Here is a 57,671-nt window from a genome sequence, read left to right as displayed (position 1 = left end):
TACTGTCCGAGCACGTCGACGGCTTCGCCGACGTCCTGCGCTCATCGCCGATCCCGATCGCGCTCGGCGAGCGGCTGTACTCACGGTGGGATTTCAAAGCCGTGCTCGCGTCCGGCGCGGTGGACATCATCCAGCCCGACCCGTCGCACTGCGGCGGGATCACCGAGGCACGCAAGATCGCGCATATGGCCGAGGCCTACGACGTCGGGCTTGCCCTGCACTGCCCGCTCGGGCCGATCGCGCTGGCGGCCTGCCTGCAGATCGACGCGGGATGCCACAACGCGACGATCCAGGAACAGAGCCTCGGTATCCACTACAACACAAGCAACGATCTGCTCGACTACCTGGCGGATCCGGCGGTGTTCACCTACGACGACGGCCAGGTCGCCATCCCCCGTGGGCCGGGGCTCGGCATCGAGATCAACGAGGAGTACGTCGCCGAACGGGCCGCCGAGGGGCATCGCTGGCGAAACCCGGTGTGGCGGCACGCCGACGGCTCGTTCGCGGAATGGTGAGCGCCATGACCCGGACCTCGCCCGCCAGTGCCGCTCTCGCCACTCGTCCGTCCCGGTTCCGGGTGCTGGTGGCGGTGATGCTGTTCGTCACCGTGGTGATCAACTACCTCGATCGATCGAATCTGTCGATCGCGATGCCCGCGATCGCCGGTGAACTCGAGCTGACCAAGGCCGAGCAGGGGCTGCTCCTGTCGGCCTTCGGCTGGACCTATGCCGCGCTGCAACTGCCCGGCGGCTGGCTGGTCGACCGGATGCCGCCGCGGCTGCTGTACCCGGTCTGCCTCGTCCTGTGGTCGCTCGCGACGTTCTTCATGGGGATCATCGGCGGTTTCGTGGCGCTGATCGTGCTGCGGCTCATGGTGGGCGCCTTCGAAGCACCCGCCTATCCCATCAACAGCAAGATCGCGACCGTCTGGTTCCCGGAACGCGAGCGGGCCACCGCGATCGGCTTCTACACCTCGGGCCAGTTCATCGGTCTCGCCCTGCTCACCCCGGCGCTGTCGTGGCTGCAGACGATGTTGTCGTGGCACTGGGTGTTCGTCGCGACCGGGCTGGTCGGGATCCTGTGGGCGGTGCTCTGGTACGCCGGGTACCGGGAGCCGCGGGATTCGCGGGCCAACGACGCCGAGGTCGAGCTGATCCGGTCCGGCGGCGGACTGGTGGACCTGCCCCGTGAGCGGACGCGGATCACGAAGTCGGATCTCGCGACCGTGCTGAGCCGACGCAAGCTGTGGGGCATCTATTTCGGCCAGTTCTGCCTGACTTCGACGCTCTGGTTCTTCCTCACCTGGTTCCCGACCTATCTCGTGGAGTACCGGGAGATGGACTACATCAAGTCGGGCTTCCTGGCGTCCCTGCCGTTCATCGCCGCGCTGGCCGGGGTGCTGACTTCCGGTGTCCTGTCGGACTTCCTGGTGCGGCGCGGCGCTTCGCTCGGTGCGGCGCGCAAGGGCCCGATCATCGCCGGACTGCTGCTGAGCACGGTGATGGTGACCGCGAGCTTCACCGATTCGACCGCGATGGTCATCGTGATCCTGTCGGTGGCGTTCTTCGGGAACGGACTCGCCTCGATCACCTGGTCGCTGGTGTCGGCGCTGGCCCCGCGGCGGCTGCTCGGGCTCACCGGCGGGATGTTCAACTTCATCGGGAACCTGTCGTCGATCGCGACGCCGATCGTGATCGGGCTGATCGTCACCGACGACAGTTTCGCGCCCGGTTTCGCCTACATGACCGTGATCACGATCGCCGGGATCCTGTCCTACGTCTTCCTGGTCGGAAAGGTGGAGCGCGTCGCCGAACGATGACCCTCATGTTCCCGGGAGAGCGAGCCGGAAGATCTTCCGGACGACCGAACCGAGCTGTCGCGAAAGGGAACCGGTGTGGTAGGGCAGGCCGTGCTTCTCGCAGATTTCCCGCACCTCGGCGGCGATCTGCGGGTAGCGGCGGGAGGGGATGTCCGGGAACAGGTGATGTTCGATCTGGTGGCTGAGATTCCCGGTCAGCAAATGGAACAACGGACTTCCGGAGATGTTCGCGGAACCGAGCATCTGGCGCAGATACCACTGCCCGCGGCTCTCGTTCTCGCTCTCCTCCTCGGTGAAGACCTCGGCGCCGTCGGGGAAATGCCCGCAGAAGATGATCGCGAACGCCCAGAGATTCCGGGTCAGGTTGGCGGCGGCGTTCGCGGTCAGGGTGAGCGGCGCCAAGGGGCCGGTGAGCAACGGGAAGACCAGGTAGTCCTTTCCCGTCTGCCTGGCGAGTTTGCGGAGCATCGGACCGAGCAGCGGCCGGATGTCCGACCAGCTCCGGCGTCCTTGCACGATCCTGTCCGCCTCGAGGTCGTGCAGCATGATGCCGTACTCGAAGAACAGCGCCTGCGCGGCCGCGTAGAGGGGATTGCCGAGGTAGTACGGATGCCATTTCTGGTCCGCGGTGATCCGCAGGATGCCGTAGCCGACGTCGCGGTCCTTGTCGAGGATGTTGGTGTAGGTGTGGTGCATGAAGTTGTGCGAGCGGCGCCACTGCTCGCTCGGGCAGACCATGTCCCATTCGAAGGTCCGCGAATTGAGGGTGGGATCCTTCATCCAGTCGTACTGGCCGTGCAGGACGTTGTGGCCGATCTCCATGTTGTCGAGGATCTTCGACAGCGCCAGCGCGCCGACGCCGGCGAACCAGGCCGGCGGGAACCAGCCGGCGAACAGCAGCGTCCGCCCTGACAACTCGCAGAGCCGTTGTACCGCGACGACGGTACGGATGTAGTCGGCGTCGGCCGCGCCGAGGTCGTCGACGACGCGACGGCGAAGCGTGTCCAGATCCTCGCCGATCTCGTCGATCCGGGTGGCGTCGAGTTCTTTGGTGGTGGTCATCGATCGATCTCCTGTGGCCCGGCCGGATTCACCTTCGCTGATTCGGCCGCGGTCCAGGGCACGCCTCCTCAGCGTAGGGCGGGCCGGCCGGTGCGGTGTTCGGCCACGCGGGTGGTTCGTGGTCCACCGGAGGGACGCGCCACTCAGCCGAGCTGGGGAAGATCGTTAGGAAACGCGATGGGCAGCTGGAACAGTCCACGCGCCGTGCGACCACCGCCGAGCCAGCCGTGGAAGTAGATATGGCCGTCGACGACGTCCGCCCCACCAGGTGCGTCGACCTTGCCGCCGAGCAGATCGGTGGACAGGAACTGTGCGTCGGCTTTCACGAACGGTCCGTTCAACGCGGGCGCCGAGGCGTATCCGGTGTGGTAGCCGGAGCTCTGGAAGGTGTCGGCCGAGTAGAACAGCAAGTACCGGCTCGCGGTCTTCACCACCGACGGTGCCTCGACGACCGCCTTTTCGGAACTGAGATCCGCCCGGAGGAGTTCGGTACGCGGGCCGGTGGGGGTCCGTCCGTCGGCGAGCAGCTTCTGCGACCAGATCGCCGCCGGCGGGCCGACCGCCGCGCCGTCGCTTTTGTAGAGCAGGTACCGCGAACCGTCGGAGTCCACGAAGGTCTGTGGGTCGATGTCACCGCCGTCGCCGGGTACGCAGATCAGCGGGCTTTCCCCGGCGGGCGTGTACGGCCCTTCGGCTTTCGCCGCCGTCGCGACGCCGATGCACATTTCCCCTCCAGGAGCCACCGCGGCCGAGAAGTAGAGCAGGAACGTGCCGTCGGAAAGCCGGGTGGCGTCGGGAGCCCAGAACCCGCCGTCCGGTTTGGCCCACTTCGGAACCGCGGCCAGCGCGTCACCGGCCACCCGCCAAGGACCTTCCGGCCCGGGAGCGCTCGCGTACGGCACTTTCACCGCGCCGGTGCTCGTGGAGAAGGCGAAGTAGCCGGAGTCGGTCTTGACGATGTCGGGGTCGGGGAAGTCCTGTCCGAGGAGCAGCCGGGGATTGCCGATGGCGGAGGCCGGGGGAGCGGTCGCCAGGGTCACGGCGATGACCACGGCGAGCGCCGACAGGCGGTACTTGATCTTCATGCCCGATTTTCTCGACACGATGACGGGGTCGGCAGCCTCACCGGGGCGCTGTCACCGGGAAGCATGCACTTGGTCGTTCACCCGGTCCCGTCGGATTCATCCGCGCGCCAACGGGTAGGCGGCGCACGACCGAACGATAAGCATGTGCGTATCATAAGCGAGGAGCAGTCATCTGGGGCTGAGGCGAGGAGCGAGCATGATCAAGAGCAAGTGGATCACCGGTCAGGGCGCGGATCATTCCGGAGACGTGCTGGTCAGCGTCACCGCGTTGACGCTCGACGGCTTTTGGAGCACGCCAGGCGCCTACCGGGCCGGCTACCTGCTCAGCCGCGAGTGGCCCCGGCTGTCCGGGGCGATCGGCCAGTGGCTGTGGGCCGAACCGCTGCGACGGCGACTGGGATCGGTCTCGGTATGGCGCGATCGCGATGGCCTGCGCGGCTTCGTCGGGCTGCCCGCCCATGTGGCGATCATGCGGAAGTACCGCGACCTCGGCACCACCCGCGCCACCACCTGGAGTACCGCCGACGCCGATCCGGGGGTCATCTGGCGAAGGGCGGAGCGGTGGTTGCGGGATGCTCCTGGAACTTGAGCGCGAGTTTGTTGCTCAGGGTGAGGCGAGGTGTCGTGTCCGGGCGCGGCGTACCGGTGACCGAACCCTCTTTGCCACCCATGCCCCCCTCTGGCGTGGGTCACTCGGGCTGAAGGTGCTTGCGGCCGGCTGTGCGGTCGATGAGGTGGGCCAGTGTCGCGGCCGCCTCTTCGGGCACCCAGTGGCTGACATCGGTCAGGATTTCCAGCCGGTAACTGGCGTCGACATACTGGCCGGCGAGTTCGGCGCCGCGACGAGACAGGGCTGTGTCGCCGTCGCTCCACACGTGCGTGGTCGGCACGGAGACCCGGGTGGGCAGAGACGTCGGGCGTTGCAGGAACATCGCGCGATACCAGTTCAGGCCGCCGGTCAACGCGCCACCGACGAGGATCTCCTGGTGGACCCGATCGATCTGAGCCGCTGTCATCCCGGTTTTCGCGAGCGTGCGATCCAGAACGCCGGGCTGGAGCCGGATGGCGAGTTCGGGCAGCCAGGGGATCTGGAAGAAGAACATGTAGTAGGACCGGATGAGCTGGTCACTGGTCAGCATCGCGCGCAGGAACGCCGCGGAGTGGGGGACCGACACGGTGGTCAGCGACCTCACCAGGTCCGGCCGCCGGGCCGCGGTCGCCCAGGCGACGTTGGCGCCCCAGTCATGTCCGACCAGATGGACCGGTCCGGCGCCGATGGCGTGGATCAGTGCGACGGTGTCGGCCACGAGGCGGCTCGACCGATAGGCGAAGCGCCCGCGTGGCCGCGCGCGGGGTGAGTAGCCGCGCTGGTCGGGCGCGATCGTGCGGTATCCCCGTTCGTTGAGCAGCGCGGCGGTCTCGGCCCAGGACGCGCTGGTCTGCGGGAAGCCATGCAGCAGCACTACGACGGCGCCGTCGAGCGGGCCGGTGTCGCGCACGTCGAAGACGAGCCCGTCGTGATCGAACGAGGCGATGCGGCGCGGCGTGGTCATGAGCGGTCTCCTGGGTGGCCGTGGAGTCGGCCCGTCGCCCCACTCGCGACGGGACCATTTAGGTGTTACCTTGGGTAACAGTGAACCACGGTAACGTCTAAATCTACACCCCGCCGACGTAGTCAGGGAGGTCCGTATGACCAGCACCGATGTGCCGCGCACCGCGGGAACGGCCGGTACCGGCCGCCACGAGACCGCGCAGCGGCTTCTCGATTCCTCCGCGATGCTGTCCTATGACCCGGCCACCGAAGTGGACTGGGAGACGCCGTTGGACAAGAGCTTCCACGGCGCCAGCCCGGAGTGGAGCACCCTCTACGGGACGAGTTACTGGGCCGAGATGACGCCGGAGCAGCAGAAGGAGCTCACGCGCCAGGAGGCCGCCTCGGTCGCGAGCACCGGCATCTGGTTCGAGATGATCCTGCAGCAGATGGTGCTGCGTGATTTCTACGCCAAGGATCCGACCGATCCGGCGTTCCAATGGGCACTGACCGAGATCGCGGACGAATGCCGTCATTCGATCATGTTCGCTCGCGGCGCGGAGAAGCTCGGCGCGCCCCCGTATCGCCCCCGCAGGCTCGCCGTCGAACTCGGCCGTGTGTTCAAGGCGACGGCCACCGGCGAGGCGGCGTACGCGGCGATCCTCGTCGCCGAGGAAGTCCTCGACGTCATGCAGCGCGACTGGATGCGTGACGAGCGGGTGGTCCCGTTCGTGCGGACCATCAACAACATCCACGTCGTCGAAGAGTCCCGGCACATGAAGTTCGCCCGCGAGGAGACCCGTCAACAGCTGGAGGGCGCGGGCTTCCTGCGCCGCCGGATCAACGCGCTGGTCATCGCGATCGCGTCGTACTTCATCGTCAGCAGCATGGTCAACCGCGACGTCTACAAGAACGCGGGACTCGACACCCGGCGCGCGCTGCGCGAGGCGAAGGCCAACGAGCACCACAAGGCGATGATGCGGTCGAGCTGTGCCGGGCTGATGGAGTTCCTCGGCTCGTGCGGTCTGCTCACCAAGCCGGCGCTGGTTTTCTACAAGCGGGCGAACCTGATCTGACATGGCCTTCGCGATCACTCAGACCTGCTGCAACGACGCCACCTGCGTGTCGGTCTGCCCGGTCAACTGCATCCACCCCACACCGGACGAGCCCGATTTCGGCACCACGGAGATGCTCTACGTCGATCCGGCCTCGTGCATCGACTGCGGGGCGTGCGCGGACGCCTGTCCGGTGGACGCGATCTTCCCGGTCGACCTGCTGACCGGGCCGCTGCGGGTCTACGAGGGGCTCAACGCGCAGTACTACTCCGACCGCGAGGTCGTGGCGTCGGCCGACCCGGCGCCCAACTTCCACCGTTGGAGCCCTCCGACGTTCGACCGCGCGATTCCGAGCGACTTCGCGCCGCCGGACATCGCCGTCGTCGGCACCGGTCCGGCCGGGATGTACGCCGTCGAAGATCTGCTCCTGCACACGAACGCGCGGGTCACCCTGATCGACCGCTTGCCGGTCGCGGGCGGGCTCGTCCGCTTCGGTGTCGCCCCGGATCACCCTGCCACGAAACGGATCGGCGAGGCCTTCTCGCGCTTCCACGAGCACCCGCGACTGCGGATGCGCCTGGGCACCGAGGTCGGACGAGACGTCACCGTCGACGAACTCGCCGAGCGCCACGACGCGGTGATCTACGCCGTCGGCGCCTCCTCCGCACGCGGCCTCGGCCTGGACGGCGAGGACCTGCCGGGAAGTATCCCCGCGACCACCGTCGTCGGCTGGTACAACGGCCATCCGGACGTGCCCGCGAACGCGGTGGAGCTGTCCGCGGATCGAGTCGTGCTGGTCGGCACTGGCAACGTCGCTCTGGACGTGGCCCGGATCCTCACCGCCGACCCCGACGGTCTGGCCGACACCACGATCGCCGCGCACGCGCTGGAACGGTTGCGTACGAGCAAGGTCCGTGAGGTCGTCCTGCTCGCCCGGCGCGGGCCGGAGGACGCCGCCTACACCTCGCCGGAGCTGCTCGCGCTGGCACAACGCGCCGGCGTGCCACTCGTCGTCGACGACGCGGACCCCCGCACCACGGCCGCGATCGAGGCGGGCACCGGAAAAGCGAAGCTGCTGCGCGGTCTCGGCCGCGAGACCGTCGACTGGACCGCGCCGCCGGTCGCGGACGCACGCCGGATCGTCCTGCGCTTCCACTCCGCTCCGACCGAGATCGTCGGTGACACACAGGTGCGCGGCCTCCGTGTCACCGGTCCGGACGGGCCGGTCGAGATCGCGGCCGGGCAGGTCGTGCGCGCGGTCGGGTACCGCGGAACGCCGGTGCCGGGTCTGCCGTTCGACGAAGCGCTCGGGACGATTCCGAACACCGCGGGCCGCGTCGACGGACACAGCGGTGCCTACGTGGTCGGCTGGATCAAACGCGGTCCCTCCGGCGGGATCGGCGCGAACCGCACCTGTGCGGGGGAAACCGTCGCGACCCTGTTGGAGGACATCACCTCCGGCCGGCTCCCGGTACGGGCACGACGGTCGCGGGTCGCCGCGCTGGCCGCTCGTTTCCGTGGTCGTTGACCCTGGACCGGCGTTTCCGGCGCCCGTACTCAGCTCGCGGACTCAGGTACCGTCCGGGGCGAACCTGCCGTCCTCGCGGTACAGCCAGTACCGGCGCAGCATGCGCAGCACCACGGAGACCTGCAGTGCGGTGATCCCGGGCAGGGGAGCGAGGTCGCGGGTGAGGAAGTCCGCCATCTCGTCCTCGTTCCGGAACACGCCTTGGTGGATGACCGAAGCGGTGCCGGCGACGATCGACACGTACCGCGCTGACGGATGCCGCGCGAGCTCCTCGGCCACGGCCTGAATGGCGCCCGGGGTGATGGTCAGCGCGATGACCGCTTCCAGTTCGTAGCCGAGCTGTGCGGGTTCGACCTCCACCCGCGGCCGGACGATGCCGCGCCGCAGCGTCGACTGGATCAGCCGGTAGGCGGTGGACTGGCTGAGATCGAGGACGCGGGCCGCTTCCGCGGCGGTCATCCGGCCGTTCGCGGCCAGCAGCCCGATGAGCCGCCGCTCGTCCGCGCCCACGTCGCCGGCGTCGAAGCCGTCCGGCGTCACCTGTTCTCGGGACAGGATTTCCTGCTGGTCTGCGCTCAGCCGGTGCAAACGCCAGGAGTCGGCTCTGGTCAGGGCCCGCAGCACCAGTTCCGAATGAGTACCCGCCACGCCGGCCACACCGGGGATGCGGTCGGCGAGCAGTTCGCGCGCCTGTGCGCGGTCTGGAACGTGCACGGCCAGATAGACGTCCGACCGGCCGGCCGTCTCGGCCGCGAGCTGGACCTCGGGGAAGCGCGCGAGTGCCTTCGCCGCCGAACCGGACGCGCCCGGTTCGGTCGTGACCCAAACGTGCCGCGGGTTCCCGCGCGCCCTCGCCGTCCAGTCGACCTGGCCGATCACCCGGAGAATTCGCTGTTCTTCGAGGCGGGTCAGCCGTCGCCCCACCGTGCTGGCGGAGACGCCGAGCGCTTCGGCGAGCACGGCGACCGAAGCTCGTGGCGCGATCTGGAGTGCCGCGATCAGGTCGAGTTCCGGCTCGGTCAGCATGAGTTGACTGTATCAGTCATTTTTCCTCTTGCTGTGACTGATCTGTGCAGATCCGGAATCAGGCTTGCACTATTCGTTCGCTTGAGTTTGTAATGGGCCTCCGATCGGGAAAGGAGCCGCGCCGGTGAGTTCCAGTCAGGCAAGAACCACCTCACGTCCGATGAACCTCCTGCTGCGCGCGCTCGACGGTGTCGAGCGGCTCGGCAACAAGTTGCCGCATCCGTTCTGGCTCTTCGTCATCTTGAGCGGAGTGTTGGCGCTGGCCAGCTGGGGGCTCAACGCGGCAGGGGTGTCCGCGCAGAACCCGGCGACGGGCAAGGCTGTCGAGGCGAAGAACCTGTTGTCCGCCGAAGGTGTGCGGATGATGGTGACCGACGCGGTCAAGAGTTACACGTCGTTCCCGCCGCTGGGCACGATCCTGGTGGTGATGCTCGGCGTAGCGGTGGCCGAGCGGTCCGGTCTGCTCGCGGCCGTGCTCCGGTCCGGCGTTTCGAAGGTTTCCCCGCGGTGGGTGACCTTCGCGCTGGCGTTCACCGGAATGGTGTCCCACGTCGCGTCCGACGCCGCGTATGTGGTGTTGATTCCGCTGGGGGCCTTGGCTTTCCGCGCGGTGGGCCGGAGCCCGATCCTGGGCATCGTCGTCGCGTTCGTTTCCATCTCCGCCGGTTACGACGCGAGTCCGCTGATCACGCCGACCGACGCGATCCTCTCCGGGCTGACCACGGCGGCGGCGCAGACGATCGATCCGTCCTATTCGGTCACCCCGCTGGCCAACTACTTCTTCTCGCTCGCTTCCTCGCTCGTGCTGGCCGTGGTGATCACGCTCGTGACCGAGAAGGTTCTCGCGCGACGCGCGGAGGCGATGCCCGTCGACGACGACGCGGACGAGGACGATCTCGGCTCGCTTCAGCTCAGCCGTCAGGAGCGACGAGGCCTGCGCGCCGCGCTCATCGCCCTGGTCGTCTTCGTGGCCGCGCTGGTGCTGGCGGTGCTGCCCGCGTCCTCCCCGTTGCGGGGCAAGGGCGGAAGCATTGTCGAGTCACCGCTGCTGAGCTCCATCTCGATCTTCCTCGCGCTGGGCTTCCTGGCCGCGGGCTGGGCGTACGGCAAGGTCGCCGGCACGGTGACCAGCAGCCGCGACATCCCGGGGTTCATGGCGCACGGTTTCCGGGAGATGGCGCCGATCCTGGTGTTGTTCTTCGCCATTTCCCAGTTCCTCGCCTACTTCAAATGGACCGGCATCGGGGAGATCACCGCGATCAACGGTGCCGGTCTGCTCAAAACCGCCGGGGTGTCCGGGCCGGTGATCATGCTGGGCATCCTCGTCGTGGTGACGCTGGTGAATTTGATCGTCACCAGCGGTTCGGCCCAATGGGCGTTGATCGGCCCGGTGTTCGTGCCGATGCTGATGCTGCTGGACATCCCGCCGGAGACCACGCAGGCGCTGTATCGCATCGCGGACTCGTGCACGAACGCCATCACCCCGATGAGCCCGTACTTCGTGATGGCGCTCGGTTTCCTGCAGCGATACCGCCGGTCCGCCGGCATCGGCACGCTCTTCTCGATGACGGTCCCGCTTTCGTTCGCCCTGCTCGTGGTGTGGACGTTGCTGTTCTTCGTGTTCTGGGTGTTCGGTATCCCGCTCGGCCCCGGCGCCCCCGTTCGGTAGAAAGGATTCCCTTGTCACACTCGGATTGGTCCCGGAAGGCCTTGCCGTCCATGCTCGACGACCTGCGACGGATCGTCGAACTGGAGACGCACAGCTACGACAAGCCGATGCTGGACAAAGGCCTCGACACGCTCCGGACCTGGGTCTTCGAGCGCCTCGGCGCGCCCGGTACCGAGGCACGGCACGTCGACGCGGTGCGCGGTGACGTGCTCGAACTGGGCTATGCGGGGACGGCGCCGGGCACGGTGCTGCTGCTGAGCCACTACGACACGGTCTGGCCGACGGGCACGCTCTCCGGATGGCCGTACACCGCCGACGGCGACCGGATCACCGGGCCGGGCGCGTTCGACATGAAACTCGGCCTGGTGCAGTCGGTCTGGGCTCTGCGGGGCCTGCGCGAACTCGGGCTTCCGCATCCGTCGGTCAAGTTCCTCTTCAACGGCGACGAGGAGATCGGCAGCCCGCACTCCCGGCCGTACATCGAAGCCGCGAGTGACGGCGCGCTCGGCACCCTCGTCTTCGAGGCGTCGCTGGACGGGAAGCTGAAGACCGCGCGTAAAGGCGTCGGCCTGTTCGACGTGACCGCCACCGGTGTCGAGGCGCACGCGGGCCTGGACCCCTACGCGGGCGCGAGCGCGATCCATGGCCTCGCGGAGATCGTCGGGCGGCTCGCCGCGGCGGGCTCGCGCGAACACGGGACCACGGTCAACGTCGGGACGATCTCCGGTGGCACCGGCCGTAACGTCACCGCGGGTCAGGCGGTCTGCGGCGTCGACGTCCGCGTGGCCGAACCGTCCGAAATGGACCGGATCGACGCGGTGTTCGCCGGGCTCGAAACCGCCGATCCTCGCGTGTCCGTTTCGGTCACCGGAGAGTGGAACCGTCCGCCGATGACACAGAACGACCCATCACGGGCCCTGTTCGCGACGGCGCGGAAGGTGGCCGCCGAGGCGGGCTGGGAACTGGAGGAGACCGCCGTGGGCGGCGCGAGCGACGGCAACTTCGTTTCCGCACTGGGCCGCCCGGTGCTCGACGGGCTCGGCGCCGTCGGATGCGGCGCACACGCACGCGACGAGCATGTCCTCGTGTCGCACATCCCGGAACGGACAGCGCTGACGATCGGGCTGATCACGGCACTCGCCTGACGAGTGTGAAGGCCTCCTTCCCTACCTGCAGCGCGCGTCTGATCGATGTCTCTATCTGCGGATCCCCCGGGAGTAACGAACCCTTTCTCAGGTACCTGCTCGTGGCCTGCGGCCCTGGCTCGCGGCGAAGTACATGATGGCCCCCTTCCTTGCGCCTAGGTACAGGACGGGGTCCTTCATGTACTTGGGGAGCGTGTGAAGGCCGTCCGCAACGGGTGAGGCGAACTTTGAGGGACTCTGAGTCCCTCAAGAAGAGCCCGCATTTGTGTACCTACGCCTGACCTGGACGAGGGTGGTTCCGCGGGCATCGTCGCCCGGTCTCACCTCTTGATCACGACCGGCGTGGACCGGCGACCGAGCGGGGAAGATTCCGGACGCTCAACGGCCGGAATCTTCCCCACTCGGACCGCACCGGCAACCCGTCCAAGCTCCACGCCAGTGGGTAAGCAAATGCGAGCCCCTCAAGGAGTCCTTCTTCAAGCACGCGAGTGCGGTGTCACTGCTCGAAAGGGCAGTTGACGCCGTCTGGGCGGGCGAATGAAGGGCTGCCTGCTCGGCGTCGCGTTCGGTCGGAGACACCGCGGACCGTCGCGGCCATTCTTGCCACGGAGACTCCCGATCCAACACCGAGGGTGCCGTGTCTCCGATGGAGGTGGATGCGGCCGTGGCGCAGGAATCCCCGCAGACCCCGATGCCGGTCGCGCCCGCGACACCATCACCGGCGGAAAGCGGGACCGCGGCGACGGCGGTGCCCACGGCACCGTCGATCTCGGTGCCCAAGGGCGGCGGCGCGATCCGCGGTATCGGCGAGAAATTCAGCGCCAACCCGGCCACCGGCACCGGCTCGCTGACCGTCCCGTTGGAGCCGAGCCCCGGCCGGAACGGGTTCGGTCCGGCGCTCGAACTCAGCTACGACTCGGGTGCGGGTAACGGACCGTTCGGGCTCGGCTGGCGGCTCGGGCTCCCTTCGGTCACCCGGAAGACCGACAAGGGCCTGCCGACTTACCGTGAGGGGCCCGCAAAGGACTCCGAAGACACGTTCCTGTTGTCCGGCGCGGAAGATCTCGTACCAGAGCTGACCTCGAGCGGGGTGGCCGCGACCTACCACCGAGACGAGGGCGGCAGCGGCTACATCGTGCGGCGGTACCGTCCGCGGATCGAGGGTCTGTTCGCCCGCATCGAGTGGTGGACGGCGGTGGACACCGGCGAAACACACTGGCGTTCGATCAGCCGGGACGACGTCACCACCTTCTACGGCCGTACCGCCGAGAGCCGTGTCGCCGATCCGCGTGACCCGCGCCGGGTGTTCACCTGGCTGATCTGCGCTAGTCAGGACGCCTTCGGCAACGAAGTCCACTATGGATACAAGTCCGAGGACGCGGCCGGGATCGACGTCCGCGCGAGCCACGAACGCAACCGTGACTCCTCCGCCCGGACGGCCCAGCGGTACCTGAAGCGGATCAGGTACGGCAACCGGACGCCCGGCGATACTCAAGGCGGGGACTGGCACTTCGAGGTCGTGTTCGACTACGGCGAGCATGACGCCGATAGCCCGACACCCGTCGAGGACCGGCCGTGGTCGGTCCGGCTCGACCCGTTCTCCGGCTATCGCGCCGGGTTCGAGGTCCGCGACTACCGGCTTTGCCGACGGGTGCTGATGTTCCATCACTTCCCGGATGAGCCGGGTGTCGGGCGGGATTGCCTGGTCCGGGCGACCGAATTGCGGTACCGCGGCGACGTCGTCCGCGGCGAAGAGGTGCTGTCGGTCCTGGGTTCCGTGGTCCGGCACGGCTTCCGGCGCGTGGAAGGCGGGTACGTCAAACGGTCGCTGCCGCCGTTGGAGCTGGACTACAGCGAAGCGGTGATCGACACCCGCGTCCGCTCGCTGGACCGCGACACGCTCGCCAACCTGCCGGTCGGACTCGGTGAACCCGCGTACCGCTGGGTCGATCTCGACGGTGAAGGTCGTTCCGGAGTCCTCACCGAGCAGGCCGGTGTCTGGTTCTACAAGCCCAATCTCGGTGACGGCCGGTTCGGCCCGCTCCAGACGACGCGGCGGCCGACGCAGGCAGCGCTCAACGGCGGGCGCCAGCAGTTGCTCGACCTCGCCGGGGACGGCAGCCTCGACGTGGTCGAGTTCGGCGGGCGCATACCCGGGTTCACCGAACGCACCGACGACCACGGCTGGGGGCTGTTCCGGGCCTTCGCCGCGCGCCCCGAGCTCGACTGGAACGACGCCAACCTGCGGTTCGTCGATCTCAGCGGCGACGGGCACGCGGACGTGCTGATCACCGGCGAACAGACGTTCACCTGGTACCGCTCGCTCGGCGAGGACGGTTTCGATCTCGCCGGGCGGACGTTCTTTCCCGACGACGAGGAAGCCGGACCGCGACTGGTCTTCGCCGAGGAGACCCAGTCGATCCACCTCGCGGACATGTCGGGTGACGGACTGACCGACCTCGTCCGTGTCCGCAACGGCGAGATCTGTTACTGGCCCAACCTCGGCTACGGCCGGTTCGGCGCCAAGGTCGCGATGGACGACGCGCCCTGGCTTGACGACACGGCCCAGTTCGACCCGGCGCGGCTGCGGCTCGCCGACGTCGACGGCTCCGGCACGACCGACCTGATCTATCTACATCCACGTGGCACGCGGCTCTACCGGAACCAGTCGGGCAACAGCTGGAGCGCGCCGCGCGACCTCGGCGTCTCGTTCCCGCGGGTCGACAACGCGACGCAGGTCAGCGTCGTGGACCTGCTCGGTACCGGAACGGCGTGTCTCGTATGGTCGTCCCCGCTGCCAGGAGACGCCGGCCTGCCGCTGAAGTTCCTCGACCTCATGGGCGGCGTCAAACCGCACCTGCTGGTTTCCGCGCGCAACAACATGGGCGCGGAGACGCATGTCGCGTACGCGCCGTCGACGCGGTTCTCCGCGGCGGACCAGGCGGCCGGGCGGCCGTGGGTGACGCGGCTGCCGTTCCCGGTTCAGGTCGTCGAGCGCGTCGACACGGTGGACCTCGTCGGCCGCAACCGGTTCACCACCGTCTACGCCTACCACCACGGTCACTTCGACGGTGTGGAGCGGGAGTTCCGCGGGTTCGGCATGGTCGAGCAACGTGACACGGAGCAGCTCGCGGTGCTGGGGCACGGCGACCTGCTGCCCGACGCGGCGAACCTCGGCGCCGAGTCGCACGTTCCGCCGGTGCTGACCCGGACGTGGTTCCACACCGGGGCGTTCCTCGACGAACACCGCATCTCCCGGCAGTTCGCGCACGAATACTTCCCCGACGACCTCCCGCTGCCCGACTCGGTCATACCGGCAGGCCTCACCTCGGACGAGGCGCGCCAGGCCCACCGCGCGCTAAAGGGGATGCCGCTGCGTCAAGAGGTCTACGCCCTCGACGGCAGCGACGCGGAAGACAAGCCGTACCTGGTCACCGAGCACAACTACGCTGTCGTGCTGCTCCAGCACGCCTTGCAGCGGACGCCGGACAACGACGGTATGCGGCACGCGGTCTTCCTCGCCACGCCGAGGGAAACGCTGACCGCGCGCTATGAACGGCAGGCCGACCCGCGTGTCGGGCACGAACTGGTGCTCGACGTCGACGCCTTCGGCAACGTCCTGCGCTCCGCCGCCATCGCCTACGGCCGCCGCGAACCCGATGGGACGCTCGCCCCGGCAGAGCAGGACGAGCAGCGGCGGCTGCGGGTGGTCGTCACCGAGAACGAGTTCACCAGTGTGGTCGACGGTCCCGACGACCACCGCCTCCCGCTGCGCTGTGAGACCAGGGCCTTCGAGGTGCTCGGGGTCTCGCCCGCGAAAGCCTTGTTCTCTTTCGGCGAGCTGTGCGCCGGGCTGGACGAGATCCGCGTCGAACTGCCTTATGAGGATCAGGATCCCGAACCCGGTCCGGCCAGCAGGCGGTTGATCGAGCACGACCGCACGCTGTTCCGGCGCGACGATCTGACCGGCCCGCTCCCGTTGGGCGTGCTCGAGACCCTGGCGCTGCCCTTCGAGAGCTACCGACAGGCGTTCACCACCGGGCTCGTGACCCAGCTGTACGGGGACCGCGTCGACGCGAAGGTTCTGGTGGACGCCGGTTACGTGCTGATCGACGGCGGCTGGTGGATCCCGTCCGGCCGGGTCCACTACTCGCCGGACCCTGGTGACGGCCCGGTGGCGGAGCTGGAGTTCGCGCGACGGCATTTCTTCCTGCCGCACCGGTTCCGCGACCCCTTCGGCGGTGTCACGACGGTGGCTTACGACCGGTACGACCTGCTCGTCACGGGCAGCACGGACGCTGTCGGCAATGTGACGACCGTCGGAGAGCGGGACACGGACGGGCGGCTTCTCGACAACGGCAACGACTACCGAGTCCTCCAGCCACGGCTGGTCACCGACGCCAACCGGAACCGGGCCGAAGTCGCCCACGACGCGCACGGCCGGGTCGCCGGTACGGCGGTGATGGGCAAGCGGGAGGAACAGCTGGGGGACTCGCTCGACGGCTTCCGGGCGGATCTGGACCAGACCGAGATCGACCGGTACTTCGCCGATCCGCTCGATGATCCGGGCGCCCTCTTGGGCGGCGCGAGCACCCGCGTGATCTACGACGAGCTGGCGTTCTGGCGCACTCCCGAGCCCACTCCGTGTCCGACCGCCACTCTCGCGCGCGAGACACACCTCAGCGACCTGGAGTCCGGCGAGCGCACCCGCATCCGGCACCATCTGTCCTTTTCGGACGGTTTCGGCCGGGATATCCAGCAGAAGGCGCAGGCCGAACCCGGGCCGGATGGCGCGGCGCGCTGGGTCGGCAGCGGCTGGACGATCTTCAACAACAAGGGCAAGCCCGTCCGGACCTACGAACCGTTCTTCACCGCGACGCCACGGTTCGAGTTCGCGAAGATCGCCGGGGTCAGCTCGGTGCTGTTCTACGACCCGATGGATCGCGTCATCGTCACGTTGCAACCGGACTCGACATACCTCAAGACGCTTTTCGGGCCGTGGCACCAGGAAACCTGGGACGGCAACGACACCGTGCTCCAGCATCCCGGCGAGGACCAGGACACCGCTGGATACGTCCGAAGCTATCTGGCCGGCATCGGCGGCTGGACCACGTGGTATGCCCGCCGCGTCGACGGCGACCTCGGCCCGGCGGAACAGCACGCCGCCGAGCAGGCCGCGATCCACGCGTCGACTCCTGTCCGTGTCTCGTTCGACACCCTCGGGCGGACCTTCCTGTCCGTGGAGCACAACAAATTCCTCCGTGGCGGCTCGCCTGTCGAGGAGCTGTACGCGACCCGCACCCGGCTGGACATCGAGGGCAACGAACGCGAGGTCCGTGACGCGCTCGGCAGGGTCGTGATGCGGTACGGCCACGACATGCTCGGCAGCCGAGTGCTGCGGTCCGGAATGGACACCGGCGGCGGCCCGCTGTTGCTCGACGTGCTGGGCAAGCCCCGGTACAGCTGGAATTCCCGCGGTTTCCGCTTCCGTACCGAGTACGACCCGCTGCGGCGGCCCGTGCGGTCCTACCTGAGCGGACCCGGTCTCGCGGGTGAACTACTGCACCAGCGCACCGAATACGGCGAAGGACGACCGGACGCGGAGGCGAAGAACCTGCGGGGTCAGGTCGTCCGGCAGTTCGACGATGCCGGTGTCAGCACGCACGAGGCGTATGACTTCAAGGGCAACCTCGTCGACGTGGGGAGGCAACTGGCCGCTGGGTATCGTGAGCTGCCGGACTGGAACGGGCAGGTCCCGCTGGAGGACCAGGTCTACTCCGGGCACACGCGGTACGACGCGCTGAACCGCCCGACGAGCGTGACCACCCCCGACGGCAGTGTGGTCCGCCCGAGCTACAACGAGGCGTCGCTGCTCGAACGGCTCGACGCCGAGCTGCGGGACTCCGGCGAGGTCACGACCTTCGTGACGAACCTCGACTACAACGCCCGCGGACAGCGTCTCGCCGTCGAACTCGGGAACGGCGCGAAAACGAGGTACGAGTACGACCCGCTGACCTTCCGGATGACCCGGCTGCGGACGCGTCGAGGCGCGGAACGGTTGCAGGACCTGACCTACACCTTCGACCCTGTCGGCAATGTCACCGGTTTGCGGGACGACGCGCAGCAGACGGTGTTCTTCCGCAACCGGGTCGTCGATCCCAGCGCGTCCTACACCTACGACGCGGTGTATCACCTGATTTCGGCGACAGGCAGGGAACATCTCGGGCAGACCACGCCGGATTCCGCCGACGCACCCCGGGCCGGTCTGAGTCACCCTGGCGACGGCGCGGCGATGGCCCGCTATGTCCAGCGGTACGTGTACGACGCCGTCGGCAACATCCTGCGGATGGCGCATCGGGCAGGTGACGCGGGCTGGACGCGGGACTACACCTACGCGGAACCGAGCCTGCTGGAGCCCGGACGGGTCAGCAATCGGCTGAGCCACACGGCCTCCGAGACCGAAGTCACCACGCCGCAGGCGTTCGGCTACGACGAGCAGGGCAACATCACCGCGATGCCCGAGCTGCCGTCGATGCGCTGGGACCCGCAGGACCGGCTTCAGGCGACCTCCCGGCAGGCGCTCGGGAACGGGACGCCGGAGACGACTTACTACGTGTACGACGCGACCGGGCAGCGCGTCCGCAAGGTCACCGAGCTGGGCGGGGAGACGCCGAGGCGGAAGGCCGAACGGATCTATCTCGGCTCGTTCGAGGTCTACCGCGAGTACGGCGCGGACGGTCAGGTGAGCCTGGAGCGCGAAACCCTGCACATCCTCGACGACAAACAGCGCGTCGCGCTTGTCGAGACCCGGACGGTCGGCACCGACGAGGGCGCGGAAACCCTGCTCCGCTACCAGCTCGCCAATCACCTCGGCTCTGCTGTGCTGGAACTCGACGATGTCGGTCGCGTGATCTCGTACGAGGAGTACCACCCGTACGGAAGTACGGCGTACCAGGCGGTCCGGTCGGCCACCGAGGCGCCGAAGCGGTACCGGTACACGGGCAAGGAGCGGGACTCGGAGACCGGGCTGTACTACCACGGTGCCCGGTACTACATGCCTTGGCTCGGTCGTTGGACGGCAATCGATCCGGTTGGGCAGAAGAACCCATACCACTATGTTCTGGACAACCCCGTCGGCTTCTACGACCCCGACGGCAAGGAAGAAAGTTCCTGGAGCAACCGGCTTTGGGGAGCGGTAAGGGTCGTGGGTGGCGCTGCTCAGGCGGTCGTGGGTGTGGCGGTCTTCGTGCAGGTCGAAGTGCCAGTCGCAGCGCAAGTCGTGGGCGGAGTGGCGATCGTGCATGGCTATTCGGACATGGTCGCAGGCTTAAGTCAGATCGTCTCCGGTCGTCAGGAACGGAGTCCGATCGAGCAAGTGGTTTCCGCCGGTGCGCAAGAAGTCGGCGCATCCCGGGAGAACGCCGACCGGTTCGCCACCGGAGTGGACGTCGGACTCGGCTTCGTCACCCCGACCGGCCCTGTCACGGGGGGACCACGGGCGGCGGCGCAACTGGCGACGGCGGGGCCCCGGCTCGCCACGACGGCCACCGCCGTCAGCCGCACTAATGAAGTGGTCAACGGCGCCCGTCAGGTCTCCGTCGGCACTCATGTGATGATGGCGGCAAACAACGGTAACAAGAGCGAGCCGCCACCGGCGGGCGAGGCTCCCTCCACGTCCTCAGGTGGAACACCGACAGAAACTTCGCCCAAGCCCAGGACATTCCCCAACCAGCTTCCGAATCATCTGGGTGAAGAACTGGCCAGTGCGCGCCGGGTCGGTGTCGCTCCCGTCAAGGTGACTGACCCCAAGTTCACCCGTTACGCCAATGAAGGCAAGATCAAATGGGTCGTGACCGAGAATGGAGAATTGCTGGTCGTCCCCGCAGAATGGCGAGGGCAGGAGATCGCCCACAGCGTGGCCGCCGGAGGCAAGCCGGTAATAGCTGCTGGCGAAGCAGACGTCGCTGTTTCCGGCAGTCTCAGGCAAGGCGTGAAAATCACCCCACACAGCGGCCATTACATGTTCGGCAACTCGGCGGAGACGAACCAGAACGTTGTCGAGATCGGCCGCAAAGCTTTCGAGAAGTACGGGATCAAGTTCTGATGAGCAGTCAATACAACGCCGATCTTCTGAACCAGATCACCAGCTGGCCCGCAGAGCGGGTGGAGAGCTGGCTGGACACTGTACAAGCCGCCGCCCCAGTGCATGGCCAAGATTTCAATTGGGAAGTCCTGGCATTTACCGCAGCTCGCCGAGCCCTCGACGTTCCCGACGTGACTTGGGGCCGTATCGCACTGAAGCTCTACGAGTCGCTTGCCGCGGAACACCACGAGGGAGCGAAGGGCCGTTACACTGTGCGCGCCATGTCGCTCCGGTCAGGGCTGATCAAGTCGATCGGTCGAGGGGGTGCAGGCACCTTATTGGATCCCGAATTTATCGCGCGCTGGTGTTCCAATTTCTTGACGATTCCGCTTGATGAAGTACTCGGGTCGACAAGAGGTGGCTGGAATGAACTGCCATCAGAAAAACTGGAGGAACTGCGGGCCGCGAAAACCGCATTGGGGCTTCTCGCCAGAGTTTGGAACGACGAGCTGGCAACTCGGTACCCGCGTCTCGGCCCATGGCTTGAAAGCAGGGAACAATTGCCGTGACGTCGCACATAGAATTTTTCGAGCACTGGCCTGCAAAATCCTGAAGTATAGATCGAAGCTCGACGCGATGGGGAGTCCGAACCATGCCTGACCTGATCATCGTCAAACTCCATCCGACGCAGCCGGTGACGGCGTCGGCGTTCAGGCAGGCGCTGAGCGGGCTCACCGTCACCGCCTTCGACCTGACCTTCGGCGACAGCACGACCGGCGTGCCGCTCGGGACGGCGAAGGGGCTGGCGGATCCGCACATCCCACCCGGCGGACTGAACCCGGTCGACAACAGCGTCGATCTCACCACCACACAGATCGTCCAGCATTACGCGGACACCACCGTCACCATCACGCCGCACACCGTGATCCGGTCGCTGCTGTCGGCCGCGACCGCGGTGATCGTGGTGAATCCGCCGTCTCCGCATCCGGAGTATCCGCGGGCGAACACCTACGACCTCCGGCTGGAGTTGAGCCGCGACGGCACGCCGATCATCGACCGTACGATCGACTTCAACATCGCTGTGGTCACCATCGCGGCTCTGTCGAACGACCAGCGCGACTATCTCGCCATGGCGGCGTCGGCCTACGCGACGTTGCCGACGAACCAGGGCAAGTCCCGAGTGGAGGTTCCCCAGGACGGGACCGCCCCGCCGTTCGGGCCGTTGATCACCGCGGTGGACGAGGTACTCGCCAAGGATCCTGCCGACGGCCGCAAGCTCGCCGATCGGGGCCAGCTCACCGCCGCGCAAAGCCTTCAGATCGCCTCGGAACTGGTCTGGGACCGGGCCGTCTACCCGCCGCCTGCCGAACCTCGCCCGCTCGGAGTGCTCTACACCAAGCCGGACGACAAGGACCTCGACCAGAATATCGACAGTGACAGGAAGAAGTTCGAGGGGCAGCTGACCGGCTACCACGCGACGCACGACGCCGAAGCGGCGCGGCTGGCGAAATTCGTCTACTCGGCTTCGGCCGCGGTCCAATGTGAGCGGCTCAGTGCCGGGGGCACGGTGGTGAAGGGCGGGCCGTCCGGGCAGGATCTGGTGGGCGCGCCGCTGGCGGTCTTCCCGTTCCCCGTCATCGCGGGCGACGCCGCTCCGCTGGACACGGCCGTCATCCTCAGGCCCGCCACGCCGACCATCACCGGCCTGTTCGTCGTCCCCGCCGCCTATTTCTACGCGCTGGCGGTGGCACTTCCGGTCCAGGTCGGCATCGGGCAGCGGTACGACATGGCGCGGTTCGACACCGAGCCGAAGGTGCTGCAGGAGCTCCAAACCGCGATCGACGCGGGTTCGGTCCTCGCCGCCGAGAAACCGGCGACCTCGCCGTCCGGTGCGACCGTGACCCCCGCGCAGGCGGCCCGGCGGTTGCACGCGCTCGGCACCATCGCCGGTTCGCTGCCCGAGGTCGCCTTCAACCAGCAGACCTCGGCGTTCAAGGTGCTGGTGACCGACTGGCTCGGGAGTACCCTCGCCACTCCCGAGCTGGACCAGAAGTTCTGGAAGCCAGAGATCCAGGCCCAAGCCCAGGCGTACCTCGACCTCGTCCTCCAGGTGGTCACGCAGAGCTTCGCCCCGCTGATCACCGAGATCACCACGCCCGCCAGGCAGATCACCTCGGTGGACAAGCTGGTCAAGCTGACCGACCAGGACTGGCGTGCGCTGTTCGGCCTGCCCGTGCCGAAACTTGAGCTGCTGCCACCGTTCACGCAGCCGGGCACACCCGCGCAACGGGTCGAGGCGTTCATCCGGCACCTGCGCAAGTTCTTCACCGTGCCACCGGGAATAGTCCCCGCCGCGGACACGGCGCCGTCCGGGCCGCCCTCGCTCGGAGTGTCCACTGTGGATGTCTTCGCGCGATTCGCGAGCGCCTACGCCGCACACGGAGGTGGCGCGTTCTCCTTCACCGGCCCTCGCGACACGGCCGCGTCGGCGGCGGCCGTCGTGGACACCTTCCCGGACGACGCGGACGCTCAGGCGTGGCTGACCGAGACGCTCGACCTCATCCAGGTGCTCTACGAACTGAGCGCACCCGCGGACCCCGAGCTGCGCTTCTCCGTGATGGAGGCCTTGTACGCGAGAGGTTTCGTCAGTAAGGCGAGTGTCCAAGCACCGACCCCGGACGACTTCGCCGCGGCCCTGACCGGCACCGTCGCCTACCCGCTCGCCTCGGCCATCCAGACGGTGGCAGGCGGCTCCACCGCGCCCGACCCGGTCGAGCCGGGGACCTTCCGCCCGGTCGACCCCGATGGCTCGCTCACTGATTGCCTCCCGCCGTCGCACCTCTCGCCGTTCGGGCCGGTCGCGTACCTGCACGAACTGCTGCTCGCCTCCGCCGCCTCCACGCCCAGCCATCCGACGGTGCCCGACGCCCCCTCACCGCTGGGCACGCTCGTCGCCTCGCGGCGTGGCTCCCTCGGTGAACTCCACGCGACGCACGCCAACACCGAAACGCCGCTTCCCGCGCTGGATCTGGTCAACGAAAGCCTCGAAGTACTGACCGCCGCGGTGGCGAAGGGTGACCCGGTCGCGGGCGGCGCGGTGCACGACACGGCGTCCGACGAGCTCGCCGGGCACTCGCTGCGCCGGGCAGGTGCTCCGGACGGGCACGACCCGGCCACGTTGTTCGCCGCGATCCCGCAGCACTCCTCGCCGGCGTCCGTCGACGTCCCTGCCGCCGGAGTGGGCGCGTATACCGCACTGCGCAAGGACTTCACCGCGCCGATCCTGCCCTACGATCAGCCACTGGACGTGAATCGCTCGTACCTCGGGGAGCTGCGGACCAGCCGTTTCTCGGCGATGCGGCACTTCCGCCGCAAGATCACCGAGTTCGTGCTGGACCCGGTGCACGAACCGGCAGGGTTCGACGCCACCGTCTGGCGTTACCCCGTCCGCTTCGACGTCGCCCTCGAGTACCTCGGTGTCTCGGCCGAGGAGTACGACGTACTGTTCGCGCACGACCTCGGCGAGAAAGCGGCCGAGGGAAGGCCCGCACTGCACGAGGTGTACGGGTTCACCTCGGCCACAGTGGACCGTCGATCGTGGACGGTCGTGGTGACCCGCGTCGGCGAATTCCTTCGCCGGACCGGGCTGTCGTACTGCGAGTTCCTCGACCTCCAGCAGTCCGGATTCGTCGACTTCACGCGCGCCCGCTCGAACGGCCGCACCGGCGGCGAAGACGAAGGAGGTCACGGCGGCTTCCCCGAATGCGAGCCGTGCGACCTCGACGATCTCCGCATCTCCTTCGGCGAACAGAACACGGCGACCGCACTGCGCGAGCTCGTCGTGTTCATCCGGCTGTGGCGGCACGCCCGTGACCACGGGATCACCTTCGCCCAGCTGGCCGACTACGCCGCCGTCCTGCGCCTGTTCGACGCCGCCGCGCACGTGAACCCGGACTTTCTCCGCCAGCTCGTCGCGGTGCTGCTGCTGGTGCGGGACTTGCGGCTCCGGTTCGCCGGACGTCTTCCGCTGCTGTCGCTGTGGGAGTCCGCCGATCCGGTGGAACGTGCTGCCGCCGTCACGTTCCTGCTCGACGCCGTCGAGGACCACGCAGAGCAACGGTTCCACTGTCGCCACAGGGAACCGGAGTTCCTGAAGGTGATCGCCGAGAACCTCGACCGGCTTTCGGTGCTGGCCGGATTCGACCCCGCCTCGCCGGACGACACGTGGTCCGCGCGTCCGACGCATACGCTGCGGTTCGTCGAGATCCTGGGAAAGGTTTACGCTTCGGACTTCTCGGTCGGCGAGATCCTGTTCCTGTTCACCACGGGGGAGCACCTCGACGGCGACGATCCGTTTCCCCTGGAAGACCGCATCGAGTCGGTGGACGACCCGCTGTCGCTGCCCGAAGCCGGACAGACCGACGGCGACGGCGAGTTCTCGCTCTGGGCCCTGCGCCGCGCGCTGCTGGCCGTCGAGGTCAGTGAGCAGGAGGCCGAAAGCTGGAGCTGGCAACGGATCGTCGCGTCGCTTCGTGAACAGTTCGGCTACGGCCAGGACGGCTCCACCGACCGGCTGCTCGACCTCGGCAAGCACTTCTTCGCCGCCGAACTGCGCCGGTGCGGTCAGTCGGTGGAACCGCGCGACCGCCAATACCGCGTCTCGCTGCCCGCGGCCGACACCTCGCCTCGGATGTGGATCGCGCCACCGGACGGGCCGTTCGGCTACGACGAGAGCACCGAGGAGCTCTGGACTCGCCTTCCCCTGACCGATTCGGCGGTGATCGAGCGGCTGGGCGAGTTGCGGCCGCTGCGTGAACACGAGCAGACCGCGGTCCGTGACCTGTACTTCTCACCCCGCGCGGCCTTGGCGCCCTTCGCGGCGTTGTTCGGGAACTTCGACCACGCCGTCGACCGGTTGGTCCAGGAGCCGGACGAGCACGAGCGGTTCGCCTTCTTCCGGCGCGAGTTCGCGTTGTTCCACCGTCGCTGCGGGGTCATCGCCGCGCACCTGGCGTCCCACGTCGGCGCGGCGACCGGGGCGCAGCCCGGCGAACAGGACAGCGCGGCCGCGTGGCGGCTGCTTCGGACGCTGCTCGCGGACGAGAACTTCGCGCTCACACCGTGGGAGGACGACTCCGGTGAGCCACCCGCGACCCGTTGGGGTCCGTTGCCGAGCGGCGGGGCGTTCGCCGCGCTGCTCGGGCTCACCGGTACTGGACTGCTCGGCGAGTTCGAGGTCCGCGGTTCCGATGGGGGAGACGGCGAACTGGTGTGGCGGGAGACCCGTGGTCCGCTCAGCGCGTTCGGAGGTGTCCGTGACTCCCTCAACGCGCCGGTGCCGACCGTGCTGCCCGCGCTGGACTTCGAGCTGACGCCTGAGCAGCTGCGGTTCGTCGGCATCCGCAACGGGTTCGCGCTGCGCGACAGCACGGGTGATCCGCTCGGCGGCGCGCAGCCGTTCACCGTGACCTGGTCCGGGGTGTTGCTGATCGAGGAACGCGGCGAGTACCGCTTCCACGCGGCTCTGCCGTCCGACTGCGACGCCCGGCACAACCGCTGGCGGGTCACCCTGGGCCGTGGACAGAAGACGTGGACGATCCTCAACCACCGACGGCCCGGCGAGCACGCACCGGCGGACCACTCCGTACCGGTGTCGCTGCGTCGCGGCGCCTACCGCATCACCGTGGAGTTCGAACAGACCGAGCCGGACTTCTCGCGCCCCGAGGACGACTGCGCCGCCCGTACCGGCTTCGAGTTGAAGTACTCCGGGCCGGACAGCGGCGGCGAGCCCGTGGCCCTGCCGTTCGACCGGCTCTTCCGCGACACCAAGGACGCGAGTCTCGGGGCCGGCATCGTACGACGTCACCCGACCACCGCCGCCGACCTGGCCATCGGCGGTGAGGAAGAAGCCGCCGCCTACCTCGTCGAGCACTACCCGCCCACCCTTCGTGACATGCGGCGCACCTACCAGCGGGCGTTCAAGGCACTGCTGTTCACCGAGCGGTTCCGCCTGTCCGCGCATCCGGTCGCCGGGTACCGGCAGTCCGAGCTCGGCTTCCTCCTCGATCACCCGAAGGCGTTCGAGGGCACCTCTCACTACCGGACAGGCGCGACGTCGTTCGCGACGCACCACGCGTGGTTCGCCCCGAACCTGCTGCCGGTGTCGGATCCCTACCCGCCGGAGACACTCCACCCGCGTGAGTCGGCGCCTGCCGACCAGCGGTCCGCGCCGAGCCCCCGGCGTCAGGCTGCGCTGTTCGACTGGTGGGAACGCGTCTTCGATTACACCCGTCTGCGGGCGGAGACCGAACGGGCGCTGGAGCGGCCGCCATGGCTGCTGTTCGCGGACGTCCTGGAGCAGCAGCCGGACAACCCCGCGGAACTGTTGCGGCACCTCGGCGTCGACCTGCGGCACGCCCCGCTGGTGCTCAACTACTTCGACCCGGACAGCACCCCGCCGATCCACCCGGTCGGCCTGCCCGGCAGCGACGAGCTGGCCGACGAGCGCTGGGCCGTGCGGGTCTGGCATGCCGAGAGCTGGGTGCGCAGGCTGCGCCGGCATTTCGTGCCCGCGGACATCTCCTTCGCCCGTCCCGCGTTGTGGGCGGCGGACGATCCGTCCGCCGAACTGGACGCTCCACCGCTGGTCTCCCCGCCCCGTTCCGGCAACGCTGACCTGACCCGGTTCGTGCAGGACGGCTACCTCGAACGCGGCGAGCCCCGCCGCTACGACAACCTCGAACAGCTCAACAACGGCCTGCGGGAACGGGCGCGGGAGGCGCTGCTGGCGTATCTGTGCGGGATGTCCCGGGTGCCGTTGCCGTGGGCCGCCGTCCGGTTCGCCACCGAGCCCGGTGACCTGTCCGACCTGCTGCTGGTGGACGTCCAGTGTGGAATCGCGCAGCGGGCCACGCGGATCGAGGACGCCGCCACCGCCGTGCAGACGTTCGTGCAGCGGGCTCGGCTCGGGCTCGAATCCACGTTCGCCGTGACGCCGAGGTTCACCGCCGTGTGGGAACACCGGTTCGGCACGTTCCGTACCTGGACGGCGGCGCGACGCCGGGAGATCTACCGGGAGAACTGGATCGAGTGGGACGACCTGCGAGTGGCCCGGCGTTCGGAGGCGTTCCGGTTCCTGGAGGACGAGCTGCGCCGGACCGCGCTGACCGTGCCCGTCCCCGGTGGGCTCGAGTGGTGGCCGAAGACCGTCGCTCACCGTCCGCCGGCCCAACCGGGGCTGCTCGCGCGGCAGGCGCTGGAACCGGCGCAGATCCGGCTTCAGCGCACCGCGCCGGAAGGGCTCGGACTGCTCGGGGCGCCCGAGCACGGTGCACGGCCGTCCTGGCTCGCGCCAGTGTCGTTTCTCCTCGCGGGCCAGGACGATGACGACGTTCCCCAGGCGGCCACCAAACGCAAGACCGCTGCCGCCGGCAAGAAGGCGTCCGCAGCGCGCGCGACCACCAAAGTGTCGAGAGTGGACACTGCACAAGAGACGGTCACGGCCCGGCTTCCGTTGTGGCTGCGCGCCGCCGAAGGGCTGGGCTCGGGGTTCGTCCGGCTCGCCGCCGCGGGACTGCCCGCGGCGGCGGCCCGGTTCGAGCCGCGTGCGGACCTCGGTACCCCCGACACCCCGCCGGAGGTCGACGAGTACTACTTCTGGATCGCCGGTTCCGGCTTCTTCGCCGACACGGGCGCCGTGCAGAACGCGGACGCCGGGATCGTCGTGGCCGCCGACCGGAGCCGGACCGACGAGCAGACCTCGGATTGGCATCGCCAGGACAAGGTGCCCGGTCTGCTGAACTGGGAGCCGGAACCGCTGGTGCACCTGTACTGGTCCCGCTACCACCACGGCGAGTTCGAGCCACCGCGACGTTCGCCGGAAGGGCTGTTCGTCGTCGGCGACCCCACCGACGGGTCACTCCGGCTGAAGTTCGACGGCCGCACCGGCGACTCGCTGCGGTTCGAGGTCACCGACCTCACCGGTACGCGGAACGTCGGTGTCAAGCCGGTCGGCTATGGCGAGTACCCGGACGCGCCACTTCCCGGGTTCCGTTACGACCTGGCGGCGGACTCCGCGGTCGTCCTGCCGCTGGTGGCGAAACCGACGTCCACCCCGGCACCGCACTTCGGTCTCGCGGCGTACCCGTTCTTCGCGTACGTCTCGCCCGGCGCCCGGCTTCTCCCGCCGTCGATGCACTCCGTGGCGTCGACCGTGGCGGCCACGCTGCGCACGCACGGCGGGTTCGAAGCGGCGTTGCGGTGGTACGAGCTGGCGTACGCGCCGTTGGTGCGCGACAACGCCTGGACACCGGACGAGGACGACGGCCGGGCACGCGACCGCGCGATCCTGCTCTCCTACCTCGAAACCCTCCTCAAGTGGGGAGAAACGTTGCTGTGCCGTAACTCGGCGGAGGCGAGCAGGCAGGCGGCCGTGGTGTTCGAGTCGCTGCGCCGTCTGCTCGGCGCGGGTCCGCGGCTGGTGGAGGAGCACGACGACGGCGGCGCCCCGCAGCGGGTCGCGTCCTTCGTCCCGTCGCCCGCGCCCCTCAACCCGAGGCTGGTCTCGCTGTACGAAAGGTCAGCGGACCGGCTCGCCGCCGTGCGGTACGCGCTCGACGGCAAGCGGCTGCGTAGCCGGAAACAGTTGTCGGACAACGAGTTCTGGGGTGAGGACGCGCTTCGGGACGGCTGGCGGGAGACCCCGGGCGTCGGTGACGGGGACTGTGACGGCGACCGCGAATGCCTGTGCTGTGCCACGCCGTATCGGTTCACCTACCTGATCGGCAAGGCCATCGAGCTGGCGAGCGAGGTCCGCGGCCTCGGCGCCGAACTGCTGTCGGCGTACGAAAAGGGCGACGCCGAAGCACTCGCCACCCTGCGCTCCGGCCACGAGCGTCAACTGCTGGAGCTGGCTTCGCAGACCCGCCAGTTCCAGTGGCGGGAGGCGGAGTGGCAGGTCCAGGCGCTGGGCAAGACCAAGGAAGGCGCACTGACCCGCCTGCGGTACTTCCAGCAACTCATCGTGCGGGGGCTGAACGCGGGAGAGACCGGGTATGAGGCGCTGACCGGCGTATCGACGATCTCGCGCACCGCGGGCAACGTGTCGGAGGCCATCGCGCAGGGCATCGGGCTGATCCCGGACATCCACATCGGCGTCGCCGGGCTCGGGCCGCTGGAAGCCAACCAGCTGCCGATCGGCACCAAACTCGCGAACGCCACCTTCGCCACCGCCGCGCGGATCATGAACGCGCTCGCCGATATCGCCAACACCACCGCGGGCTTGAACCTCACCGAGGCGGGCTGGCAGCGGCGGCTGGAGGAGTGGCAGCACCAGGTCGACGTCATCACCATCGAGATCGACCAGATCGAACGCCAGATCCTGGCCGCCGAACGGCGTCGCGACGCGGCGCTCCGGGACCTCAACAGCCATCGACGTCAGGTCGAGCATTCAGCGGAGGTGCAGGACTTCCTGCGCGACAAGTTCACCAGCGGTGAGCTCTACACCTACCTTCAGGCCGAGACCGCGGCACTGCACCGGGAACTGTACGAGCTGGCATGGCGCGCCGGACGACAGGCACAACGCGCCTTCAACAACGAGCGTGGCCACCTCACCAGGAAGTTCCTTCCCGAGCGCACCTGGGACACCCTGCACGAGGACCTGCTGGCGGGGGAGCGGCTCCAGGTGGCCCTGCGGCAGATGGAGCTGGCCTACACCGACGTCAACTGCCGCGAGTACGAGCTGACCAAACACGTCTCGCTGCGGCTGGACTTCCCGGCGGCGTTCCTGCGCATCCAGACCACCGGGTCGGCCGAGATCGAGATCCCGGAATGGATGTTCGACCTCGACTACCCCGGCCACTATCTGCGCCGGATCAAGAACGTCACGCTCAGCATCCCCTGCGTGGTCGGCCCGTACATCGGCGTTCACTGCCGCCTCACCTTGCTCAGCAGCACCACCCGCGTCGACCCGCGGCTGAGCGGCCCGGTGGCGTGCTGCTGCGGGGCAGGAGAGGACGGGTGCCGGTGCGGTGCGGGCTACCGGCCGATCCCCGGTGACCCCCGGCTGGTGCACGGGTTCGCCGCCACCGAGGCCATCGCGACGTCGAGCGGGCAGAACGATTCCGGGCTGTTCGAGCTGAACTTCCGGGACGAACGGTACTTGCCCTTCGAGTTCGCCGGCGCGGTCAGCCGGTGGCGGATCGAGCTGCCGCCGGACAACAACCGGTTCGACTTCGACACCCTCGGCGACGTCGTCCTGCATCTCAACTACACCGCGCGGGAGGGAGGCGACGTCCTGCGCGAGGCGGCGAACGACTGCGCTCAACGGCACCTGCCCGGTGCCGGAGCACGGCTGTTCGATATCCGCCACGACTTCCCGGACGACTGGTACCGGCTCATCGACCAAGCGCCCGGCGGAAAGCACCTGCTGCCGCTGAAGCTCGGCCGCGAGCACTTCCCGTTCCTGCCTGGCCGCCGTGAGCCGCGGGTCACCCGGCTGGAACTGTTCGCGGAGCTGGAGCACCCGAGCGACCGGGGTGAGCTGCCTGTCCGGTTCGTCGCGGAGCACGAACGCCGGCATGAGGGCGGGGAGGTGTGCCGCTGCGCCGGGCGTGACCTCCACTGCGTGGCGAGCGCCGAGTGGCCGGCGCTGTTCCACGGCGTCCTGGACGTCTCGCTGCGGCTGCCGCACCGGAGCCGCGTGGACGAGGAACTGGGAGTGTTCAGGTTCCCGGATGTCCGGCTCGCACGGGCGTTCCTGATCTGCCACTACCAGCTGGACTGACTGGCCAGAACCCTCAGGGGTTTAAGGTGAGCCAGATGGAGCCACTGACCGCGATCGCCGCGATCGCCGCGAAATACGGCGCTTCCCAGCTGGTCGGGGCGCTCACCGGGAACGACGATCTCGGCGGGCTGGCTTCGGAACTGCTGGGCGAATTGGTGGCCAGCGAAGATCGCTTGAGCGAGCAGCTGGCCGCCATCGGCAGTCAGCTCGAAGAGTTGCTCGACCAGCGGTACACGACCGCGTTGGCAGCCGGGCAGCGGGCGCTGCGCGACGCCGGCACCGCGCCCGAGCCGAACTCGCGCGCCGCCGAGCTGACCCGCGCGCGTGACTGGTTCCGCGAGGCCGCCGCGGCCGCTTCGGCCAAGTCCCCGCTGCAGATCGCGGTGGCCGAGCGGTACGTGGCGCTGTGCTCCCTGTCCGCCGGCCGTCCCGACGCCGTGCCCGCGGCGCTGAGCACGTTGAACGGCGCGGCGTTCCGGGCGCTGACCACGTCGCTTCCGCTCTTCGGCCCCAAAGCCTATGAGCAGGCCCGCAGCCAGCTCTCCCGGTCGAGCCGGCTGGGCCTGCGGAGCAGGCGCGAGGAGCGGATCGACGAGCTGGGCAGCGACCTCGTCGACGCGGTTGACGGCGTGGTGGACCTTTCCCTCAACCTGCTTGCCGAATCCGAGGCCCTCGCGCGCGGGCTCGGTCAGGACCGCGGGCCGGAAGCCGACGTGGACCTGCTCTTGCCCGCGGGCTACGAAGACGACGAGCGGCTGGACAGGACCGCGCAGGTGGTCGTCCGGCCGACCGCGCCCGGACCACTGCGGTTCGGCCCGTTGACAGTCGTCTTCGGCGGGATCAAGCCGGCTTCGGGTAGGCCGTCCGGTTTCGAAGTGGAAGTGCTCGTCCGGTCGGATTTTCCCGTGTCGCCCACGCTGATCGTGTCGTTGCGGCCCGGGCTGGTGCTGGCGGACGAGGTGCTGCTCGAGGTGATGCCCGGTCAGCCGGCGTTCACCGGTGTCGCCAGCGGCATGCTCGCCGCGAACCTGCAGGAGGTCCGGCTGTCCTACTTCCACCCGGACAGGTTCGTCGACGAGTGGACGGTGAACATCAACAATGTGCTGATCTTCCAGTCGTCGGGTCGCCGGCTGCTCGATCTGGACGCGGGAACGGCTCGCTGACGACGGTCCGTGCATGAAGGAATCGGGACATCGAGCGTCCCGATTCCTTCATGCACAACCCGAGGTCACCGAGAAGGCCTTCAGGGCACGCCTTTTTGCCGAACCGGACTCACCGGATCATGTGCGTGCTCGAAATAGTCAGCGCGGTTGGTCGCGCCACCAGCGCTGGCCGGATTCGGGAAGGGTGGAGATCGGGTCGTAGTACGGGTACCGCCGCTGCAAGGCTTCCGGGTCTTCGTGCTCGATCCCGGTCCGGTAGTTCTTGGTCCAGTAGGAAATGCCCAACTCGCGGTCGTATTCGGCGAGCTGGTGCACCCAGCGCTTGCCGACATAAGGCACGTCGCACACGATTCGCGGAGTGGCGTAGCCGGGCAGGTAGCCCATGATCGCGTGCTGCAGTTCCTGTGCCTCGTGCACGGAAACCCGCCAATGTTCGGCATTGGGGATCATGTCGCACATGTAGAAGTAGTACGGCAGGATGTTCGCTTCGCCCTGCAGCGCGAAGCACAGATCCAGCAGTTCGCCCGGGGTGGCGTTGACGCCCTTCATCAGCACGCCCTGGTTGCGCACGTCGCGGACGCCGACGTCGAGCGCGGTCCTGGCGGCTTCCGCGACCAGCGGGGTGACCGACTGGGCGTGGTTGACGTGGGTGTGGATGGCGAGGTTGACGCCGCGGCGCTGCGCGGTGCCGGCGACGCGCTCGAGGCCTTCGACGACCTTCGGCTGGATCCAGTGTTGCGGCAGGGCGGCGAGCGCCTTGGTCGCGAGCCGGATGTCGCGGACGGTGTCGATGTCCATCAGCCGCATGAGGAACGACTCCAGCTGCGGCCACGGCACGTTGGCGACGTCGCCGCCCGAGACCACGACGTCCCGCACGCCGGGCGTCTTCTTGAGGTAGTCGATCATCGCGTCCTGGCGGTCGACCGGCTTGAGCGAGAGCTTGTGCTTCTCGATCTGTTCGGTCGAGTTGCCGACGAGGTCCATCCGGGTGCAGTGCCCGCAGTACTGGGGGCAGGTCGAGATCATCTCGGCGAGGACCTTGGTGGGGTAGCGGTGGGTCAGCCCCTCCACCACCCACATCTCGGCCTCGTGCAGTGAGTCGCGCTCGGAGTGCGGGTGGCTCGGCCATTCGGTGTCGCGGTCGCTGCGCACCGGAAGCATGTAGCGGCGGATCGGGTCGGCGTACCAGGCCTCGGTGACCTTCGCCGGGTCGGTACCCGCGTTGGGTGCCATCGTGTTGATCATCTGGGGCGGCAGCAGCATCGACATCGTGGCCATCTCGCGCTGGTCGGCGAGCATGTCCTCGTAGAAGCGCTCCTCGAGCAGGTCGCCCATCAGGGCACGCAGCTGCTTGGCGTTACGGATGCAGTGCACTCGCTGCCACTGCGCGTCTCGCCACTCTGCCTCGGTCACGTCGTGCCAGCCGGGGAAGCGGCGCCAGTCGGGTTCGATCAGTTCGACTCGGGTGTAGTCGTAGGGCTGATCGTAGGCGGCCACCGGCGAGGTCGGTTGCTGGATCGCAGTCACTTGTACTCCTCGTCGTCGGAAACGCGTGAAAATATCCTGTCACATCGTTCCGAAGACGTAAATATTCCTGCCAATCGTGGAGTGTCAGCCGGTGGCCGTCTCCGCCGGTGATCGGGTGCGCAGGTGCTCGAAGGCGGCCACGCCCGCGACCAGCACGGCGGCGAGGAACAGCAGGCCCGCCGAGAAACCGAGGTGGTGGACCGGCTGAAGCACAGTCGGCGTCTCGTCCTGGTCGCGCGCCTGGAGCGCGAGCATCGCCGCGGCGCCACCGAAGACCAGGACGGAAGCCAGCGGCCCGAGAGCGGGCATGACGGCGTTGTGCTCGGCGAGCCGGGGCCCAGTCGTGACGATCACGGCGACGACGGTGGCGCACAGCAGCGCCAGCAGCAGCGCGCCGGGGATCACCGCCTCGTGGTCGATCAGCTTCTCCGGCACTCCACCGGTCCCCAGATCCAGGACCGCCAGCGCGAGAGCGGACAGCACCGCCCCGCCAACGGCGAATCCGACCCGCCACCGTGACGCTCCCGCCAGGCAGCCGGCGGCGACGCCCACCGCGGCGGCCAGCCAGCTCAGCACCGGCTGGAACGCCACGGAGTACACGGCCAGCAGCAGCGGCGCCATCGCGCCCACCTGCGCACTCGCCGACGTCACCGCGGCGAAGAACGCCCGCGAACCGGACACCGCACAGGCGATGACCCCGCCGACGAGCACGACCACACCGCCGATCGCCACGGTGACGTCCGGATGCCTGGCGATCGACGCGGCGGAGACGTCGAGCACCCTGCTCACCGTCTCGACGTCGATCAGGTGCGCGGCCATCGGCAGCAGCACCGCCAGCACCGCGGCGACACCGAAGCGTGCCGACAGCGGACGCGGCGCCGGCCACTCCGGATCCTGGGCGCGTGCACCACGGGTGAGCACCGCCAGCACCGCTCCGGCCAGGCTCAGCGCCGTGAGGACCAGATGCCAGACCAGGCCGCCGGTCGCGAGCATGAGCCAGGACGCGCCCGCCAGGCTCGCGGCGAACAACTGGGCCCCCACGGCGAGCCCCATGAGCACGAGCCCGGCGGTCCTGGCGCCACGCCGCAGGAGGTCCTGCGCGGCCGCGAGCACGGCCAGCAGCACCACCGGCGGACCGGCCAACGCGACGGTCACCAGCGACGGATGAGCGCCCAGCTCCGGAACCAGGTGCACCACGGCGGTCGGCGAGGACAGGACGACTCCCGCCACCAGCAGCCACGGCCACCACCGGGTGAGGAACACGGCCGCGAGCACTGCGGCCACCGGCAGCAGCGAGGGCACGACCAGCTCCGACGGCCACTTCGACGGCGCGGCCAAGGCGATCAACGGCCGCAGGATCGCGGTGTCACGGACCGCGGTGAAAACGACCACCGCCCCGAGTCCCAGGGCCGCGGACAGAGTGGTCCCGACGACGGCACGATCGGCTGCTGACTTGGTGTATCGGGCTCCCCAGCTCATTTCACCGACCCTAACCACATCGTGATCACCCGCACGCTGCAAACTCGGAAGCGTGACCAACGTGCGAACCACACTCCTGCTCGGCGGGCGGATCTACAGCCCGTCCGCGCCCGATGCCACCGCCATGGCGATCACGGACGGCACCGTGGTCTGGGTGGGGCAGGACGGCCCGGCCAAGGCACTGCATCCCGACGCCGAGACGGTCGACCTCGACGGCGCCTTCGTCGCACCCGCGTTCGTCGACGCGCACGTCCACGCCACCGCGACCGGGCTGCACCTCACCGGGTTGAACCTCGCGAACATCCGCGGCGCCGCCGAACTGCTGGCCGCGGTCCGTGACGCCGTGCGACCCGGCCAGGTGCTCGTCGCGCACGGCTGGGACGAGTCACGCTGGGCCGACGGCAGGCTGCCCAGCCGCGCGGAGATCGACGAGGCCGCGAGCGGAACCCCGGTGTACCTGAGCCGCGTCGACGTCCACTCCGCGCTCGTTTCCAGCGCTCTCGTCGCCCTCGCGCCCGGCATACACGACGCGGCGGGCTGGTCGGCCGACGGACCGCTGACCCGCGACGCGCACCACCGCGTCCGCGCCGCGATGCGCGAGGCGATCACCCCCGGCCAGCGCCGCGACGCCCAGCGGGCGTTCCTCGCCGAAGCCGCCGCGCGGGGTGTCGTCAGCGTCCACGAATGCGCCGGCCCGGACATCTCCGGCGCCGAAGACCTCACCGATCTGCTCACCCTCGCCGCCGGACCGGGACTGCCGGAGGTCGTCGGCTACTGGGGCGAGCGCGGCGGAATCGACCGCGCCCGTGCGCTGGGCGCCAGGGGTGTGGCGGGTGACCTGTTCGTCGACGGCGCCCTCGGCTCCCGCACCGCCGCCCTGCACCAGCCCTACGCCGACGCGCACGGCACCTCCGGGACGCTCTACCTCGACGCCCCCGCCATCGCCGAGCACGTCGCCGCCTGCACCGAGGCCGGTTTACAGGCCGGGTTCCACGTCATCGGCGACGCCGCCGTCGCCGAGGTCGTCGAAGGGTTCCGTCTCGCGGAGAAGACCGTCGGCCAACGCGCGCTCGCGGCCCGGCACCACCGGCTCGAACACGTCGAGATGATCGACGCCGAGCAGGCGCGGGCGCTCGCGGGCTGGGGTGTGGTCGCCTCCGTGCAGCCGCAGTTCGACGCGGAATGGGGTGGCGCGCACGGCATGTACACCGACCGTCTCGGTGCCGAACGGGCCGCGAAACTCAACCCGTTCTCCGCGATGGCCGCCGAAGGGCTCCTGCTCGCGTTCGGCTCCGACGCCCCGGTCACGCCGGTCGACCCGTGGGCAGGAGTCCGCGCCGGGACCTACCACCGGACCCCCGGCTCTGGACTGTCCGCTCGCGCGTCCTTCACCGCGCACACCCGTGCCGGGCACCGCGCCGCCGGGGTCAACGACGGCGTCACCGGCAGCCTGGTCCCGGGCGCTCCCGCGCACTACGCGGTGTGGGACGCCACGGACCTGGTCGTCGCGACGCCGGACTCGCGCGTGCAGCGCTGGTCGACCGACCCGCGGGCGGGCGTGCCCCCGCTGCCGAACCTCGAAGAAGGCGCCCCGCTGCCGCGTTGCCTGCGCACGGTCCGCGACGGACAGGTCATCCACGACGCGTTCACCCGCACGGCCTAGGGTTCAGGAGTGTCCACGACCGTGACCGATCCGGATCCCGAGGCGGCGCCCCGGAAGCGGTTCTCCCGCGCCTGGCTCGTGCGTTTCCTCATCGCCGCGGCGTCGGGTTTCACGCTGTACCTGAGTTTCGCGCCACGCCCGCTGTGGTGGCTCGCGCCGCTGGCGTTCACCGGTTTCGCGCTGGTGGTGCACGGACGCCGGTTCCGCGGCGCGTTCGGCTACGCGTTCGTGTTCGGGGTGGCGTTCTTCCTGCCGCTTCTGACCTGGCTGCAGGACTTCCTCGGCCCGGATTTCGGTCCGTGGCCGTGGCTCGGGCTGGCGATGGCGCTGTCGGTGTATCTCGGTTTCGGCGGGGCTTTCGCCACCGTCGTGTGGAGGCTGCCGCTCGGGCCGCTGTGGGCGGCGGCGGTGATCATCGCGCTGGAGACACCGCGCGCGTGGTTCCCCTTCGGCGGGTTCCCGTGGGGCCGTGTCGCGTTCAGCCAACCCGAAGGTGCCTTTCTCTCGCTGGCTTCGGTGGGTGGCGCTCCGCTGGTCGGTTTCGCCGTCGTGCTCACCGGGTTCGGCCTCGCCGCCGTCTGCTTGCGCGTGAAGGACTCCTTCCCTCGGCTCAGCGCAGGGAAGGAGTCCTTCACGCGACATTCGATCATCGCTCCGGCGATCTTGACGCTGGTGCCGGTGGTGGCCGGTCTCGCGGTGTGGCCGACGATCGGCACCGAGGCACAGGACGGCGAACTCTCCGTCGCCACGGTGCAGGGCAACGCCCCCGACATCGGGCTGGCGCTGGAAGGCCGCCGCAACGAGCTCCGCGACAACCATCTCGCCGAGAGCGCCCGGCTGCTCGAACGGCTCAAGGCGAGCAACACCAAGGTTGATCTGCTGATCTGGCCCGAGACCGCGATGGCGATGAAGACCGGCGACGCCGGCGTCGACCAGATGGTCCGGGACTACGGGACACAGGCGATCATCGGCGCGCTCGTCCGGATGCCCGACGGCACGGCGCAGAACTCCGCGCTCGTCTGGGATCCGGTCACTGGCCCCGGTCAGCGTTACGCCAAGCAGCAACTGGTCCCGTTCGGTGAGTACGTCCCCGCCCGTGAGCTCGCGAAGCTGGTGACGCCGTTCGTCGACAGCGTCGCGAACATGACCCCGGGTGACGGCGCCAACGCCGCCCTGTCGGTCGCGGGCACCAAGGTCGGGGTCTTCATCTGCTACGAGACCGCGTTCGACTACCCGGGCAGGGAATCGGTCGCCGATGGTGCCGAACTGCTCGTCGTGCCGACCAACAACGCCTGGTACGGACCGGGGGAGATGAGCTATCAGCAGCTGGCGATGTCGCGGCTGCGGGCGGTCGAGCACGGCCGCTCCGTGATCGTCTCCGCCACCAGCGGAGTCAGCGCGATTGTCGCGCCTGACGGTTCGATCATGGCCTCCACCAGCCTGTTCACCGCAGATTCCCTGGTGGGGCGCGTACCGCTGAGGCAGCAGACTACGCTGTCGGATCTACTCGGTGTGACGACGGAGTACGGACTGCTGGCCCTGGCGATCGCCGGGATTACCGGCGGGTACGTGCTCCGTTTCCGCACCCGGCGCGCGAGCGCCGCCAAGGCAACGAGGGAAGCGGCGGGCTGACCCGCCGGAACACGGAGGAAAAGCGGATGGCGCAGGCGCCGCGGGGGGCCCAGGGAATCGACCCGGTGCTGGTGGTGATCCCGACGTACAACGAGCGGGAGAACATCGGCCCGATCCTGGAACGCCTGCTCAAGGCACTCCCGGACGTGAACGCCCTCGTCGTCGACGACGGCAGCCCGGACGGGACCGGCGACGTCGCCGACGAGCTCGCGAAGGCCGACGAGCGGATCCAGGTCATGCACCGGACCGAGAAGGCGGGTCTGGGCGCCGCGTACGTCGCGGGCTTCCGCTGGGGTCTCTCCCGCGAGTACGCCACCATCGTCGAGATGGACGCCGACGGCTCGCACGCGCCGGAGGATCTGCCCCGGGTACTGGCGGCGCTCGAGGACGCGGACCTGTCCATCGGCTCCCGTTATGTTCCCGGCGGCAGCACGGTGAACTGGCCGTTCCAGCGCAAGGCGCTGTCGTGGGTGGCGAACTTCTACGCGCGGATCGCGCTCGGCACGAAGATCAACGACATCACCGCGGGTTTCCGCGCGTACCGCCGGTCGGTGCTGGAGAAGCTCCCGCTCGACGAGATCGCCTCGCGCGGCTACTGCTTCCAGATCGATCTGGCGTTCCGGACGAAGCTCGCCGGGTTCGAGGTGGTCGAGGTGCCGATCACCTTCACCGAGCGGGAGATCGGCCAGTCGAAGATGAGCGGTTCGGTCGTGCGTGAGGCCATCGTCCTGGTCGGTATGTGGGGTATCAAGCGTCGCTGGCAGCAGCTTCGCGGGCTGGCCAAGAAGGGCTGACGCCGAGCACGCTCACCCCGAGCTTCCCCAGCTCCTTCACCGTCGGTTCGTCCGGCGCCGCGTCGGTGATCACGCCCGCGACGTCGGACAGGGGGAGCACGGTGAACGGCGACGCCGCCCCGATCTTCTCGGAGCTGGCCAGCACGTAGGTGTCGGCGGCGCGGGTGGCGAGGGTGCGTTTCATCGCGGCCTCGTCGGCGTCGCCGGTGGTGAGCCCGGTCTCGGGGTGCACGCCGGTGACGCCGAGGAAGAACAGATCGGCGTTGACCAGCATCGCCGCCTCCGCCGCGGCCGCCCCGCAGGTGACGGCGGAGTGTTTGAAGAGCCGTCCGCCGATCAGGAACACCTCGGCCTTCGGATGCGTGACGAGCGCGGCCGCAACGGTGGGACTGTGCGTGACGATGGTCGCTTCGAGATCGACCGGGAGCGCCTTCGCCAGCGCGAGCGCGGTCGTGCCGCCGTCGAGGATGACGGTCGACCCCAGCCGGATCAACGCTGCTGCACGTTTCGCGATGCGTTCCTTGCCCGCGACACTGACCGCCATCCGCGTCGCGTAGTCCGCGGTGGCGGGGGAAACCGGCAAAGCTCCGCCATAGACCCGTTGGCAAAGTCCGGCGTCCGCGAGATCCCGCAGGTCACGGCGGATACTGTCCTCTGATATGCCGAGTTCGGCGGCGAGATCCTTGGCCACGATCCGGCCTTCGGTCTTCAGGCGTTCGAGCAGCAGGTCTCGGCGTTGCGCAGCCAGCATGTGCACGTTCCTCCTTGTTCTTGCCGATTGTTGCACATTAGGCTCCGGTTCATGACCAAACCTTTGATGATCCTCATCGCCGGCCCGTTCCGCTCCGGCACCGGGGACGACCCCGAACTGCTCGCGCGCAACCTCGCCCGGCTCGAAGAAGCCGCCTGGCCGATCTTCCGCAGCGGGCACGTGCCGATGATCGGCGAATGGGTCGCGCTCCCGGTGCTGCGCGGCGCGGGCGGGAAGACCGTGGCCGACCCGGTCGCCAAGGAGGTCATGTACCCGACCGCGGACCGGCTGCTGCACCACTGCGACGCCGTCCTGCGCCTGCCGGGCGAATCCGCCGGCGCCGACCAGGACGTCGCCATCGCGCTGTCCCGCGGCCTGGTGGTGTATCACCGCGTCGAGGACATCCCCGGGTACCAAGCCGCCTAGAGTTCCGCCAGCACCGCCCGGATCGCCGGGCTGGCTTCGGCGCTGCGGCGCCACGCCGCGTGCACCTCGCGCGTCGGCGGGCGCCGCAACGGCCGGGCCACGAGCCCCTCGCTCAGGGGCGGACGCGCCAGCCGCGGGATCAACGCGAGAACCTCACCCGAGGCGACCAGCGACAACTGCGTGGAGAAGTCGTCCACCAGATGCCGCACGTCGGGTTCCTCGGCCAGACCGGCGAACAGGCGACGGAACCACTGGTGGCACACCGTGCCGGGAGGGCTCGTCACCCAGGCGTACCCGCCCAGGTCGGCGCCGTCGAGCGGGGGCTCGGCACTCGCCAGCGGATGGGTCACGGCCATGACGACGTCACCGAGGTCGGTGTGCACCAGCCGCCGGGACAGAGCGGGGGACAGGGGGACGGGCAGCCCGTCGGCGTCATGAAGGAGCGCGAGGTCGGCGGTTCCGGCGTCGACACTGTGCAGCGCCTGGTCGGGGTCCTGCTCGGTGATGTGCAGCCGCAGATCCGGGTAGCGCGCCAGCAGTCGCGGATGAATGGGCGCCAGCAGCCCGCGAATCGCGGTCGAGAACGCCGCCACACGCAGAACCCCGCGCGGCGTGCCTTCCGCGACCGACCGGGCGGCCTCGGCGCAGCGCTCGAGCGCTTGGAACACCTCCAGGGAGGACTCCACGACAGCCTGCCCGGCGGGAGTGAGCACGACGCCGCGGCCCGCCTGAGCGAGTACGGGCGTCCCGATCTGGCGTTCCAGCCGCTTGATCTGCTGCGACACCGCCGACGCCGTGAACCCCAGTTCGTCCGCCGCCCGCGCCAGCGTCCCCAGAGCGGCCACCGACCGCAGCGCCCGCAAGGCCCCGATCTCGATCATAAAGCCAGGCTACGCAATGCCGGCAAAAAAGCATCGCTGGACCGCAGGTATGGGCGTCGACAGGATCGAGCACATGACCGAATCGCTCTTCGGCTCCAACCTCGTCGCCATGGTCACCCCGATGGAACCCGGCGGCGCAGTCAGCGAACCAGGCCTCACCCGCCTGGTCGACCACCTCCTGACCACCGGATGCGACGGCATCGTCGTCGGCGGCACCACCGGCGAAGCGCCCACCCTCACCGACACCGAAGCCGCCAGGCTCGTCCGCGCCGTGGCGACCCGGACCGGAGACCGCGCACGCGTGATCGCCGGAGTCGGTACCTACGACACCTCCGCCTGTATCGATCGCGCGAGGCAAGCCCAGGCGGCCGGAGCGGACGCGCTTCTGCTCGTCTGTCCGTACTACTCCAGGCCGACGCAGGCCGGAATCGTCGCGCACTGCCTGGCGGTGGCCGACGCCACCGAACTACCCGTGATGCTCTACGACGTCCCCGCCCGCACCGGGACGGCCATGGAAGCGGCCACCCTGACCGAACTCGCCGGCCACCCCAGGATCCGGGCGGTGAAGGACGCCAAGGGAGACCTGTTCGAGGCGATGGCGGTCATGGCCCGCACGCCACTGGCCTACTACTGCGGCATCGACGAGCTCAACCTGCCGTATCTGGCGTGCGGCGCCACTGGGGTGGTCAGCGTCGTAGGCAACGCCTTCGCCGACCGCAACGCCGAACTCATCCGTGCCGTACGCGGGGGAGACCTCGACACCGCGCGGAGGCTCTCCGCCGCACTGCAGCCCCTCACGGAGACGATCATGCGCACCTCGCAGGGGGCGATCATGGCCAAGGCCGCACTGGCCGAACTCGGCATCATCCCGCACGCCACGGTCCGGCTGCCGCTGCTCGAATCGCCACCCGAGCACCTGCGGCGGCTTCGTGAAGCCCTAGCACCACTCGTCGCCGACCTGATCCCCGGCTGACCCCGGACACGGCGAAGCCCCCGCGGTGGGAGGTCGCGGGGGCTTCGCCGTCTGCGTGGTGGGGCTAGCTACTTGTGCCGTGCGTCAGGCGGACCGGGTGGTCCTGCGTCCCTTCAGCTCGGCGAGACGTTCGTTGAGCAGATCTTCGAGCTCCGGAATCGAGCGACGCTCCAGGAGCATGTCCCAGTGCGTCCTCGGGGGCTTGACCTTCTTCTGCTCCGGCTGTCCGCCGTCCACGATCTCGGACTCACTGCCGTGCAGCCTGCACTCCCACACCGAGGGGATCTCGGCGTCGTCGGAGAAGGGCACCTCGAACTCGTGGTTCTTGGGGCAGGCGTAGCGCACAGTGCGGCGAGGCGCGAGGTCGTGGTTGCGGTCGGTCTCGTAGCTGACCGCTCCCAGCCGGCTTCCACGGAGAACACGGTCGGCCATGATGGGGGTCCTTTCAGTCAGCTCCGGGTGGAGCCAGGGTGATGCTCACCCTATGCAACGACGGGGAGGGCCAGAGGATTCCCTGGACACCATGTCCTTGCTCACGATGAGCTGTGTCACCCGGTGGCAACAGCTTCTCCTAGTAGGAGTGATTTCGCGCTCTGGCATGACGTCAATACGGCCATCTTGGTGCGGATATCCCCCAGATGGGCTAGTAGTACGCCTGTCACGTCAACCGTAACTGACCGTGTTGGGCAGAGCTGGGGCCCAGGTCGCCCAAGCGGAAGTGCCGACGGCACAATACCTGATAACGGACCGTATTCGAGCCACCCTCAGACCGTGATGTTGCTGAAGATTCAACTACAGACTGTTCGGTATCCGCCACCACAACGGTGTCCCCGGCCCGCAACACCTCGCCGTCGGAGACCCGCGCGTTGAACCGTCCCGTCTGCCCGCACCAACACAACACCTCGACCTGAACCGGCTGCAGCTCGTCCGCCAACTCGAACAACCGCGCCGCACCCGGGAACAACACGCTCCGGAAATCCGTCGCGATCCCGAAGCAGTACACGTCGATCTGGACGTCATCGGCCAGTTCAGCCAGCTGATCCACCTGATCAGGCGACAAGAACTGCGCCTCGTCCACGATCAAGTAGTCCACATGCCGCCCCGCCGCCCACTGCTCACGCACCAGCAACCGCAGATCGGTGTCGTTCCCCACCTCGGTCGCCTTCCGCGTCAACCCGATCCGGCTGGTGATCTGCGGCTCACCGGACCGGTCATGCCGCACCAGCACCAAGCCGCGACGACCCTGCCGCGCGTGGTTGTGGTCGATCTGCAACGCCAGCGTCGACTTCCCGCAGTCCATCGGCCCGTAACAGAACTTCAGCTTCCCGACGACCGGCACACCCCGCCGTGAACCCGCCACCGGCACCGACGACAACGCGTCCGTGGGATCCGGGCCACTCTCCTTCAGTACGGTCACGACGCCCGACCCTATCGGCACACCACAGGCTCACAGCACCGCCGGTGGTCGGTTGCCCGCCGCCTCGATCGCCCGACGCACCGGAACCAGCCACACGAACACGAAACCGAGCACGAAGAAGATCACCAGCGCGACGATCGCGTACCGGAACGACCCGGTGATCTGACCCACCGCCGCGAACAACAGGGGACCGAGCCACGACGTCCCCCGCTCACCGACCACGTACAACGAGAAGTACTGCGCGTCCTTCCCCTCCGGGATCATCTGCCCGAACAACGAACGCGACAACGCGTTCGTTCCACCGAGCACCAACCCGATCCCGACGGCCACCGCGTAGAACTGCAACGGCTCACCGGCCTCGATGAAGAACGCGAAGCACAGCACGACCACCCACGCCACCAGACTGCCCAAGATCGTCTTCTTCGCCCCGAACCGCGCCGCGATCGCCCCATGGATCATCGCTCCGGCGTAGGCGAGGAACTGGATCACCAGGATCGTGACGATCAGCACCTGGGTGCTGTACTTCAGCTCGTCCTTGCCATACTGCGCCGACACCGCCACCACCGTCGTGATCCCATCGGTGAAGACCAGATAGCTCCCGAGGAACGCCAGCGTCAGCGGATACGCCCTCGCCTCCTTGATCGTCTGCTTCAGCTCCTTGAACCCGGCCGTCAGCACCGACAGACCGCGCTCGCCCGTCTTCGGCACATGCGTCTGGGGGAGGGCCCGCACCGCGGGGATGGTGAACACCGCCCACCAGATCCCCGACGTCAGGAAGCAGATCTGGATCGCCAGCCCCTCGCTCACCCCGAAGAACTCATGCCCCATGAAGAACCCCAGCTGCAACGCCAGCGCCAACCCGCCGCCGAGATAACCGAACGCCCACCCCTTCGACGACACCGCGTCCCGCTCGTCCGGCTCCGCGATGTCCACCAGGAACGAGTAGTAGACGACCAGCGCACCGCCGTAACCGATGTTGGCCAGGATGAACGTCCAGACCCCGACCTCCCAGTCCGTCCCCGCGATGAAGAACATCAGCGCCGACGCCACCGCACCCAGGAACGCGAAACCACCGAGGATCCGCCGCTTGTACCTGCTCCGGTCCGCGATCGCGCCGGCGATCGGCAACACCAGCACCTGCGTCACCGTCGCGACGGAAAGCAGATACCCCCACAGCGACCCCGCCGGGAAAGTCAACCCGAACAACGACACATCGCAGTTCTGCAGGGTGCTCGCGACACCACTCGAATCGGTACACGGCCTGTCCCCGTTAAGGGTGAAATCAGTCTTCGCATCCGCGGACGCCACCTCGCTCAAATAGAGCGCTCCGAAGACCGTGATGACCGACGAATAGAACGGCGAATTGGCCCAGTCGTAGAGGTACCAAGCCCGCCACACCCGCTTGCGATCACGGGTTCCGGCCACCGTCATGCACTGCTCCTGAGGTCGTAAACGTCGAGGTCAGCGGGAGACTACTGGTGATCACGCCCCGCTGTCCGGCTCGAGTCCGGACCGTGTTCGTTTCGACGTCCGACACCCTCGCCCAGACAGCCCTCACGACCATCGTCGGCGTGTCGCTGCCATGAACCACGTGTGTTTCATGTGAGGCTGGTGGGCGAGCTGTGACTCTTGTGAAGCAAGTGTCCGGTATTTACTGTTCCGCTCATGAGGACCCATCGCCGTCGCACAACACACCGCGTAGTGGCGAGAACGCTTCTGCTCGCCCTGGCCGTCACAGGTCTGCAGATCGCCACCACCGGATCCGCCGCCGCGGACCCCCACGGCTCACACTGGGCCAAGCTCCGCATGTGCGAATCGAGCGGGCGCTACAACATCAACACCGGCAACGGCTACTACGGCGCCTACCAGTTCGACCTGCCCACCTGGCGCAGCGTCGGCGGCCAGGGGAGGCCCGACCAGGCCAGCCCCCGCGAACAGGACTACCGGGCCCTCTACCTGTACCGCATGCGCGGCTGGCAACCCTGGGAATGCGCCGGCAAACTCGGCTTCCGCAACGACGGCGACGCCCGCAGCAAACGCGTCCCCTCCTACGAGGACTCCGCCTACATCGGCGGGGGAGGACTGCCCGCCCCGCCGCCTCCGCCCAAACCGAAGCCGACCCCACCCGGGCCGCCCGGCGGCCCCCAACCAGCCTGGCCCGGCGTCGTCTACGCCTACGGCGACTGCGCACAACCCCTGGTCGCCTTCCAGCTCAGGATGAACGCCTTCGGCTACGGCTTCACCGGCACAGGCTGCTACTACGACAAAACCCGCGAAGCCGTCCTCGCCCTCCAACGGGCCAACGGCATCAACGACTCAGGCCGGCTCGGCCCCAAGACCTGGGACGCCGCCTGGAACGGCAAACCACCCCGGTAACCACGCGTTCAGTCCTCTAAATGCGCTTTCGAGACGCATTTAGAGGACTGAACGCGGAAGTCAGGACGGCCAAGCGCCCCGCTCCCGGAGCACCTCCCGCAGCAGATCCGGCCGATCCGTCACGATCCCGTGCACCCCCAGATCCAGCAGCATCCGCATCTCGACCGGATCGTCCACCGTCCACGTGTGCACCTCGAACCCCACCCGGGTCGCCTGCCGCAGGAACGCCCGGTCCACCACCTTCAACCGCCCCTGCCGCACCGGAACCTGCGCCATCGCCCCCCGCGACAACGCCCGCAACGACACCAACGGCAAAAACCCGTTCGCCCACATCACCGCCACCGACCGCGGCCCCATCGCCGTCACCAGCTTCGGACCCGCCAGCTTCCGGATCCGCGCCAGCCGCGCGTCGGAGAACGACGCCGCCGCCACCCGATCATGCGCCCCGGTCCGCTCGATCGTCCGCACGAAGGGCACCACGGCCTGATTCGACTTCACATCGATGTTGAACCGCGCCTCCGGCAACTCCTCCAGGACGTCCTCCAGCCGCGACAACGGCGCACGACCACCGACCTTGACGTTCCGCAGCTGCGCCCACGTCTGCCGCGAGATCAACCCCGCGCCATCGGTCGTCCGGTCCAGCGACTCGTCGTGATGCACGACCACCACACCGTCCGACGTCGCGTGCACGTCCGTCTCGAGGTAGCGATAACCCTCCGCCACCGCCTGCCGGAACGCCGGCAGCGAGTTCTCCAGTCCTTCCAGGTCGCCGAGGTGCCAGCCCCGATGGGCGAACGCACGCGGGAGCGGGTCGGCGAGGTACGGAAACAGTGTCGGCACCCCACTAGTGTGCACTTCGGTCGTGGCCCCGGCATGATCATCCGATGGCCAGCTAGGGTCTGATCCGTGAGGGAAGTGGCCGAACAGCCGAAGACGTCCGCCGAAGAGGTGTCCGAGCTACGCCGAGCGGGGGCACCCAAACACTGCGGATGGTGCGGCCGACGGCTCGAACAGGGCGGCAACGTCGGCAGGCGCCGCCGCTACTGTGGGCAATCCTGCCGCCAGCGCGCCTACGAACGCCGGACCGCCCTCCAGCGCAGCGGCCTCCCCGAAGACGCCGTCGTCCTCTCCGACGCCGAGATCGCCGCACTGCAGGACCGGCTCTTCCAACTCCGCTGTGCTGCCGAAGACATCGTCACCGCGGCCGACGACGGAGCCTCACCGGCCGAACTCCGCGGCTTGGCCGACGAAATCGCCCAAGCCGCGAAAGACCTCGAACAGCTCCGCTGACCTACAGAATCCCGTCCAGCGCCCGATAGGTCCGGTTGCTCGCGGCCGCCGCCCGCTGCTCCCGCCCCGTCGCCTCGATGTAGTTCTGACTGGTCGCCAGGCTCGCGTGCCCCAGCAGTGCCATGATCTCCGACGCCGTCGCGCCGTCCTCGGCCAGCCGCGTCGCGAAGGTGTGCCGCAACGCGTGCAGATTCGCCCCGACCGGCACGCGGTCGTGCAGCCCCGCCCACCGATAGCAGGACTTGACCAGGTACTCCAGCGCACCGCGGCCGATCGGCTCACCCGCGCGATCCCGAAGGAGGGGAGTGGAGGGCCCGAACCGCTGCTGCGGGAAGCGCCGACGGCACGAGGCCAGGTACTCCTCGATGATCTTCTCCATGATCGGCTGGACCGGGATCGATCGATCCCGACTTCCCTTGCCGTGGACGTGCAGGCGCATCTCACCCTGACGGCCCACCAGCGACCGCGCGGTGAGCGCTCGCATCTCCGCCGCCCGCAGCCCGGCGACCAGACCGAGCGCGATCACCAGCACGTCCCGCTCCGGCCATGGATCCCGCGTCCGACGCGATCCATCCGCCGCGGCCGCGAGCAACTGCTCCGGAGTTTCCTCACCCCGTAACGGTTTCGGCGTCAACGGGGGCGCCTTCGGGCGGGCGACCGCACCCATCGGGTTGCCCGCGAGCAGCCCGTCGGACACGCAGAAGGTGAGGAACTGGTTCCAGGTCGACCAAGCGCGCAGCACCGAGCTCTTCGCGTGAGTGTCCGCGAAAGCACCGAAGGCGTTCCGGAGTGCCTGGGCAGTGAGCATCTCGACGGTGAGTTCGTCAGGGGAGAGGTCGAGCTCGCGGAGCAGCAGGGTGGTGATGCCGGCGAGGTCGCGGCGGTAGGCGTCGGTGGTGTGAGGAGAATCCTTACGGGGACGACGTGCGGCGAAAAAGGCTTGCTGTGCCTCGGAAACCCTCATGAGCATCTTGTACCGCATGGCACCGACAGTCTTACACTGGGTTATATTCCGTTTCATGCATAATAGTGATTATGCATGAAACGGAGTGATGGCTCCGGGAATCCCTCGTGGGGGATCCCGGCTCGCTCGCCGCCTTCCGGAGTGGGCATGACGGGTCCCCATGAGACGTTTTTGTCCTACGGGACCCCTTGTGGCACTCGGGCGCCAGCGAGCGCCCTGAGCGACCGAGCCGGCCGAACCGACCCGGCTCGGCGCCCGGAGTTCTCGGGGTGGATCGCGATCTTGCGCTTACTCGCCTCCAAGCCCCTGGGATGCTCAGCTCAATTCGTCACAGTGACGTTTTAGGGGCGGGTGATTGCTCATCGGTTTCACACCCTCGGGGAGCCAGATTCCCCCTGAAGACCCCAGGGGTCTGAGGCGGACTATAGGAGCCTGCCGGGAGGCATCCATCCTCTGAGTCGAGGGGGCGCCTCCCAGTGCACGACGTGCGTAGCGGACCCCTTCAGTTCATGCCGGAAGGCCCCTCTCGTCCCTTGTCATCCAGGTCAGTCAAAGTGCCGATAATGTACATTATGTCAAGTAAGGTCAGGGCGAGCCCTCCTCTGGCCATCGCGGCACCGCGGAGAAGAATCCCGCCGCGAATACCTGTCACAGGGTGTCGTGTATTCGGTGGAAAGCTCACGGCTCAACCACCGACACGTAGGACGATGGGATTCAGATGGGCTTTCGACTCAACCCGTACCTCAGGTACGACGGGAACGCACGGCAGGCGATGGAGTTCTATCGTGAGGTGTTCGGCGGCAAGCTGGAGATCGGCACGATCGCGGATTTCGGTTCGCCGGACTCACCCCATGCCGACAAGGTCATGCACGCCCAGCTCGACACTCCGCACGGGCACACGCTGATGGCTTGCGACGCTGATGGTCAGGTCGAGGATGTGTCTCACTCCCCTGGCAACAACGTCGCGGTCTACCTCGGCGGCGACGGCGAACTCCGTGGCTGTTTCGAGAAGTTGTCCGTCGGTGGCACCGTGACCTTGGCTCTGGAAAAGCAGGTGTGGGGTGACGAGGCCGGCGCGGTCGTGGACAAGTTCGGGATCACCTGGATGGTGAACATCAGTCTGCGGCAAACCTGATCGACAGTAGCCCGACGCTACTGCGCCTCACGTGGCCCCAGCCGTCGGGTGATGCGGTCGAACAACTCCCCTAACGGTTCGACGAGGTCCTGCCCGAAGTCGGTCAGTCCGTAGGTGACCTGAGGTGGTGTCGTGGGCTCGACCTTCCGCCAGATCAGGCCGTCTTGAACGAGCGCACGCAGGGATTGGGCGAGCATCTTCTCGCTGATCCCCTGGATGCTCTCGCGTAGCTCGTAGAACCTGAGGTCGTTGGCCTGCAAGGAGATCAGTACCCAAATCCCCCATCGACTGGTCACGTGGTCGACCATGTCGCGCGCGGGGCAGTCGGTGTGAAACACCTCATACCGCGGCTTCGTGTCGGCCGGTGTGAACTGCGCGCCTCCTGCCATGTCAGGAGCTTACCTCCAGGTATGCCCTTACCAAAAGTTAGCCTGGGTTCTAGCGTCACGTTCACAGACAAGATCCGATGAAGGAGCTGTTCATGATCGTGGTGACCGGGGCTACCGGGAATATCGGCAGGCCGTTGACACAGGCGTTGGTCGAGGCCGGCCAGCAGGTGACGACGGTGTCGCGGCACGCCGCGGAGGCGCCGCAGGGCGGTAGGCATGTGGTGGCGGATCTCGCCGAGCCGGGCAGGCTCGATCATGCGCTGGACGGGGCGAAGTCCTTGTTCCTGTTGCTTTCCGGTGACTTGCATGCCGTCGAGGCCAACCCCGCTGACCTCGTTGCCCGAGCCTCGGCGGCCGGGGTTCGGCGGGTGGTTCTGCTTTCTTCGCAGGGTGTGGCGACCAGACCGTTCGGTATGACACGGATCGCGATGCGCGAACTGGAGGACGTGGTGCGGGGCTCTGGTTTGGAGTGGGCGATCTTGCGGCCGGGCGGCTTCGCTTCCAACGCGCTGTGGTGGGCGGAGTCGGTCCGTTCGGAGCAGGTGGTCGCGGCGCCGTTCGGCGACATCGGGCTGCCGATCGTCGACCCGGCGGATATCGCCGAGGTCGCGGCTGCCTGCCTGCTGGACGACCGGCATCTCGGTGACGTGTATGAATTGACCGGCCCGGAGGTGATCACGCCGCGCGAGCAGGCCGGGGTTCTCGCCGCCGCTCTGGGCTCACCGGTGCGGTTTCACGAGCTCACTCGCGAAGAGGCCAAGGCGGGTATGGCCCGGAGTATGCCGGCGGAGCTCGCGGATGACACGCTGGACATCATCGGTTCGCCGAGCCCGGCGGAGCTGCGAGTGAGCCCGGACGTGCGTCGGGTGCTCGGCCGCGATCCGCGGTCGTTCGCCGATTGGGTCGCGCGGAACGTCGCTGCCTTCCGCTGATGGGGTCGCTGCGTCGCGCTAGGGTCTTACCAGGAATTCGAACCTGGGGGGTTGCCGAAATGCCCGAGAACACTGTCGTGCTTGTCGATCCGTCCAATGAGCGCATGATGAAGGCGTGGGACGGCGAGGACGGCTCGCTCTGGGCGAAGCGCGCGCAGCGATTCAACGACGGTGTCGCCGCGTACCGCGAGATGTTCTTCTCGGCGGCCGCCATCGAACGTTCCGACAGGGTCCTTGATGTCGGTTGCGGCGCCGGTGAGACGACACGGGACGCGGCTCGCCGGGCCTCGGAAGGTTCGGCGTTCGGTGTGGATCTTTCTGCCGAGATGCTCGGTCTCGCTCGTCGGCTCGCTGAGCAGGAACGTGTTCCGAACGTCTCTTTCGAGCAGGCGGACGCTCAGGTCCACCCGTTTCCCGAGGCGGGTTTCGATGTGGTGATCAGCAGGCACGGCTCGATGTTCTTCGGTACTCCCCTGGCCGCGTTCGCCAATCTCGCCAGGGCGACGCGGTCTGGTGGGCGTCTGGTGTTGCTGACGTGGCAGCCGTTTCGGCTCAATGAGTGGATCACGACGTTCCGGACGATTTTCGCCGCCGACCGCGAGGTGCCGTCCGTGGATCTCGCGCTCAGTGACCCTGCCGCGACCGAAGAACTGCTGACCTCCGCTGGGTACGCCGACGTCCGGTGCACGGCGGTGAGCAAGCCGATGTACTTCGGTCGGGATGTCGATGACGCGGCTGAGTTCATCGTCGAGCAGCATGGCGGGCGGTTGCGGGACCTGGATGAGGTCGAGCGGGCGAAGGCCGTCGAGGCCCTGAGGGCCGATCTCGCCGGGCACCAGACCGACAGAGGCGTGTTCTACGACTCGGCGGCCTGGCTCGTCGAGGCTCGGCGTCCCTGAGTTACGGCTTGCGGGCGATCAGGTACGCCTGTGGGGTGCTCTCGAACTCTTCGGAGGGCTCGCGGACGAGCTTGGACAGCACGGTGAACCCCGCCTCCCCCAGTTGTTCGGCGATCTTCTCCGGCAGGAGCCGGTAGGCGTCGCAGGAGATGTCGTGCCCGTAGGCGTGCTCGATGTGGCGTACTTCGTCGCCGACCTGGAAGGCGAGCAACAGGTGGCCGCCGGGGGCGAGGATCCGGTGGAAGTCGGTGAAGATCTCCGGCAGCCGCTCCCGTGGGGTGTGGATGATCGAGTACCAGGCGACGACGCCGGCGAGTGCACCGTCCTCAATGGACAAACCGGGCATCTCCCCGAGCTGGAACTCCAGGTGCGGGTACCACTTCTTGGCTACGGCGATCATCTCCGGTGAGAGGTCGACGCCGCAGATGTCCAGTCCGAGGCTGTGCAGGTACTCGGTGATCCGGCCCGGCCCGCAGCCGATCTCGGCGACGCGGCCTTTGCCCGCGGCCTGTACGAGTTCGGCGTAGGCGCCGAGGGTGGCTCGGTCCCAGGTGGATCCGGCGAGGTGGTCGCGGAGGATTTCGGCGTAGTCGGCCGCGACGGTGTCGTAGGCGGTGCGGGTGGTGTCGAGGTAGTCGGTCACGGCGGGCACCCTATCCCCCGGCACCGACAACAATCGTCGCGTACAGCTCTTCGTCGGTGATCACTTCGGGGGTCAATCCGTTGTGCGCCATGGCTTCCGCGGTGCTCGCGGCTTGGCTTTCCCCGGTTTCGATCAGCAGGTGCCCGCCGGGGGCGAGCCATTGGGGAGCTTCGGCGGCGACGCGGCGGTGGACGTCGACGCCGTCTTGTCCGCCGTCGAGGGCGACGCGGGGTTCGTGGTCGCGGGCTTCGGGCGGCATCATGGCGATGGCGTCGGTCGGGACGTAGGGGGCGTTGACGACGAGGAGGTCGACGCGGCCGCGCAGTGACTCCGGCAGGGGTGTGTAGAGGTCGCCTTCGAAGACCTCTCCCCCGGCGTCGGCGACGTTAGCTCGGGCGCAGCGGACGGCGGCGGGTTCGATGTCGGCGGCGTAGAGCCGGATTTCGCCGAGTTCGGCGGCGATGGCCGCGCCGAGTGCGCCGGTGCCGCAGCAGAGGTCGAGGACGACGGCGCCTGGCTCGGCGAGGGTGAGGGCGTGACGGACGAGGAGTTCGGATCGTTGCCTCGGTACGAAGACGCCGGGTTCGACGACGATGCGGAGTCCGCAGAATTCGGCCCAGCCGAGGATGACTTCGAGGGGTTCGCCATCGATGCGGCGTTGGACCATGGTGTCGAGTTCGGCGGGTGTGCGGGCTTCGGCGCTGAGGAGGCGGGCCTCGTCTTCGGCGAAGACGCAGCCTGCCGCGCGGAGCCTGGCGATGATCGTCATCGGTCTCGCAGTCTGGTGAGGATTCCGTCGAGTGCGTGCCGGACGGTGTCGGGGACGCCGTTGGTGCGCAGGTAGGTGAGGAGTTGTTCGTTGAGCCCGCCGGGGGTCATGTGTTTGCCGGTGAGGGTTTCGAGTGAGCCCTGGTGGTGGAGCAGGGCTTGGCCGAGCTGGCCGAAGATGTGGCTGGTGAAGGTGGTGGCGATGGTGTCGTCGAGCCCTTGGTCGGTCATCCAGGCGGCGATGGTGCCGAGGTAGTCGAGGTGGGCGGCGAAGGTGGCGGTGGCGGCGCTGAAGATGTCGAGGTCTTGCTCTTTGCCGGGGACGACGCTGCCGCCGATGCTGTCGAAGAGGGCGCGTGCTTCGGCGTTGTCGGGGTACATGGCGGTGAGGCTCTGGCGGCGGGAGGCCGGGGGCAGCGGGATGCTGCGGACGACCTCGGCGGCGGGTGCGGCCCATTCGCGCAGTCGGCTGAGCGGGACGCCGGCGAGCGCGCTGATGAGGATGTGTTCGGGCTGGAAGGTGAGGTCTCGGAGGACTTCTTCGGCGATCGGCGGGCGGACGCCGAGGATGATCGTGGTGGCGTTGTCGACGACGGCTTGGTTGCTGTCGCAGACGTGGACGTTCGCGAAGCGGGCCGAGAGTTCTTGACCGACGCTGCGGCCGCGAGGTGAGAGGTGGATCGTCGGCGGGTCGGTGATGTCCTTGCTGAGGCCTTCGACGATGGCGGCGGTGATCTCGCCGGTTCCTACGAATCCGTATTCCATCGTCAGGATCCGGTGTAGCCGTCGACGCGTTCGCGGATCAGGTCGGCGTGGCCGTTGTGGCGGGCGTATTCACCGATCATGTGGACGTAGACCATGCGCAGCGAGAAGGGGTTGCCGTCGACGTCGAAGGTGTCGTCGAGCGAGCCTCGCGCGGCGGCTTCGTCGGCCAGGCGGATTTCCTCGAGGAGGGTGTTGTAGGCGTCTTCGGCCTTGGTGGCGTCGAGGACTTCGAAGTCGTGGTCCTTGCCGAGGGCGGGGTCGTAGAGGGGTTCGATGTCTTCTGCGGCGAAGCGCAGGCGGAACCAGATGCGTTCGACCTTGGCCAGGTGGCGGATGAGGCCGAGGAGGGTGAGGTTCGAGGGCGGGACCGATGCCGTGGCGAGTTGTTCTCCGGTGAGGCCTGCGACTTTGTGGAGGAAGGTGCTGCGGTGCCAGTCCAGCAGGCTGGGCAGGAGGATGCGTTCGTCGGCGGCGGTGTCGCCGGACGGGCGGGTCACCTCGGGGGCGGTCCATGTCATAGCGGCGATCATGCCATCGGGTGACGTGGGATTTGTGGGGAGCCTGGCGGGGTGAGCGGGGTCACGTGGGCGGGGTGAATCCTTTCGTGGGGTGCCCGGCTCTTGTAAGGGCCGGGACAAGCTCGGCGCGGGAGGAGGTTGTCGTGGAGGCCGATTGGCCGCGGGACTCGTTGATCGTGGCGGCGCAGGGCGGGGACGAGTCCGCCATCGCCGCTTTGGTCTCGGGTTCCCATCCGCATGTGCAGCGGTTCGCGCGGTCGCTGTGCGCTTCGCCGGAGGACGCGGAGGATTCGGCGCAGGAGGCGCTGATCATCCTGTACCGGAAGATCGGTTCTCTGCGGGCCACCGGTGCGCTGGCGTCGTGGATGTTCCGGATCGTGCGCAACGAATGTCTCCGGCGGGCGCGCCGGGCGTGGCGTGGTGACGATCTGGCGGATTCCGTCGTGGTGGTGTCGGCCGAAGAGGACGCCTTGGATCGGCTGGAGGCGCAACGGGTGGCGGCGGCGATCGCGGAGTTGCCCGCTGATCAGCGTCGCGTCTTGATCATGCGTGACATCCAGGGTCATTCGGGCCGGGCCGTCGCCGACGCGCTCGGTCTGAGCACGGCGGCGATGAAGTCCCGGCTGCACCGGGCGCGGGCGTCGGTCCGTGCCCTTCTCGACAACCCCGCTTCATTCTGTTGAGGAGTTTTCATGCTTGAAACCGGTTCCGTGGCACCTGAGGTCGTGGTGGAAGACACCACCGGGCAGGTTGTCCGGCTTTCGGAGTTCCGTGGCAAGGAGAACGTGCTGATCTATTTCATGCGGTCGACCACTTGTCCGGTGTGCAACAGCCATGTGAAGGATCTCGGGGCGCGTGCGGCTGAATTCGCGGCCGCCGAGGTGCGGGTGCTGGTCGCCGTTCCCGAGGGCAGGGCGGAGGCCAAGGCGTGGCGTGCGAAGCGTGGGGTGCCGTTCCGGGTGGTGACCGGTCGCGGTGGTACGCCGCATGAGGCCTTCGGGTTGGGGAAGAAGCTGCTGCAGCAGTCGGGCAGCGTGCTGATCGACCGGGAGGGGGTGGTCCGGCATGCCCATGCGGCGACGATGCCGACCAGTGCTTATGACAAGAAGGGCATCGCCAAGGCGGTCGAGGGGCTGGCCAGGGTCCATTGACTGAAGATGTGAATCAGTGCTTCACTTCTTGAGTGCCGTATCGCCGTACACCGAAGGTCCAGGAGCGCCTGGACGCCCAGCGCGCCGCCCTCCTCGCCGCCGCCATGGAGCAGCTGGCCGAGCGCGGGTACGCGGGCTGTTCGGTGTCGGCGGTCGCGGAGCGGGCGGGGGTGGCGGTCGGGAGCGTGTACCGCCACTTCCCCACCAAGGCCGCGCTGGTGGTGGAGCTGTTCCGCAAGGTCGTGACGCGTGAGGTCGAGGCGGTGCGGGCGGTGTCGGAGGGACCGGGCACGCCGCAGGAGCGGATCGTGGCGGTCTTCGACACCTTCGCGAGCCGCGCGCTGAAGACCCCGCGGATGGCCTATGCGTTGCTGGCCGAGCCTGTCGACGCGCCGATCGAGGCCGAGCGGCTGGTGTTCCGGCGCGCGTTCCGCGATGTGGTGGCCCAGCACGTGTCCGACGGCGTCCGTTCCGGGGTGCTGCCCGCACAGGACGCCGAGGTCACCGCGGCGGCGCTCGTCGGAGCGGCGGCCGAGGTGCTGATCGGCCCGTTGACCACCGGCGGTGCGGACGACGTGTCCGGGCTGCGCACTTTCGTCCTGCGTTCTTTGGGAGGTTCCGATGCCGGTCACTCATGAGGTCACCAACCAGGTGCCGCCGCTGGCGGAGTACGACGTCGCCGCGGATCCGGCGTTGCTGGAGGGGGTGGAGCGGGCGGACGCGGGCTGGGCGGTGGCCGAGTTGCACGCGCTCGGCAGGCTGGCCGGGAGTGAGCACGTGCAGGAGTGGGGCAGGCTGGTCAACGAGAACGAGCCGGTGCTGCGGACGCACGACCGGGTCGGGAACCGGATCGACGAGGTCGAGTTCCACCCGCACTGGCACGACTTGATGGACGTCGCGGTGTCCCACGGGCTGCACGCGGCGCCGTGGCGGGATTCCCGGCCGGGTGCGCACGCGGCGCGGGCGGCGAAGATGTATGTCTGGGGTCAGGTCGACGCCGGGCACACGTGCCCGATTTCGATGACGTACGCGGCGGTTCCGGCGTTGCGGTTCAATCCGGAGCTGTCCGAGCGGTACGAGCCGTTGCTGGCGTCGACGGAGTACGACTTCGGGCTGCGTGAGCCGAGCACGAAGCGCGGGCTGATCGCCGGGATGTCGATGACGGAGAAGCAGGGCGGGTCCGACGTCCGGGCGAACACGACGACGGCGCGGCCGCTGGGTGACGGCAGCTACGTGATCGTCGGGCACAAGTGGTTCACCTCGGCACCGATGTCGGACATGTTCCTGACGCTGGCGCAGGCGCCGGGAGGGTTGTCGTGTTTCCTCCTCCCCCGCGTCCTGCCCGACGGCTCGCGCAACGGGATCCGGTTGCAGCGGCTGAAGGACAAGCTGGGCAATCGCTCCAACGCGTCGTCGGAGATCGAGTACGACGACGCGATCGGCTGGCTGGTCGGCGAGGAGGGCCGCGGGGTGCGCACCATCATCGAGATGGTGAACAACACGCGGCTGGACTGCGCGGTCGGGAGCGCGTCGGGGATGCGGTACGGCGCGGTGCGGGCCGTCCATCACGCTCGGCATCGCCGGGCGTTCGGGGCGAACCTGGTGGATCAGCCGCTGATGGGCAATGTGCTGGCGGATCTCGTCGTGGAGTCCGAGGCTGCGACGACAGTGGGGATGCGGCTGGCGGCGGCCACCGACCGGCAGGGTGATGAGCAGGAGCAGGCGTTCCGGCGGCTGGGCCTGGCGGTGACGAAGTACTGGGTGTGCAAGCGCGGTCCGTCGCACGCGGTGGAGGCGCTGGAGTGCCTGGGTGGCAACGGGTACGTCGAGGAGTCGGGGATGCCGCGGCTCTACCGTGAGGCTCCGCTGATGTCGATCTGGGAGGGTTCGGGCAACGTCGCGGCGCTGGACGCGTTGCGGGCGATGGCCAAGCAGCCGGAGTCGGTGGCGGCGTACTTCACGGAGGTCGAGCAGGCCGCCGGTGCCGATGCGCGGCTGGACGACGCGGTGGGCAGGCTGCGCAAGGAGCTGTCCGATCTGTCGGACATCGAGTACCGGGCGCGGCGGCTGGTGGAGTCGATGGCGCTGGTGTTGCAGGGTTCGTTGCTGGTGCGGCACGGTGCGCCGGCGGTGGCCGACGCGTTCTGCGCGTCACGGCTGGGTGGCGACTGGGGTGTCGCGTTCGGGACCCTTCCGTCCGGTGTGGACACCCGGGCGATCGTCGCCCGGGCCGAGGTCTGAGTCTGTGAAGGTGCCGGTGGGTGGCCGGTGCCGTTGGTGGGGGGTGGGGGGGGGGGGGTGTTTCCCCCAAGCGCCACCCCCCCAACCCCCCCCGCGCCCGGAGCGCCA

The 57,671-nt window shown here is 68.4% G+C and carries 43 protein-coding genes (1 of these 43 running past the window's edge); 25 read left to right on the top strand and 18 right to left on the bottom strand.

Features of this window, described 5'->3' with window-relative positions; all coding sequences use genetic code 11:
• Both dgoD and ACZ5ZX_RS12735 read left to right on the top strand, forming a co-directional pair.
• Nucleotides 1–515, top strand: the 3' end of a protein-coding gene (gene dgoD, locus ACZ5ZX_RS12740) for a galactonate dehydratase (protein ID WP_465502141.1). It extends 634 nt beyond the left edge of the window; only the last 515 of its 1,149 coding nucleotides appear in the window; its start codon lies off the left edge, out of view; it ends in the stop codon at nt 513–515.
• 5 nt (nt 516–520) lie between these two features.
• Nucleotides 521–1,819 (top strand): MFS transporter, encoded by a 1,299-nt coding sequence (locus ACZ5ZX_RS12735; protein WP_465502140.1) that lies wholly within the window; start codon nt 521–523, stop codon nt 1,817–1,819.
• Between the two features lie 3 nt (nt 1,820–1,822).
• Here ACZ5ZX_RS12735 and ACZ5ZX_RS12730 read toward each other — a convergent pair whose 3' ends face one another.
• Nucleotides 1,823–2,881 carry a fatty acid desaturase family protein gene (locus ACZ5ZX_RS12730; protein WP_465502139.1) on the bottom strand — a complete coding sequence of 353 codons (1,059 nt, stop codon included), beginning with the start codon at nt 2,879–2,881 and terminating at the stop codon, nt 1,823–1,825.
• Between the two features lie 143 nt (nt 2,882–3,024).
• Nucleotides 3,025–3,966, bottom strand: a complete 942-nt coding sequence (locus tag ACZ5ZX_RS12725) for a glycoside hydrolase family 43 protein (RefSeq protein ID WP_465502138.1) — start codon at nt 3,964–3,966, stop codon at nt 3,025–3,027.
• Between the two features lie 196 nt (nt 3,967–4,162).
• On the opposite strand from ACZ5ZX_RS12725, the gene ACZ5ZX_RS12720 reads away from it, so the two are divergent.
• Nucleotides 4,163–4,555 carry a hypothetical protein gene (locus ACZ5ZX_RS12720; protein WP_465502137.1) on the top strand — a complete coding sequence of 131 codons (393 nt, stop codon included), beginning with the start codon at nt 4,163–4,165 and terminating at the stop codon, nt 4,553–4,555.
• 100 nt (nt 4,556–4,655) lie between these two features.
• Here ACZ5ZX_RS12720 and ACZ5ZX_RS12715 read toward each other — a convergent pair whose 3' ends face one another.
• A complete protein-coding gene (locus ACZ5ZX_RS12715) occupies nt 4,656–5,519 on the bottom strand; it encodes an alpha/beta fold hydrolase (protein WP_465502136.1) in 864 nt (287 codons plus the stop codon).
• 136 nt (nt 5,520–5,655) lie between these two features.
• Between ACZ5ZX_RS12715 and ACZ5ZX_RS12710 the strand changes: the two genes are divergently transcribed.
• Both ACZ5ZX_RS12710 and ACZ5ZX_RS12705 read left to right on the top strand, forming a co-directional pair.
• A complete protein-coding gene (locus ACZ5ZX_RS12710) occupies nt 5,656–6,573 on the top strand; it encodes an AurF N-oxygenase family protein (protein WP_465502135.1) in 918 nt (305 codons plus the stop codon).
• 1 nt (nt 6,574) lies between these two features.
• A complete protein-coding gene (locus ACZ5ZX_RS12705) occupies nt 6,575–8,080 on the top strand; it encodes an FAD-dependent oxidoreductase (RefSeq protein ID WP_465502134.1) in 1,506 nt (501 codons plus the stop codon).
• A 42-nt stretch (nt 8,081–8,122) separates the two neighbouring features.
• Here ACZ5ZX_RS12705 and ACZ5ZX_RS12700 read toward each other — a convergent pair whose 3' ends face one another.
• Entirely contained in the window at nt 8,123–9,106 is a 984-nt protein-coding gene (locus ACZ5ZX_RS12700) for an Lrp/AsnC family transcriptional regulator (protein ID WP_465502133.1), read from the bottom strand.
• Between the two features lie 160 nt (nt 9,107–9,266).
• Between ACZ5ZX_RS12700 and ACZ5ZX_RS12695 the strand changes: the two genes are divergently transcribed.
• The 6 genes from ACZ5ZX_RS12695 (at nt 9,267) to ACZ5ZX_RS12670 (ending at nt 31,949) form a co-directional block, all read left to right on the top strand.
• Nucleotides 9,267–10,775, top strand: coding sequence for an AbgT family transporter (locus ACZ5ZX_RS12695; protein WP_465502177.1), 1,509 nt, complete (start codon nt 9,267–9,269; stop codon nt 10,773–10,775).
• Nucleotides 10,776–10,825: 50 nt separating this feature from the next.
• Complete coding sequence (locus tag ACZ5ZX_RS12690) at nt 10,826–11,920, top strand: M20 family metallopeptidase (protein ID WP_465502176.1); 1,095 nt, start codon at nt 10,826–10,828, stop codon at nt 11,918–11,920.
• Between the two features lie 646 nt (nt 11,921–12,566).
• Entirely contained in the window at nt 12,567–20,024 is a 7,458-nt protein-coding gene (locus ACZ5ZX_RS12685; protein ID WP_465502132.1) for a SpvB/TcaC N-terminal domain-containing protein, read from the top strand.
• The gene (locus tag ACZ5ZX_RS12680) at nt 20,024–20,572 is read left to right on the top strand and encodes a hypothetical protein (RefSeq protein ID WP_465502131.1); all 549 of its coding nucleotides are present in this window, start codon (nt 20,024–20,026) and stop codon (nt 20,570–20,572) included. The genes ACZ5ZX_RS12685 and ACZ5ZX_RS12680 overlap by 1 nt, the downstream gene beginning before the upstream one ends.
• 83 nt (nt 20,573–20,655) lie before the next feature.
• Nucleotides 20,656–30,786, top strand: a complete 10,131-nt coding sequence (locus ACZ5ZX_RS12675) for a Tc toxin subunit A-related protein (protein ID WP_465502130.1) — start codon at nt 20,656–20,658, stop codon at nt 30,784–30,786.
• 35 nt (nt 30,787–30,821) lie between these two features.
• Nucleotides 30,822–31,949, top strand: a complete 1,128-nt coding sequence (locus ACZ5ZX_RS12670; RefSeq protein WP_465502129.1) for a hypothetical protein — start codon at nt 30,822–30,824, stop codon at nt 31,947–31,949.
• A 138-nt stretch (nt 31,950–32,087) separates the two neighbouring features.
• Here ACZ5ZX_RS12670 and ACZ5ZX_RS12665 read toward each other — a convergent pair whose 3' ends face one another.
• Together ACZ5ZX_RS12665 and ACZ5ZX_RS12660 are read right to left on the bottom strand one after the other, a co-directional pair.
• A complete protein-coding gene (locus ACZ5ZX_RS12665) occupies nt 32,088–33,476 on the bottom strand; it encodes a KamA family radical SAM protein (RefSeq protein ID WP_465502128.1) in 1,389 nt (462 codons plus the stop codon).
• 84 nt (nt 33,477–33,560) lie between these two features.
• Nucleotides 33,561–34,955, bottom strand: a complete 1,395-nt coding sequence (locus tag ACZ5ZX_RS12660) for a hypothetical protein (protein ID WP_465502127.1) — start codon at nt 34,953–34,955, stop codon at nt 33,561–33,563.
• A gap of 52 nt (nt 34,956–35,007) precedes the next feature.
• Between ACZ5ZX_RS12660 and ACZ5ZX_RS12655 the strand changes: the two genes are divergently transcribed.
• From ACZ5ZX_RS12655 to ACZ5ZX_RS12645, 3 genes are read left to right on the top strand one after another with little or no spacing between them, the layout of a single operon-like run.
• The gene (locus ACZ5ZX_RS12655; RefSeq protein ID WP_465502126.1) at nt 35,008–36,618 is read left to right on the top strand and encodes an amidohydrolase; all 1,611 of its coding nucleotides are present in this window, start codon (nt 35,008–35,010) and stop codon (nt 36,616–36,618) included.
• Between the two features lie 9 nt (nt 36,619–36,627).
• Complete coding sequence (lnt, locus tag ACZ5ZX_RS12650) at nt 36,628–38,250, top strand: apolipoprotein N-acyltransferase (RefSeq protein WP_465502125.1); 1,623 nt, start codon at nt 36,628–36,630, stop codon at nt 38,248–38,250.
• A 26-nt stretch (nt 38,251–38,276) separates the two neighbouring features.
• Nucleotides 38,277–39,044 carry a polyprenol monophosphomannose synthase gene (locus ACZ5ZX_RS12645; protein WP_465502124.1) on the top strand — a complete coding sequence of 256 codons (768 nt, stop codon included), beginning with the start codon at nt 38,277–38,279 and terminating at the stop codon, nt 39,042–39,044.
• Here the strand turns inward: ACZ5ZX_RS12645 and ACZ5ZX_RS12640 are convergent.
• Nucleotides 38,998–39,795 (bottom strand): DeoR/GlpR family DNA-binding transcription regulator, encoded by a 798-nt coding sequence (locus tag ACZ5ZX_RS12640; protein ID WP_465502175.1) that lies wholly within the window; start codon nt 39,793–39,795, stop codon nt 38,998–39,000. The genes ACZ5ZX_RS12645 and ACZ5ZX_RS12640 overlap by 47 nt on opposite strands.
• Before the next feature lie 51 nt (nt 39,796–39,846).
• Here ACZ5ZX_RS12640 and ACZ5ZX_RS12635 point away from each other — a divergent pair, with 51 nt between their 5' ends.
• Nucleotides 39,847–40,221, top strand: a complete 375-nt coding sequence (locus ACZ5ZX_RS12635; protein WP_465502123.1) for a DUF4406 domain-containing protein — start codon at nt 39,847–39,849, stop codon at nt 40,219–40,221.
• On the opposite strand, the gene ACZ5ZX_RS12630 is transcribed toward ACZ5ZX_RS12635, so the two are convergent.
• The gene (locus ACZ5ZX_RS12630; RefSeq protein ID WP_465502122.1) at nt 40,218–41,102 is read right to left on the bottom strand and encodes a LysR family transcriptional regulator; all 885 of its coding nucleotides are present in this window, start codon (nt 41,100–41,102) and stop codon (nt 40,218–40,220) included. The genes ACZ5ZX_RS12635 and ACZ5ZX_RS12630 overlap by 4 nt on opposite strands.
• A gap of 73 nt (nt 41,103–41,175) precedes the next feature.
• Between ACZ5ZX_RS12630 and dapA the strand changes: the two genes are divergently transcribed.
• Nucleotides 41,176–42,075 (top strand): 4-hydroxy-tetrahydrodipicolinate synthase, encoded by a 900-nt coding sequence (gene dapA, locus ACZ5ZX_RS12625; RefSeq protein ID WP_465502121.1) that lies wholly within the window; start codon nt 41,176–41,178, stop codon nt 42,073–42,075.
• 84 nt (nt 42,076–42,159) lie between these two features.
• On the opposite strand, the gene ACZ5ZX_RS12620 is transcribed toward dapA, so the two are convergent.
• From ACZ5ZX_RS12620 to ACZ5ZX_RS12610, 3 genes are all read right to left on the bottom strand, one after another.
• Entirely contained in the window at nt 42,160–42,507 is a 348-nt protein-coding gene (locus tag ACZ5ZX_RS12620) for an RNA polymerase-binding protein RbpA (protein WP_005151365.1), read from the bottom strand.
• 226 nt (nt 42,508–42,733) lie between these two features.
• Entirely contained in the window at nt 42,734–43,492 is a 759-nt protein-coding gene (locus ACZ5ZX_RS12615; protein WP_465502120.1) for a thymidine kinase, read from the bottom strand.
• Between the two features lie 30 nt (nt 43,493–43,522).
• Nucleotides 43,523–44,923: an MFS transporter gene (locus tag ACZ5ZX_RS12610; RefSeq protein WP_465502119.1), complete on the bottom strand. Its 1,401-nt coding sequence runs from the start codon at nt 44,921–44,923 to the stop codon at nt 43,523–43,525.
• 270 nt (nt 44,924–45,193) lie between these two features.
• Between ACZ5ZX_RS12610 and ACZ5ZX_RS12605 the strand changes: the two genes are divergently transcribed.
• Complete coding sequence (locus ACZ5ZX_RS12605) at nt 45,194–45,868, top strand: transglycosylase family protein (RefSeq protein WP_465502118.1); 675 nt, start codon at nt 45,194–45,196, stop codon at nt 45,866–45,868.
• 60 nt (nt 45,869–45,928) lie between these two features.
• On the opposite strand, the gene ACZ5ZX_RS12600 is transcribed toward ACZ5ZX_RS12605, so the two are convergent.
• Complete coding sequence (locus ACZ5ZX_RS12600) at nt 45,929–46,708, bottom strand: glycerophosphodiester phosphodiesterase (protein WP_465502117.1); 780 nt, start codon at nt 46,706–46,708, stop codon at nt 45,929–45,931.
• Nucleotides 46,709–46,774: 66 nt separating this feature from the next.
• On the opposite strand from ACZ5ZX_RS12600, the gene ACZ5ZX_RS12595 reads away from it, so the two are divergent.
• Nucleotides 46,775–47,158, top strand: coding sequence for a hypothetical protein (locus ACZ5ZX_RS12595; protein ID WP_465502116.1), 384 nt, complete (start codon nt 46,775–46,777; stop codon nt 47,156–47,158).
• Between the two features lies 1 nt (nt 47,159).
• On the opposite strand, the gene ACZ5ZX_RS12590 is transcribed toward ACZ5ZX_RS12595, so the two are convergent.
• Nucleotides 47,160–48,140, bottom strand: coding sequence for a tyrosine-type recombinase/integrase (locus tag ACZ5ZX_RS12590; RefSeq protein ID WP_465502115.1), 981 nt, complete (start codon nt 48,138–48,140; stop codon nt 47,160–47,162).
• Between the two features lie 700 nt (nt 48,141–48,840).
• Between ACZ5ZX_RS12590 and ACZ5ZX_RS12585 the strand changes: the two genes are divergently transcribed.
• Entirely contained in the window at nt 48,841–49,257 is a 417-nt protein-coding gene (locus tag ACZ5ZX_RS12585; protein ID WP_465502114.1) for a VOC family protein, read from the top strand.
• Between the two features lie 17 nt (nt 49,258–49,274).
• Here the strand turns inward: ACZ5ZX_RS12585 and ACZ5ZX_RS12580 are convergent, their stop codons facing one another.
• Nucleotides 49,275–49,646, bottom strand: coding sequence for a winged helix-turn-helix transcriptional regulator (locus ACZ5ZX_RS12580; protein WP_465502113.1), 372 nt, complete (start codon nt 49,644–49,646; stop codon nt 49,275–49,277).
• A 92-nt stretch (nt 49,647–49,738) separates the two neighbouring features.
• Here ACZ5ZX_RS12580 and ACZ5ZX_RS12575 point away from each other — a divergent pair, with 92 nt between their 5' ends.
• Both ACZ5ZX_RS12575 and ACZ5ZX_RS12570 read left to right on the top strand, forming a co-directional pair.
• Nucleotides 49,739–50,578 carry an SDR family oxidoreductase gene (locus ACZ5ZX_RS12575; RefSeq protein WP_465502174.1) on the top strand — a complete coding sequence of 280 codons (840 nt, stop codon included), beginning with the start codon at nt 49,739–49,741 and terminating at the stop codon, nt 50,576–50,578.
• A 59-nt stretch (nt 50,579–50,637) separates the two neighbouring features.
• Entirely contained in the window at nt 50,638–51,477 is an 840-nt protein-coding gene (locus ACZ5ZX_RS12570) for a class I SAM-dependent methyltransferase (RefSeq protein ID WP_465502112.1), read from the top strand.
• Between the two features lies 1 nt (nt 51,478).
• Here the strand turns inward: ACZ5ZX_RS12570 and ACZ5ZX_RS12565 are convergent, their stop codons facing one another.
• From ACZ5ZX_RS12565 to ACZ5ZX_RS12550, 4 genes are read right to left on the bottom strand one after another with little or no spacing between them, the layout of a single operon-like run.
• Complete coding sequence (locus ACZ5ZX_RS12565) at nt 51,479–52,120, bottom strand: class I SAM-dependent DNA methyltransferase (RefSeq protein ID WP_465502111.1); 642 nt, start codon at nt 52,118–52,120, stop codon at nt 51,479–51,481.
• 10 nt (nt 52,121–52,130) lie between these two features.
• Complete coding sequence (locus ACZ5ZX_RS12560; RefSeq protein WP_465502110.1) at nt 52,131–52,889, bottom strand: putative protein N(5)-glutamine methyltransferase; 759 nt, start codon at nt 52,887–52,889, stop codon at nt 52,131–52,133.
• Nucleotides 52,886–53,653: an NAD(P)-binding domain-containing protein gene (locus tag ACZ5ZX_RS12555; protein ID WP_465502109.1), complete on the bottom strand. Its 768-nt coding sequence runs from the start codon at nt 53,651–53,653 to the stop codon at nt 52,886–52,888. The genes ACZ5ZX_RS12560 and ACZ5ZX_RS12555 overlap by 4 nt, the downstream gene beginning before the upstream one ends.
• 2 nt (nt 53,654–53,655) lie before the next feature.
• Nucleotides 53,656–54,183, bottom strand: coding sequence for a DinB family protein (locus ACZ5ZX_RS12550; protein ID WP_465502108.1), 528 nt, complete (start codon nt 54,181–54,183; stop codon nt 53,656–53,658).
• A gap of 131 nt (nt 54,184–54,314) precedes the next feature.
• Here ACZ5ZX_RS12550 and ACZ5ZX_RS12545 point away from each other — a divergent pair, with 131 nt between their 5' ends.
• The 4 genes from ACZ5ZX_RS12545 to ACZ5ZX_RS12530 are packed head-to-tail and all read left to right on the top strand — an operon-like array spanning nt 54,315 to nt 57,563.
• Nucleotides 54,315–54,854 carry an RNA polymerase sigma factor gene (locus tag ACZ5ZX_RS12545; RefSeq protein WP_465502107.1) on the top strand — a complete coding sequence of 180 codons (540 nt, stop codon included), beginning with the start codon at nt 54,315–54,317 and terminating at the stop codon, nt 54,852–54,854.
• 9 nt (nt 54,855–54,863) lie between these two features.
• Nucleotides 54,864–55,322, top strand: a complete 459-nt coding sequence (locus ACZ5ZX_RS12540) for a peroxiredoxin family protein (protein WP_465502106.1) — start codon at nt 54,864–54,866, stop codon at nt 55,320–55,322.
• Between the two features lie 32 nt (nt 55,323–55,354).
• The gene (locus ACZ5ZX_RS12535) at nt 55,355–55,960 is read left to right on the top strand and encodes a TetR/AcrR family transcriptional regulator (protein WP_465502105.1); all 606 of its coding nucleotides are present in this window, start codon (nt 55,355–55,357) and stop codon (nt 55,958–55,960) included.
• Complete coding sequence (locus ACZ5ZX_RS12530) at nt 55,944–57,563, top strand: acyl-CoA dehydrogenase family protein (RefSeq protein ID WP_465502104.1); 1,620 nt, start codon at nt 55,944–55,946, stop codon at nt 57,561–57,563. The genes ACZ5ZX_RS12535 and ACZ5ZX_RS12530 overlap by 17 nt, the downstream gene beginning before the upstream one ends.
• Nucleotides 57,564–57,671: the final 108 nt, after the last annotated feature.

It is taken from the genome of Amycolatopsis sp. NPDC033938 (assembly GCF_055575975.1).
The sequence above is the reverse complement of the archived record's forward strand: the minus strand, read 5'-3'. Positions and strand labels throughout refer to the sequence as shown.

Excerpts from the sequence above, each read along its gene's own strand:
- ACZ5ZX_RS12645 (WP_465502124.1), top strand. The coding sequence starts at position 38,277 with ATGGCGCAGGCGCCGCGGGGGGCCCAGGGAATCGACCCGGTGCTGGTG.
- ACZ5ZX_RS12575 (WP_465502174.1), top strand. The coding sequence starts at position 49,739 with ATGATCGTGGTGACCGGGGCTACCGGGAATATCGGCAGGCCGTTGACA.
- ACZ5ZX_RS12725 (WP_465502138.1), bottom strand. The coding sequence starts at position 3,966 with ATGAAGATCAAGTACCGCCTGTCGGCGCTCGCCGTGGTCATCGCCGTG.
- ACZ5ZX_RS12580 (WP_465502113.1), bottom strand. The coding sequence starts at position 49,646 with ATGGCAGGAGGCGCGCAGTTCACACCGGCCGACACGAAGCCGCGGTAT.
- ACZ5ZX_RS12730 (WP_465502139.1), bottom strand. The coding sequence starts at position 2,881 with ATGACCACCACCAAAGAACTCGACGCCACCCGGATCGACGAGATCGGC.
- ACZ5ZX_RS12590 (WP_465502115.1), bottom strand. The coding sequence starts at position 48,140 with ATGCGGTACAAGATGCTCATGAGGGTTTCCGAGGCACAGCAAGCCTTT.
- ACZ5ZX_RS12630 (WP_465502122.1), bottom strand. The coding sequence starts at position 41,102 with ATGATCGAGATCGGGGCCTTGCGGGCGCTGCGGTCGGTGGCCGCTCTG.
- dapA (WP_465502121.1), top strand. The coding sequence starts at position 41,176 with ATGACCGAATCGCTCTTCGGCTCCAACCTCGTCGCCATGGTCACCCCG.
- ACZ5ZX_RS12550 (WP_465502108.1), bottom strand. The coding sequence starts at position 54,183 with ATGATCGCCGCTATGACATGGACCGCCCCCGAGGTGACCCGCCCGTCC.
- ACZ5ZX_RS12735 (WP_465502140.1), top strand. The coding sequence starts at position 521 with ATGACCCGGACCTCGCCCGCCAGTGCCGCTCTCGCCACTCGTCCGTCC.
- ACZ5ZX_RS12540 (WP_465502106.1), top strand. The coding sequence starts at position 54,864 with ATGCTTGAAACCGGTTCCGTGGCACCTGAGGTCGTGGTGGAAGACACC.
- ACZ5ZX_RS12710 (WP_465502135.1), top strand. The coding sequence starts at position 5,656 with ATGACCAGCACCGATGTGCCGCGCACCGCGGGAACGGCCGGTACCGGC.
- ACZ5ZX_RS12635 (WP_465502123.1), top strand. The coding sequence starts at position 39,847 with ATGACCAAACCTTTGATGATCCTCATCGCCGGCCCGTTCCGCTCCGGC.
- ACZ5ZX_RS12695 (WP_465502177.1), top strand. The coding sequence starts at position 9,267 with ATGAACCTCCTGCTGCGCGCGCTCGACGGTGTCGAGCGGCTCGGCAAC.
- ACZ5ZX_RS12680 (WP_465502131.1), top strand. The coding sequence starts at position 20,024 with ATGAGCAGTCAATACAACGCCGATCTTCTGAACCAGATCACCAGCTGG.
- ACZ5ZX_RS12560 (WP_465502110.1), bottom strand. The coding sequence starts at position 52,889 with ATGACGATCATCGCCAGGCTCCGCGCGGCAGGCTGCGTCTTCGCCGAA.
- ACZ5ZX_RS12660 (WP_465502127.1), bottom strand. The coding sequence starts at position 34,955 with ATGAGCTGGGGAGCCCGATACACCAAGTCAGCAGCCGATCGTGCCGTC.
- ACZ5ZX_RS12675 (WP_465502130.1), top strand. The coding sequence starts at position 20,656 with ATGCCTGACCTGATCATCGTCAAACTCCATCCGACGCAGCCGGTGACG.
- ACZ5ZX_RS12585 (WP_465502114.1), top strand. The coding sequence starts at position 48,841 with ATGGGCTTTCGACTCAACCCGTACCTCAGGTACGACGGGAACGCACGG.
- ACZ5ZX_RS12570 (WP_465502112.1), top strand. The coding sequence starts at position 50,638 with ATGCCCGAGAACACTGTCGTGCTTGTCGATCCGTCCAATGAGCGCATG.
- ACZ5ZX_RS12530 (WP_465502104.1), top strand. The coding sequence starts at position 55,944 with ATGCCGGTCACTCATGAGGTCACCAACCAGGTGCCGCCGCTGGCGGAG.
- ACZ5ZX_RS12640 (WP_465502175.1), bottom strand. The coding sequence starts at position 39,795 with ATGCTGGCTGCGCAACGCCGAGACCTGCTGCTCGAACGCCTGAAGACC.
- ACZ5ZX_RS12685 (WP_465502132.1), top strand. The coding sequence starts at position 12,567 with ATGGAGGTGGATGCGGCCGTGGCGCAGGAATCCCCGCAGACCCCGATG.
- ACZ5ZX_RS12555 (WP_465502109.1), bottom strand. The coding sequence starts at position 53,653 with ATGGAATACGGATTCGTAGGAACCGGCGAGATCACCGCCGCCATCGTC.
- ACZ5ZX_RS12670 (WP_465502129.1), top strand. The coding sequence starts at position 30,822 with ATGGAGCCACTGACCGCGATCGCCGCGATCGCCGCGAAATACGGCGCT.
- ACZ5ZX_RS12610 (WP_465502119.1), bottom strand. The coding sequence starts at position 44,923 with ATGACGGTGGCCGGAACCCGTGATCGCAAGCGGGTGTGGCGGGCTTGG.
- ACZ5ZX_RS12690 (WP_465502176.1), top strand. The coding sequence starts at position 10,826 with ATGCTCGACGACCTGCGACGGATCGTCGAACTGGAGACGCACAGCTAC.
- ACZ5ZX_RS12720 (WP_465502137.1), top strand. The coding sequence starts at position 4,163 with ATGATCAAGAGCAAGTGGATCACCGGTCAGGGCGCGGATCATTCCGGA.
- ACZ5ZX_RS12620 (WP_005151365.1), bottom strand. The coding sequence starts at position 42,507 with ATGGCCGACCGTGTTCTCCGTGGAAGCCGGCTGGGAGCGGTCAGCTAC.
- ACZ5ZX_RS12705 (WP_465502134.1), top strand. The coding sequence starts at position 6,575 with ATGGCCTTCGCGATCACTCAGACCTGCTGCAACGACGCCACCTGCGTG.
- ACZ5ZX_RS12715 (WP_465502136.1), bottom strand. The coding sequence starts at position 5,519 with ATGACCACGCCGCGCCGCATCGCCTCGTTCGATCACGACGGGCTCGTC.
- ACZ5ZX_RS12700 (WP_465502133.1), bottom strand. The coding sequence starts at position 9,106 with ATGCTGACCGAGCCGGAACTCGACCTGATCGCGGCACTCCAGATCGCG.